Source organism: Achromobacter sp. FW305-C-13, assembly GCF_058783475.1.
The window spans coordinates 1,544,973-1,602,643 of the sequence record NZ_JBYSYN010000001.1; the positions used below are offsets into that span (position 1 = coordinate 1,544,973).

Consider the following 57,671-nt stretch of genomic DNA (forward strand, 5'->3'; position numbering starts at 1 on the left):
GCGGCAGCGCGGTGGCCAGCTGCGGCACCAGCTCGCCCTTGGGCGTGCGGGTCAGCAGCGTTTCGAAGATGTTGCGCGACACCGCGCGCTCGGAGCCGTCCTGCGCCGTCTGCGGATCCAGCGTGGACGGTTCGGTCCCCAGCGCCAAGGTGATGTCCGCCGCATGGGCGGCGGTGAAAACGGACGCAGACAGGACCAGGCCTAGATAGCGTTTGAGGCTCATTGCGCACTCCGGATCAAAGGGACATGCGCATCGGGGGCACCATGTCGCAGTCGGTAAATAAGGAATCCGGAGTTTGCCGCTAGAAATCAGAACGTGCCGTTCTAATCATATGTGCGGGAAATCGTTGACTCGGCTTTTACTGCCGTGAAAAGTCATAAGCCGCCAGGCGAGATAGCCGGGCTTTCCCACGCGCGGTGCGCGACGGCGGGTTCCAGGTAGCGCTCGACCTGCACCAGCGCCGTCTGGGCGCTGGGCCCTTGCGCCAGCCGCGACGTGCCGATGTCGGCCGTCAGCGTGTTCGGGTTGCCGTGCCGGTCCAGATCGCCATCCGGGTCCGACCAGGCGCCGGTGGCCATCACCACCACGCCGGGCATCAGCCCCGTGTCCAGCTTCACGCCGGCCAGGCAGGCGCCGCGCCCGTTGAAGACGCGCACGCGGTCCCCATCCTGGATCTGTCGCGCGGCCGCATCATCGGGATGCATCGCAATGGGTTCGCAGCCCTGGATCTTGCCCGCGCGCGACAAGGCCGCCGGATCCAGCTGGCTGTGCAGCCGGTGGCGCGGCTGGTTCGTCAGCAGGTGCAGCGGCCATTGCTCCGCCGCCTGGGCGCCCAGCCATTCCGACGGCGCCAGCCACACGGGGTGCCCCGGGCAGTCCGCGTAGCCGAAGCCCGCCACCACCTGCGAATGCAGTTCGATCTTGCCCGAAGGCGTGCGCAACGGATGCGCTGCGGGATCGCGCCGGAACGCCTCGAACAACACGTACTGCGATTCGGGTGGTGGCAGCTCGGCATGGCCGCGCGCCCAGAATTCATCGAAGGGCGGCAGCGTCACCCCCTTGTCCGCGCAACCCGCGCGCATGCCTTCATACACGTGGCGGCACCAGCCCATTTCGTCGCGCCCCGCCGTGAACGCCTCGTGAAAGCCCGCGCGCCGCGCCAGGTCGGCAAAGATGTCGAAGTCGTTGCGGGCCTCGCCCTGCGGGGCCACGGCCCGATGCATGGCGAACACATAGGGGTCGCGGGTCGACCCGCCAACGTCGCAGCGCTCCAGCGACGTGGTGGCCGGCAGCACGATGTCTGCCCGGCGCGCCAACGGCGTCCACCAGGATTCATGCACGATCACCGTTTCGGGCTTGCGCCAGGCCTGCCGGAACCGGTTCTGGTCCTGGTGATGGTGGAACGGATTGCCGCCCGCCCAATAGATCAGCTTCACGTCCGGATAGTGATGCCGCGCGCCGTTGAATTCATATTCGGCGCCCGGCGCCAGCAGCATGTCGGTGATGCGCGCGACCGGAATCGCCAATTGTGCAGGGTTCCTGGGCACCGGCACTTCCGGCCCCGGCACTTGCCGGCGCGGCTGCCCGATGCCGTTGAGCGACGCATGGCCAAAGGCGAAACCGCCGCCCGGCAGTCCGATCTGGCCGGCCAACGCCGCCAGGCCGATCACCGCCCAATAGGGTTGTTCGCCATGCTGCGCGCGTTGCAGCGACCACGCCGCCGTCAGCAGGCTGCGCTGGTTCGCGATGCTGCGCGCCAGCGCGGCAATGGTCTCTGCGGCCACGCCCGTAATGCCGGCCGCCCAGCATGCGTCCTTGGGCTGGCCATCGGTGGCGCCCGTCAAGTACGCGGCCCAGGCGTCGAACCCCACGCAATGCGTGTCCAGGAATGCCCTGTCGTACCGGTTTTCGGAAAGCAGCGTGTGGGCCATGCCCAGCATCAACGCCGTGTCGGTATTGGGCCGCACGGGAATCCAGTCCGCGGCGACGCCTTCCGGGATATCGGCGCGCGTCGGGCTGACCACGACCAGCCGGATGCCGGCGGCCTGTGCGCGCGCGAGCCAGCCCGGCAGGTTGTGCAGGCCGGCGCCGCCGGAGGTGACCTGGCTGTTCTTTACCGGTATGCCGCCAAACGCCACGATGATGCGGGTGTGCTCCAGCACGCTTTCCCAATCGGTGACGTCGCCGCTGACCGGGCTGGTCGTGCCGATCACGTGCGGCAACAGAAACTGCGCCGCGCCCCAGCTGTAGTTGCCCACCTGATCCACGCAGCCGCCGCCCTGGAACAGGAAGCGGCGGATCAGGCTGCGTGCATGGTGCACGCGCCCGGCGGAGGACCAGCCGTAAGAGCCGCCGAAGATGCCGGCCGGGCCCGATTGCTCGCGCACCCGCGCAAGCTCACCCGCCACCAGGTCCAGCGCGTGGTCCCATGACACTTCCACGTACTCGTCGCCTTCGCGGTCGCGGTTGCCCGCCAGCCAGCCCTTGCGCACGGAGGGCCGCTGGATGCGCAAGGGGGAATGCAGCATCTCCGCGATCGAACCCAGCATGGCGGAAGGCGCGCGGTCGGCGCCGAACGGTTCGCAGTTGACCACCCGGCCGTCTTCGACCACGGCGGTGAACGCGCCCCAATGCGCCAGCGAAGGGTGGCGGGTGCGGGTCGATGTGCCGGCGACTTCGGCCATGCGGAATCCTTTACGGGCGGTCTGTGTCGCGTCACGGCACAGACCCTGAACAAGACGCGGATTATGGCAAGAAAGCCCGGTGCGCCAGCCGATCAATTCGGCATAACCACATAACCCATACTGCTATGAGCGGTGCGTCGTCGCACCCAGCATGCGCAGGCAGTCGTCCGAAACAATGCGCGCGAAATCGGTGCAATCCTTCAGCTTGGCCGCGATGGCGTCGTCGGCCACGCCATGCACGCCGGAATAGATCAGCAAGGCGGTGATCCTGGGTTGCGGCAGCGGCCACAACCCGGCGGTCTTGCCGCCTTCCAGGATCCCCAGCAACTGGTCAAGAATGGCGTTCTTGTCGCGGTTCTGACGATCATGATGGTGGTGATTGCCATAAACGATGTCGTGCGTGCGGTAGGTATCCACGTAGGTCTGGATGCTGGCATGGATCCAGGCTTGCAGCTTGCCGACCCAATCGTCGCCCGCACAGGCATTCACGGCCCCTTCCAGCACCTCCAGGTATTGGCGGGTATAACGTTCGGCCAACGCGGCCAACATGTCGGTCTTGGCGGCGAAGTAGTGATAGAACGTGCCTTTGGCAACGTTCGCCTCTTCCACGATGCTGCTGATGGTAGTGCCTTCCACGCCGTTGGCCAGGAACAGCTTTTCGGCGGCCGCCATCAATTCCTCAAGCCGCACCTCCGCGGGCTTGGTCCGGGGCGGACGCGGCTCGGAAACAGGCAGCGGGGCGTTGGCGCGGGTCGATCTCATTGAAGCATTCCAGGCGGCTGGCAAAGACGCCCAGTTTAAGGGAAACCGGCCGGCGTCAACGTGCCCGGATTACTTGGGCGGGCAGCTGAATCGGGCATAACTCAGCAGGTCGGCCGCATAGCATTCGCAGGCGGCCGATTCCAGGCCGCGCCGGTCCAGCACGGCGATGTCGCCCCGGTGATAGGCGATCAGCTTGCGCTGTTGCAGCGCCGACGCCGCCACGGTCACGCCCACCCGGCGCACGCCCAGCATGTGGGCCAGGTACTCATGGGTCAGGTGGAAATGGTCGGCGTGGGCGCGGTCCTGGGTCATCAACAGCCACCGCGCCAGGCGGCCCTCGACCAGATGCGAATGCATGCAGGCGGCTGCCTGCGCCAGCTGCTGCAGGACGACGACCGTGTAACCGTTGATCAATTGTCGCAGCGCCTGGCTGGCGCCCAGTTCCTGCCGGAAGCGGTCGGCCGACATACGCAAGGCGACCCCGCCGCCCTGCACCACCGCACGTAGTTGCGAGGTATCCGTGCCCAAGGGCACGTCGACGCTCCACATGCCTTCGTTGCCGATCAACCCGACTTCCAGCGACGGGCCGCGCGCCAAGGGCAGGATCAGCGAGATATAGCTGCGCGTCGGAAAATAGACGTCACCCATGCGCCCGCCGGGTTGCAGCAAGCATTGGCCAAAGACCAGCTCGACCGCTTCGAAGCGCCCGAGCAACCGGTCCCGTTCGCGCCCGGGCAATGCGTCAAGCAAGCGGTTGGGCACGTCTTCATGCGCGGATTGGACAGAAGGCACGATCAGTTTCCGGTTCGCCCTTTCAGGGGCGTACAGCCTCGGTGCGCCGGCTGAGCAGACGCGCGTATTCATCACGGACCACGGTGTAGCACTCGCACACGCGCGCCTCGAGCCCAACGCGATCGGTTACCTGGATGTGGCCGCGCCGGTAGCGGATCAGCCCCGCCGTCTGCAAGTGCCCGGCCGCCTCCGTCACCCCTTCGCGCCGCACGCCCAGCATGTTTGCAATCAGTTCCTGCGTCATCACGATCTCGTTGGACCGCAGTCGGTCCAGGCTCAGCAACAGCCAGCGGCAAAGCTGCTGGTCCAGCGAGTGGTGCCGGTTGCACACAGCCGTCTGCGCCATCTGCGTCAGCAGCGCCTGGGTGTATCGCAGCAATAGATGCTGCATGGCGCCACCGCGGTCGAATTCGTCCTTCAGCGCCTGGCCCTTCAACTGGAAGGCCGAACCGGCGCTTTGCACGATGGCGCGGCTGGGGGTGGTTTCCCCGCCCATGAAGAGCGAGACGCCGACGATGCCCTCGTTGCCCACTACGGCGATTTCGGTGGATGCCCCGTCTTCCATGACGCACAAGAGCGACACGATGCAGTCGACGGGAAAGCAGACGTACCGCATACGGCCGCCCGGTTCGTACAACGCTTTGCCCAGCGGCATCGGCACGCGTTCAAGCAGCGGAAACAGGCGGGCCTGCTCGTCCGGGGGCAATGCCGCCAGCAGGTGGTTCTGGGTGGGATCGTGTGAGTCAGGCATGGCGGCTCCCTGCAACTAGCCCAATGCAGTCCCGCGAGTCGGGCGGGCGCAATCCGAAGGCGCTCCGACAGGCCTTACCCGTTCGGCAAGGGTAATCGGCAGGCGCTTGGTGCGCTGCCGAACAGAGTGCCTCCAGGGTAGCGCACTATTGCTCTGTCCCCCGGTTTGTCTTTCCCATCCTGGCGTCCAGGTATTTCTGCATCAGGGCCCGCGTGGAACTGTCATGGTTTTGCATGCCCGTCGTGCCGGCATCCAATTCATGAACGATGCGCAGCGCCAGCGTCTTGCCGAGCTCCACGCCCCACTGGTCAAAGGAATCGATGTTCCACGCCGCCCCTTGCGTAAAGGCGCTGTGTTCATACATCGCCACCAGCGCACCCAGCGTCCGCGGCGTCAGCCGGGTGGAGAGCAGCGTATTGCTGGGCCGGTTGCCTTCGACATGCCGGTGAGGCGCGGCCGCCGCGCCGTCATCGGCCAACGCCTGGCCGAACGCCAAGGCCTCGGCCTGCGCGAACATGTTGGCAAGCAAGTCTTCGTGCTGACGGGGCGAAGCCGCAAGCGGCACCAGGAATCCGATGAAATCGCAGGGCACCACCTGGCTGCCCTGGTGCAGCAACTGGTGAAAGGAATGCTGGCCGTTCGTGCCGCAAGCGCCCCAGTACACGGGGCCGGTGTGCCCCGCCACGGGCTTGCCCTCTTGCGTCACGGACTTGCCGTTGCTTTCCATCATCAATTGCTGCACGTAAGACGGAAAACGCCGCAAATGGTGGTCGTAGGGCAGGACGGCCGCGGTGCGCGCGCCCAGGCAGTTGTTGTTCCAGATGGCCATCAGCCCGTGCATGACCGGCAGGTTCCGCTCCAGGGGCGCGTTGCGGAAATGCGTGTCCATGTCGTGGCAGCCCGCCAGCATCTCGCCGAAAGCCTCCGGCCCCACCGCCACCATCAGCGCCAAGCCCATGGCCGAACACAGCGAATAGCGTCCGTTGACCCAGTCCCAGATCTCCAATACGCGGTCCCGCGCGATGCCGGATTGGATCGCGGCCTCGCGATTGCCCGTGACCGCCACGAAATGCGCCTGCACCGCGTCTTCGTCCGGCAGGGCCTGCATGCACCAGGCGCGCGCCGACGCCGCATTGTGGCGGGTTTCCGAGGTCTGCCAGCTTTTTGAACAGACAATGAACAGCGTTTCGCGCGGATCCAGGCCGTGCGTGGCCTGCGCGAAATCCGCACCGTCCACGTTCGACACAAAGCGCACAAGCAGGCCGGGCTGGGCGTAGTGTTCAAGCGCCGCGCAAGCCATTTCCACGCCGATCGCCGACCCGCCGATGCCCAGGTTGATCACATTGCGGATGGGCATGCCCGTGCCGCCCAGGCAGGCGCCGCTGCGCAACTGCATGGCCAGCGCCGCCATGCGGTGCAAGGTCTTCTGCACGTTCGGCCCGACATCGCGGCCGTCCACCTGCACGGCTTCCCCGGCAGGCATGCGCAACGCGACATGCAACGCCGCCCGCCCTTCGCTGGCATTGATGGCGTCGCCCTGGAACATGGCGTCGATCCGGGCCGGCAGCCGGCATTCCTTGGCCAGTTGCACCAGACGCGCCACGGTTCCAGGGGTGACCCGGTTCTTGGAATAGTCCAGATACCAGCCAGCCGCCTCCAGCGTCAGACGCGCCCCGCGCACCGGGTCTTCCATGAAGAGTTGCCGCAGGGTCACCGGGCGCATTGCTTGCCGATGGTCCGCCAGCGCCTGCCAGGCGGGCGTGGGTAGCGGTGTGGCCTCTGGCCCCGATTCCTGCATGTCCATCGACTTCCCCCTCCCACCCGTCCGTCGGCCCACACATGGATGCCGCACGGTGCATTGCAATGCGGTCGGGCTCGGGTCGTTTATGGCATAGGCCGCGCCTCGCGTCCGTGCGGTAGCGCACAGAGCCGGCGCGCGCGCTTGGTCACTCTATAGGCGGGAGGTCGCCACCCTGGCGACGCCTTTGCCCCGATGGATCACGTCCGACCGAGTATTGATGAAACCCATAGCCTGGCCTTCCCTGGAGGCCGCCCCCGAATGGATCGACCTGTTTGCTCGCAGCAAGCCCTCGCTTACCTCCGCCGAAAGCGAGCCGCCGTTGCGCGCCGAACTGTTCAATTCCCAGCAGATGGAAGCGCACGGCCAGGCGCTGGCGCATGTGCATGCGCTGGGCGCCTTTCGCGCGCAGGACAACCTGCTGCCCCGGCTGACGGAGAACCAGACGCTGCTGGCCCAGGCCTGTGCGCTGCTGATCGAATCCATGCAGCAAAGTCGCCAGATCACGCCGGCGGACGAATGGCTGCTGGACAACTTCTACCTGATCGAAGAGCAGATCCGGCTGGCCAAGCGGCATTTGCCCAAGGGGTACAGCCGCAGCCTGCCCAAACTGGCCGCGGGTCCCTCGCAGGGCCTTCCCCGGGTGTACGACATCGCGCTGGAGATGATTTCGCACAGCGATGCGCGGATTGACGCCGACGGGATCAGCGCGTTCGTGGCCGCTTATCAGCGCGTCGAACCCCTGCAGCTGGGCGAGCTTTGGGCCATCCCCATCATGATGCGCCTGGCCCTGATCGAGAACCTGCGGCGCGTGGCGATCCGCCTGGCCTACGCCAACATGAACCGGGGCTTGGCGGACACCTGGGCGGACGCCATGCGCAAGGCCGCGCAGGACGACCCCACCAGCCTGATTCTTGTCATCGCCAACATGGCGCGCTCGAATCCGCCCATAGACGGCGCCTTCGTGGCCGAACTGGCCCGCCGCCTGCAAGGCCATGGTCCGGCGCTGGCATTGCCGTTGACCTGGTTCGAGCAGCGCCTGGCCCAATCCAACCTGACCATCGAGCAGATGGTCGTGGCCGAAAACCAGCAGCAAGCGGCCGACCAGGTCTCCATCAGCAACAGCATCGGCAGCCTGCGCGCGCTGTCGAAGACGAACTGGAACGAATTCGTCGAAGCCATCAGCCTGGTGGAGCAGACATTGCGCCAGGACCCGGCTGGGGTCTACGCCGACATGGACTTCCCGACCCGGGACCGCTACCGCCATCGGGTGGAGCGCCTGGCCCGGAACGCCGATCGTTCCGAGATCGAATTGGCCACCATGGCGATCGACCTGGCGCGCACGGCGGCGCCAGACGCCCATGCTGACGCCCCCGCCGATCCGCGCCGGCGGCACGTGGGCTTCTATCTGATTGATCAAGGCCTGCCGGAACTGGTAAAGCTGGGCAAGGTCCGGCTGAGCGTGACGGACCGGTTGGCGCGCCTGTCGCCCGGCGCGGCGCTGGCCGGCTATGCGGCGGCGATCGTGCTGATGACGGGCGCCTTGTCCGCGCTGCTGGTGTTCGTGGCCCATTCGGCGGGCGCCCAGCCGTGGCCGCTAGCCGCCCTGGCGGTGCTGTCACTGATCGGCACCAGCCATTTGTCGGTTGCCGTCATCAACTGGTCCCTGACCTGGCTGGTGCGCCCACAGCGCCTGCCGCGGATGGACTACGCCAAACGCATTCCGGACGCTGCCCGCTGCCTGGTGGCGGTACCGTCCATGCTGATCGACGCTGACGACGGCGAACAGCTGGCCGAGTCGTTGGAGATCCGGTTTCTGGCGAACCCGGGCGACAACCTGAGCTTCTGCCTGCTGACGGATTTTGCGGACGCGGCCGCGGAACATCTGCCCGCGGACGCGTTGCTGCTGGAACGCGCCAAAACGCATGTCCAGGCGCTGAACCACAAATACCGGCGTTTGGGCCGAAGCCCCTTTTACCTATTGCACCGCCCTCGCCGCTGGAATGCCCACGAACAGGTCTGGATGGGTCAGGAAAGAAAGCGCGGCAAACTGGCCGATCTGAACGGCCTGCTGCGCGGCCAAGGCACGGGTGCGTTCTCCTGCGTGGTCGGCGACCTGGACGCGCTGGCCGCCGTGAAGTACGTCATCACACTAGACACCGATACCGAGTTGCCCCGGGAAAGCGCCTGGAAGCTGATCGGCGCCATGGCGCATCCGCTCAACCAGGCCCAGTTCGATCCCGTCCGGCGTCGCGTGACGCGGGGCTACGGCATCCTGCAACCGCGCGTGGCGGTCAACCTGGCTGACCTGGCCGCCTCCGCCTATGCGCGGGTCAATGGCGGCGACGCCGGCATCGACCCCTACACCAACACCGTGTCGGACGTCTATCAGGACACTTTCAAGGAAGGGTCCTTCGTCGGCAAAGGCATCTATGACGTCGACGCGTTCGAGGCCGCGCTGAAGGACTGCTTCCCTGACAACCGCGTGCTGAGCCACGACCTGCTGGAGGGTTGCTACGCTCGTTCCGGCCTGCTGAGCGATGTGCAGTTGTTCGAAGGCCACCCCGCCCGCTATTCGGCCGATGTCAGCCGCCGCCATCGCTGGATCCGGGGCGACTGGCAATTGCTGGGCTGGCTGTTCGGCCACCCACCGCGCCCACCCGGCACGGCGGGCGGACCGCCTCTTGCCTGGCTGGCGCGTTGCAAGATCCTGGACAATCTGCGGCGCAGCCTCGTGTCGCCCAGCCTGGTGCTGTTGATGGCGTTGGGCTGGACCTTGCTGCCGTATCCCTGGCTGTGGACGGGGGCCGGGGTGATGGTCGTGTTCCTGCCCGCGCTGTTCGCCTCCGCTCTGGGCGCAGTCAGGAAGGGCGACGATGTCTTGCTGGGGCAGCATCTGCTGGGCTGGGTCCCGTCAACGCTCAAGCAGTTCAGCCGGGCCACGTTTGCGTTCAGCGCCATGGCGCACGAGGCGCTTTACAACCTGGACGCCATTGGCCGCACACTGTACCGCCTGACGATATCGCACCGCCGCCTGTTGGAATGGAAGCCCTCCAGCGTCACCAACCGCGACGGCGCGGCGCGCTCGGGCCCGTGGCTGCTATCCGTATGGGGGTCGCCGCTGCTGGCGCTGGCGATCGGCGCCTGCGTCCTGCTCTGGAACCCGTCGGCCTGGCCCGCGGCGTTCCCGGTGCTGGCCTTGTGGGCCTTGATGCCGGCAATTGCCTGGCGCCTGAGCCGGCCGCCCGCCGTCCCGAAAACCGCACTGTCGCCCAGTCAGGACCAGTTCCTGCGCTTGCTGGCGCGCAAGACCTGGTCGTTCTTCGACGGGCACGGTGGGGCCGAAGACAACTGGCTGATCCCGGACAACGTGCAGGACCGGCCTGCGCCTACGACCGCGCACCGCACCTCGCCCACCAATCTGGGGCTGGCCCTGCTGTCGAACCTCGCCGCGCATGACTTCGGCTACTTGCAGGCGGGCCGCTTGATGGAACGCACGCAAGCCACTTTAAGCACCATGGGCAAGCTCGAGCGCTACCTGGGCCATTTCTATAACTGGTACGACACCCTCACGCTGGCCCCCTTGCACCCGCTGTACATCTCGACCGTGGACAGCGGCAACCTGGCCGGCCACCTGCTGACGCTGCGTCCCGGGCTGCTGGCGCTGGCCCAGGCTCCGATCCTGCATCCGCGCACCTTCGCGGGCCTGGCCGACGCCGCGGCCGTGTTGCGAGACAGCCTGCCGGCCAACGCCTTCTCCGCGCTGGACGTGCTGGATGCCGCGCTGCTGACGGCGCAGGAACCGGCCGGCCGCGCCGCGCCCAAGACGCTGGCGCAAATCCGGCAGCGCCTGGAGCACATCCGCCAACTGGGTTATGGACTGCTGGAAGCCTTCGAGGCGCCCGCGTACTCTGAACCGCTATGGCATTGCCAGGCCATGTTGCGCCAATGCGAAGAGGCTCGCGATGAACTGGCCCTGCTGGCGCCCTGGCCCGAACGGCCCGCCGACGCCCCCTGGCAGGACATCCCGGCGTTGCAGGCCATGCCCACGCTGCAGCAGGTGGCCGATCAAGGCGGCGGCGTGCTGGCCGCCTTGCGGGCCCGCCGCTCCGAGCCCGGCACGACGCCGGACGAGCGTGCGTGGTTGCTGCAAACCGAGCTTGCCATCGTCCTGGCGGCGGACCGCGCCACCCAACGATGCGCCGCGCTGGAAAAACTGGCCGACACGCTGGCTGACATGGCGGTGGCGGAATACGGCTTCTTGTACGACAAGGGCAGCCGCCTGTTGGCCATCGGCTACAACCTGACCGAACGCCGGCGCGACGAAGGCCTGTACGACCTGCTGGCTTCCGAGGCGCGCCTGGGCAGCTTCGTGGCGATTGCGCAGGGGCAATTGCCGCAAGAGACGTGGTTCGCGCTGGGCCGGCAATTGAGCAATTCCCCGGGCGGGCCGGTGCTGCTCTCCTGGAGCGGGTCCATGTTCGAATACCTGATGCCCCGGCTCGTCATGCCCTCCTACCCCCAGACCCTGCTGGACCAGACCTGCCTGTCGGCGGTGCGCACGCAGATCGACTACGGCGACAAGCTGGGCATTCCGTGGGGCATGTCAGAAAGCGCCTACAACCTGTTCGATGTCGGCATGAACTACCAGTACCGCGCGTTCGGCGTGCCCGGGTTGGGACTGAAACGCGGCCTGGCCGATGACGTGGTGGTGGCCCCGTACGCGTCGATGCTGGCGCTGATGGTGGCGCCCGCTGAGGCCTGCCGCAACCTGCAGCGGCTGGCCAAAGACCAGTTGATCGGGCGCTACGGGCTGTACGAGGCCATCGACTACACGCCGCGCCGTCAACCGCCCGGCAAGAACGGCACGATCGTGTACGCCTACATGGCCCATCATCAGGGCATGGGCTTCCTGTCGCTTGCCAGCGTCTTGCTGGGCCGAACGATGCAGGCCCGCTTCGAGGCCGACCCCTCGTTCCAGGCCACCATGCTGCTGCTTCAGGAACGCGTTCCGCGCGCCGCGGCCGCCTACGCCAAGGCCACCGAACTGTCGGTGATCCGCAGCACGCCGCCGGGCCAGGCCGAGGTATCCGTGCGCGTGCTGGATACCGCCGACACGCCCATCCCCGAAGTCCAGTTGCTGTCCAACGGCCGCTACCACGTAATGGTCACCAATAGCGGCGCGGGCTCCAGCCGCTGGCGGGACCTGTCCGTCACGCGCTGGCGCGAAGACGGCACCTGCGACAACTGGGGCACGTTCTGCTATCTGCGCGACACAGACAGCGGCCACGTCTGGTCCACCTCCTATCAGCCAACCCTGCAACGTCCCGACCACTACGAAGTGATCTTCTCGGAAGGCCGCGCAGAGTTCCGGCGCACCGACAATCAGATCGACACGCATACGGAAATCGTCGTGTCGCCCGAAGACGATATCGAACTGCGGCGCTGCCGCCTGACCAACCGCGGACGCGAACGCCGCACCCTTGAGATCACCTGCTATGCCGAGGTCGTCATCGCCCCGGCCATGGCCGACGAATTGCATCCGGCCTTCAGCAACCTGTTCATCCAGACCGAGATCGTGCCGTCGGAACGCGCCATCCTCAGCACGCGGCGCGGCCGCAGTCCGGAAGACAATCCGCCGTGGATGTTCCAGCTGCTGGCCATCCACGGCGGCGACCCGGGGCGCGCGTCGTATGAAACGGACCGGGCGCAATTCCTGGGGCGCGGCCGCTCCGTGGCCAATCCGCTGGCGATGGACTCGGCAGCCCCCCTGTCGGGCAGCCAGGGTTCCGTGCTGGACCCGGTGTCGGCCATCCGCTGCACCATCACGCTGGAACCCGAGGAAACCGCCGTCGTCGATCTGGTGCAGGGCGTGGGCGACAGCCGTAGCGCCTGCATGAACCTGATCAGCAAGTACCAGGACCGCCATCTGGCGGATCGCGCCCTGGAGTTGGCCTGGACCCATGCGCAGGTGCTGGTGCGCCAGTTGAACGCCACCGAAGCCGACGCCCAGTTGTACGCGCGCTTGGCCAACGCCATCGTCTACCAGAACCCCACGCTGCGGGCCGACGCGGCCACGCTCGTCAAGAACCGCCGCGGGCAGTCCGGCCTGTGGGGCTACGCCATCTCGGGCGACCTGCCCATCGTGCTGCTGCGCATCAAGGACCCGGCCAATTTCGAATTGGTCCGCCAATTGGTGCAGGCCCATGCCTACTGGCGGCAAAAGGGCGTCATCGTGGACCTGGTGATCTGGAACGAAGACACCGGCACCTACCGCCAGGCCCTGCAGGACCGCATGATGGGGCTGATTTCTGCCGGAGTGGAATCGCACATCATCGACCGCCCGGGCGGCATCTTCGTGCGTCCTGGCGACCAGATCTCGGAAGAAGACCGCACGCTGTTGCTGGCCGTCTCTCGCGTGTCGCTCAGCGACGCCCAGGGCACGTTGGCCAACCAGGTCAACCGCCTGGCGTTGCCGGAAACCCGTGTCGCGCCCCTCGTGATATCGGCCGCGCCCTTGCCGGCCTCGGTCGACGTCCCGCCGGCTGCCGCGCCCGCGCCGCTGCTGCACGCCAACGGCCTGGGCGGCTTCACGGCCGACGGCGAGGAATACGTCATCACCACCACACGCGACCAGCGCACGCCCGCGCCCTGGGTCAACGTCATTGCCAATGCCGCGATCGGCACCGTGGTCTCGGAAAGCGGGCAGGCCTATAGCTGGGCTGGCAACGCCCATGAGTTCCGCCTGACGCCCTGGCACAACGACGGCGTCACCGACGCCTGCGGCGAAGCCTTCTATCTGCGCGACGAGATCAGCGGTCATTACTGGTCGGCCGCGCCTTACCCGGCCGGCGGGGAATCGGCCTACGTCACCCGCCACGGATTCGGCTACACGGTCTTCGAACACGTGGAGGATGGCATCGAATCCGAATTGCGCGTCCACGTCGCCCACGAATCGCCCGTCAAGTTCTATGTTCTGACGCTACGCAACCGATCCGGGCGCCGCCGTCGCCTGTCGGCCACCGGGTATGTGGAATGGGTGCTGGGCGACCTGCGCGCGAAATCCGCAATGCACGTCACCACCGAGATCGACGCCGACACCGGCGCCCTCTTCGCCCGCAACAGCTTCAATGCCGACTATTCCGGGCACGTGGCCTATTTCGACACCCACAGCACCACCCGCACCATGACGGGCGACCGCAAGGAATTCATCGGCAGGAACGGCACGCTGCGCCACCCGCAAGCGCTGCGCCGCATTCGCTTGTCGGGCCGATGCGGCGCCGCGCTGGACCCTTGCGCCGCAATCCAGGTGCCCGCCACCCTGGACGACGGGCAGGACACCCAGATCCTGTTTCAGCTGGGCGCGTCGTCCGAGGGCGCCGATCACGCCCGGCACTTGGTGCGCCGGTATCGGGAAACGGGGGCCGCCGCCCACGAAGCGCAGGCCGTCCGGCAATACTGGCGCGACACGCTGGACGTCGTGCGTATCGACACACCGGACGCCACCGTGAATACGCTTGCCAACGGCTGGCTGCTCTATCAGACGCTGGCTTGCCGGCTGTGGGCGCGCAGCGGCCATTACCAATCGGGCGGCGCGTACGGCTTCCGGGACCAATTGCAGGACGTGATGGCGCTGGCGATCGCGCGCCCCGAGTTGACGCGCGCCCACCTGCTGCGCAGCGCGGCCCAGCAATTCGTGCAAGGCGACGTGCTGCATTGGTGGCACCCGCCTTCCAACCGGGGCGTCCGCACCCGTTGTTCCGACGATTATCTGTGGCTGCCGTTCGCCACCAGCCACTACGTGGACGTCACCGGCGATGTGGGCGTACTGGAAGAAAACGTGGGCTTCATCGAAGGGCGCCCGCTGAATCCCGGCGAATCGTCCAACTACGACCACCCCACCCCGTCCCGGGAATCCGCCAGCCTCTACGTGCACTGCACGCGCGCCCTCACGCACGCGTTGAACGCTTTGGGCGCGCACGGGCTGCCGCGCATCGGGTCGTGCGACTGGAACGATGGCATGGACAAGGTGGGCGATGCCGGCCGCGGCGTCAGCGTGTGGCTGGGCTTCTTCCTGCATGACACCCTGAACCGCTTCGCCCCGCTGGCCCGCGCGCGGGCGGACCTGCCGTTCGCCGCGTTCTGCGAATCGACGGCGCGGCAATTGGCGAAGGATCTTGAACAGGCTGGTTGGGACGGCAACTGGTATCGCCGGGCCTATTTCGACGACGGCGCCCCGCTCGGCTCCGCCGAAAACCTCGAATGCCAGATCGATTCCATTTCGCAAAGCTGGGCTGTCCTGTCCGGCGTGGCCAGCCCGGACCGCGCGCGCTCGGCGATGCAGGCCGTGGACGACCGGCTGGTGGACGACGAGCTTGGCCTGATCCGCCTGCTGACGCCCCCCTTCGACAAGGCGCCGATGAATCCCGGGTACATCCGCGGCTACGTGCCGGGGGTGCGCGAAAACGGCGGCCAATACACCCACGCCGCCATCTGGACGGCGATGGCCTTCTGCGAACTGCAGGACGAGGCGCGCATCGGCCGCCTGCTTCCCATGCTGAATCCCATCAACCATGCCGATACGCCGGCGGGCGCCGCTACCTACAAGGTGGAACCCTATGTCATGGCTGCCGACATCTACACCACGCCCGGCCAGTTGGGGCGCGGCGGCTGGACCTGGTACACGGGATCGTCCGGGCTGATGTACCGGCTGATCCTGGAGTCGGTGCTGGGCATGCAGCTGCGCGGCGACACGCTCAGCTTCCGCCCCTGCCTGCCCCCGGACTGGAACGGCTTCACGCTGCAATACCGGTTCGGCGGCGCGACCTATGCCGTCACCGCCACGCGGGTAGCGGCTGCGGCGGGGCCGTTGCGGGTCACCCTGGATGGCGTCAATCAGGAGGACGGCATGGTCCGCTTGCGCGACGATGGGCAGGTGCGTCAGGTGCGCATCGAACTCCCCGCCGGGCCTTAGCGGCCTCGCCCGCCCAGCCCCGCGCTCCCGCTCATCCAAGCGGGAGCGCGGTTGGCCCAATGCCTAGTGGTTTTCCCTCAAATCCGGCAAAAACGGGCGGTTCCCGATTCCCAAGCGGAATTCCGTCCGGTACATTTCGTCCAGTGGCCTGACCACTTGACCATCAGGCACCTGAACAAGATTCCTGCATCCCTTCGACCCCGCGCAAGACACGAGCGCCCCAGACCTATTACGCTCTACCCCCCCGAACACTCCATCCCACGCCACAATGACTTCCCTTCAGGCCGTAGCCTCGACCCGCCTCTACCGCATGATTGCCGACCAGATCGCCGCGCGCATCAAGGCGGGCGATTTCCCTGCGGGCGGCAGACTGCCCGCCGAGCGCGAGCTGGCCGAGCAACTGCAAGTCAGCCGGGCGTCGGTGCGCGAGGCCCTGATTGCGCTGGAAATCGAAGGCTATGTGGATGTGCGCGTGGGCACCGGCGTGTTCGTGTGCCCGCCGCGCGAAGACGGCAACTATCAGGACGCGCCCCAGGCCCCCGCGGCAGACAGCGTCGAAGCCACCGACATCGGCCCCTTCGACCTTCTGGAAACGCGCCTGCTGATCGAACCGGAATGCGCCGCGTTGGCTGCGCAGAAGGCGTCGCCCGCGCAGATCGCGGCGATCCGCGTCGCGCACGAAGGCATGTCGCTGACCGAGTCGCCCAGCGTGCACGACCGCGCCTTCCACAGCGCCATCGGCGCGGCCTGCGGCAACGCGGCCCTGGCCGCAGCCATCTCGCACATCTGGCACCTCAGCACGCTCAGCCCGGTGTTCCACCGGCTGGAAGAGCACTTCGTGACCACCAAGGTGTGGAGCGAAGCGCAGAAAGAACACGAACGCATCCTCGCGGCCATTGTCGATCGCGATCCCATCCGCGCGCGTCACGCCATGCACGACCATCTGGTCGGCATCCTGGCGCGACTGCGGGAAGACTTCGGCAACGTTGGGATTCGATGATTTGATGACCCGCTAAGCACCCGGCCTGGCGCTCCAGGCCCCTCCCCTTACCGACCGTGCATGCACCGCCGGCGCGAAAAGCGCCGCCTGCGGCAAGGGGAGCGGCTTGCCCGCGATTCCGCATGACCCTGCAGTTCCGCAGTCCCTGCAAGACCCGCAAGACCCGTACGTCAAATACTTAAAACATATCAAGGTGAAAACATGCAGCTGACCCGTACCGTGAAGCTAGTGAGCGCGGCGCTATTGGCGCTAGGCGCCCACGCCGCCCAGGCCAACAAGGCTGACAACTCCCTCAACATCGCCTTCGACGCGGCGCCCGCCACGCTGGACGCCTACAAGGAATCGGACCGTCCCGGCCTGGCGCTGGCGCGCATGGTCTTCTCGGGGTTGCTGCAAAAGAACCAGGACACGGGCGAATTCGGCCCGGCCATCGCCACGGGCTACAAGTTCGTCGACGACACCACCATCGAACTGCCCATCCGCCGCGACGTGAAGTTCCACGACGGATCGCTGCTGACCATCGACGACGTGCTGTACACGCTGAACCTGGTGTCTTCCGACGCCTACAAGGCCCGCTTCCAGAACCAGGTCGCGTGGATCGCCAAGGCGGAAAAAGCCGGCGAGGACACGGTGCGCATCAAGATGAAGACGCCCTACCCGCTGGCGCTGGAAATGCTGTCGGAAAACCTGCCGATCTATCCGCGCAAGTATTACGAGGCCAACCAGTCCGACATGGGCGCCAAGCCCATCGGCACGGGCCCCTACCGCCTGACCGAAAGCCAGCCCGGCAGCCGCTACGTGTACGAACGCTACGATGACTACTTCGGCCCCAAGCCGGCCGTCAAAAAGCTGGTGGTGCGCGTGCTGCCCGACGCCAACACCCAGTACGCCGAACTGCTGTCCGGCGGCCTGGACTGGATCTGGCGCGTGCCGCCGGACGTGGCCCGCCGCATGGAGAAAACGCCGACCGTCACGGTCAAGAGCAGCAGCATCATGCGCATCAGCTATATCTCGCTGAACCCGCGTTTCGACGACGGCAAGTCGCCGCTGGCCAAGCAGGAAGTGCGCCAGGCCATCAACTACGCCATCGACCGCGAAGCGATCCGCAAAGCGCTGGTAGGCGGCGCGTCCAAGGTCATCAACGCGGCCTGCAACCCGGCCCAGTTCGGTTGCGCCGCCGACGTGCAGGCCTACAAGTTCGACCCGGCCCGCGCCAAGCAACTGCTGGCGTCCGCCGGGTACCCCAATGGCATCACGCTGGACCTGGTGATCTCGGCGCCGCCGCGCAGCATCCTGGACGCGGCCGCTGCCCAGATGGCGCAAGCCGGCATCAAGCTGAACCTGGTCGAACAGCAGTACGGCACCGCGATGACCAACTGGCGCGACGGCAAGATCGCCATGCTGTCGTCCAACTGGGGCTCGTACGGTATCGCGGACGCGGCGCTGTCCACCAGCAATTTCTTCCGCGGCGGCCCGGACGACCAGGCCCGCAACCCCGAGGTGATCAAGTATCTGGAAGCGGCCGACACGTCGGTAGACCGCGACCTGCGCGCCAAGAACTACGCGGCCGCGCAGAAGATCGTGGCCGACCAGGCGTACTGGGTACCGCTGTGGAACCACTCGCTGAACGCCGTGCAGGCCAAGGACTTGAACTTCTCGGTCGACGGAGACGAGTTCCCGCGTTTCTACAAGGCCACCTGGAACTGATCCGGGCGGCCGGCGCGCCGCGCTTATTGCCTGTCCGGCCGGGCCGCTTCGGCGTCCCGGCGGGGCGGCACGCGCCGGTGCGCCGGCGCACCGTGACAAAGGTTGACCCATGATTGCATTCCTGTTTCGCCGCTTGCTGGTCGCCGCCTTGCTGGTGGTGTTCGTGTCGCTGATCAGCTTCTCGCTGGTATTCGCCTCGGGCAACCCGGCAGCGCGCCTGGCCGGTGAAGGCAGCGCGGCGGATGCCGCCCGCCTGTCGGCACAGCACGGCTTTTCCGACCCGATCCTGGTGCAGTACGGCCGGTGGCTTGCCGGAGTCGTGCGCGGTGATTTCGGCGACAGCCTGTACTTCAGCCGCCCGGTGGCCGAATTGCTGGGCCAGCACTTCCCGGCCACCGCCAAGCTGGGCCTGGCCGCGATGGCGTTCGCGCTGCTGCTGGCGATACCGCTGGGCGTGCTGGCGGGATTGCGCAAGGGCTCGCTCGCCGACCGCGCCACCATGCTGCTGTCGGCCTGCGCGCAAGCCATGCCGCCGTTCTGCCTGGCGTTCCTGCTGATCATCGTCTTCAGCGTACGCAACCAATGGCTGCCGGCCTCGGGGTTCGACACCTGGAAGCACTACGTAATGCCCGTCGTCGCGCTGGGGCTGTTCGCCATGCCCGCGATGCTGCGCCTGATGAAATCCGAGATGGAGACGGTGCTGGCCACCGACTACATCCGCACCGCCCGCGCCATGGGCCTGGCCGGCCCCAGCGTGGTGCTGAAGTACGCGCTGCGCAACGCCTTGCGGCCGCTGGTGTCGCTGGCGGCCGCCCAGATGGGCACCTTGCTGGCCGGTTCGGTCGTCATCGAAACCGTCTTCGCCATCAATGGCGCCGGGCTGCTGGCCTGGACGTCCATCCTGCGCGGTGACTTCCCCACGATGCAGGCGCTGATCCTGATCTTTGCGCTGATCTACATCGTCCTGACCCTGGCCGCCGACCTGATCAACGGTTGGCTGGACCCCCGCGTGCGAGCCGCCTCATGAGCACCGTCCTGTCTTCTTCCCTGCCCGCCGCGCCGCGCGGCGACCGCCTGGCGCGTGCCGGCCGCCGCTTCGGCCTGATCGTGCTGGCGCTGCTGGTGCTGGCCGGCCTGATCGGCCCCTACCTGATCCCGCACGACCCGTACTCGCAAGACCTGCTGGCCCGGCTGCAGGAACCCGTCTGGGGCGAAGGCGGCGACTGGAACCACATCCTGGGCACCGACCAACTGGGCCGCGACGTCTTGGCCCGCGCCCTGTACGGCGTACGCGTCTCGGCGCTGATCGGCCTGTCCGTCGCGCTGATGGGCGGGCTGATCGGCACGACGCTGGGCGTCGTGGCCGGCTACTTCGGCGGCGCCGTCGACCGCGTCGTGTCGTTCCTGATCACCGCGCGCCTGGCGTTGCCCATCATCCTGGTGGCGCTGGCCGTGGTGTCGGTGGTGGGCGCGTCCCTGACCGTGGTGGTGCTGGTGCTGGGTCTGCTGCTGTGGGAACGCTATGCGCTGGTCGCGCGCACCATGGCCGCGGGTTTGCGCAATGCCGAATTCGTCACCGCGTCGCGCCTGCAGGGCTGCACGCACCTGCAGATCATCTGGCGCGACATCCTGCCCAACCTGGTCGGCAACCTGCTCATCATCGGCACAGTGGACGCCGCCATGGCGATCACGCTGGAAGCCTCGCTGTCGTTCCTGGGCCTGGGCGTGCCGGCGCCGATGCCCTCGCTGGGCCTGATGATCGCCGAGGGCAAGGAAAACATGCTGTTCCAGCCGTCCCTGGTGGTGATCCCCAGCATCGTGCTGTTCGTGCTGGTCCTGTGCGTGAACCGTGCGGGCGAGACGCTGCGCGCCATCCAAATGAAGAAGGGCTGACGCCATGACGCCGACCGTCTCCCCCCTGCTGCAGGTCCAGGGCCTGCACATCGACATCCACACCCCCACGCACACCAAGCACGTCGTGCGCGCGGTGGACTTCAGCCTGGAACGCGGCAAGACGCTGTGCATTGTCGGCGAATCGGGCTGCGGCAAATCCTTGACCGCCTTGGCGCTGCTGGACCTGCTGCCCGCGGCCGCGCGCCGCCGCGTGGCGAAGCTGGAATTCGCCGGCCAGGACCTGTCCACGCTGAAACCGCGCCAACTGGCGGCGCTACGCGGCGCGCGCATCGCGATGATCTTCCAGGATCCCATGACGTCGCTGAACCCGGTGTTCCCGATCGGCACGCAGCTGGTCGACGTGCTGCGCCGTCACAAGCCCGTCAGCCGCCGGCAAGCCGTCGAACGCGCCGAGTACCTGTTGCGCCGGGTCGGCATCACGAACCCGCAAGACCGCATGAAGCAGTACCCGTTCGAACTGTCGGGCGGCCTGCGCCAGCGCGTGATGATCGCCATGGCGCTGATGTGCGGCCCGGAATTGCTGATCGCCGACGAACCGACCACCGCGCTGGACGTGACGGTGCAGGCCGAACTGCTGGACCTGCTGCGTGACATCCAGACGGAATTCGGGCTGGGCATGGTGTTCATTTCCCACGATATGGGGCTGGTCGCGCGCATCGCCGACCACGTCATCGTCATGTACGCGGGCGACATCGTCGAAGGCGGCAGCGTGCGCGACGTGCTGGAGCGCCCCAGCCACCCCTACACGGCCATGCTGCTGAACTGCATTCCCCAGCCCGGCCGCACCGCGCCCCGCACCGACCTGCCCACCATCGCCGGCGCCGTGCCATCGCTGGACACGGCCATCCGGGGATGCGCATTCCGCGAACGTTGCCCAGTGGCCGAAGCGCGGTGCGCGCAGCCATTGACGGCGCGTGTGCAGGGCGGGCACCGCTGCCTCTGCGTCAAACCCGGCGCCATGCGTCTTGGAGCCCCGGCATGAACCCGACATCCGCCAGCATCAGCCTGAATGGCCTGTGCTTCCAGTATGGCCGCGCCAGCCTGTTCTCGCGCCGCCCCGCGCCGCGCATCCTGCACGATATCGACCTGCACGTGCCCGCCGGCCAGACCATCGGTCTCGTCGGCGAGTCCGGCAGCGGCAAGTCCACCATCGCCAAACTGATGCTGGGCCTGCTGGCCCCCTCCCAGGGCCAGGCGCTGCTGGACGGCCAGCCGCTGGCTGCCATGCCGGCGCGCGCCCGCGCCCGCCGCATCCAGATGGTGTTCCAGGACCCGTATTCCTCGCTGAACCCGCGCCGCACCATCAACGAGATCCTGACGGCCCCGCTGCGGGTCCACGGCATGGGCAACGCGTCGACGCAGGCTGCCGCCGTGCGCCGGATGATGGACGCGGTGGGGCTGGTGCCGGCATTCGCGGCCCGCTATCCGCGCGAACTGTCCGGCGGGCAACGCCAACGGGTAGCCATCGCCCGCGCGCTGATGCTCGAACCCCAGTTACTGATCTGCGACGAGCCCACGTCGGCGCTGGACGTCTCGGTGCAGGCGCAGATCCTGAACCTGCTGATGGAATTGCAGCGCGAACGCGGCCTGGGCTACCTGTTCATCAGCCACAACCTGGCGGTCGTGCAGCATATCGCCGACCAGATCGTGGTGCTGCAAGGCGGCCGAGTGGTCGAACGCGGCAATGCGGACCAGGTGTATTTCGCGCCTACCCACCCCTATACGCGGCAACTGATCGGCGCAACATTGGCCGTGCCGCTAGTCCAGGAGCTGGCGGCATGAACCCGACGCCCCACTTCCTGCTGGTCGGCAACGACGAGAAAGTCACCTGGGACGACGGCCGGATCCGCTTCCTGCCCCCCGGCAGCGACACGCTCAGCATCTTCGATGCCGCAGCCAATCCCGCCGCGCCCGTGCTGGTCGCCACCCTGCCCTTGCCAAATTCGCTGTTCGGCCCGCCGGTCAACCTGGCCGTGACTCCAGACCAGCGGCTGGCGCTGATCGCCGACTCCATGGCCTGGCCGGAACGCGCCGACGGCGCCGGCTGGCAGCCGGCAGCGGGCCGCGATCTGCATGTGATCGACCTTGCCGCCACCCCGCCCGCCTTGCTGCAAACGCTGCAAATCGGTTTGCAACCGTCCGGCCTGTCGATCAACCGTGCGGGGACGCTGGCGCTGGTCGCCAACAAGGCCGGCCGCTCGGTGTCGGTATTAAAAATCGCCGACGGCCGGGTGCAAGCCTGCGGCGAGGTCGATGTGGGCACGCCGGTCGTAGCCGTCTCGTTTTCGGCCGACGGCCGCCGCGCTTTTGTCGTCAAGACCGACACGCACCGCCTGGGCGTGCTGCACATCGATGAAAGCGGCCCCGTCCCACGCGTCACGCACGACCCGGCCGAAGACCTGACCACCGGGCTCGTGCCCTTCAACCTCGTCGTGTCGCCGGACGGCGCGCTGGCGCTGGTGGTGGACATGGGCAGCCCGACCGCGTCGGACGGCCATGCGGATTCCGTCAGCGTGGTCGACCTGCTTGCCACCCCGCCCCGCGTCATCGACCGCGTGATGGTCGAAGACGGCCCCGAGGGGATCGCGATCAGCCCCGATGGCCGTCATGCCGCCGTCGCCATCGTGCAGGGGTCGAACAACCCGTCTTCCGAATGGTTCCACCATCCGCGCGGCCAGATCGTGCTCTTGCGCATCGACGGCCAACGCGTCACGCGCGCGGGCGCCGTCGAGGTCGGCGCGTTGCCCGAGGGCGTGGCGTTCAGCCCCGACAGCCGCTACCTGTACGTGGGCAACTTCCTGGACGCAACCTTGCAGGTGCTGGCCGTGGGCGACCACGGCCTGACCGACACCGGCACTCGCATCCCCTTGCCCGGCCACCCCGCATCCATGCGGGCGCAATCCTACTGAGCGGGGCCGCACCCCGCCGCCGATCCCTCCTTATCCATCCTTTTCCTTTCGCATCCGGAGCTACCCCATGATCCACGCCACTAAGAAATTCAACACCCTGCTCGGCGGCGCCCTGCTTGCCATGGCGGGCTTGGCGCCGCTGTCCGCCCATGCGCTGGACATCAAGCTGGGCCACGTGCTGGCCCCCAGCCACAGCTGGAACAAGGCCGCCGAGGGCTTCGCCGCCGAGGTCAAGGAAAAGACCGCCGGCCGCGTCAACTTCGTGTTGTTCCCCAGCGGCCAGCTGGGCAATGAGAAAACCATGCTGGAAGGCCTGCAGATCGGCAGCCAGGGCGCGGCCATCATCGGTTCGGGTTCGCTGCAGCCGATCGAACCCAAGTTCGGCGTGGTGGAACTGCCCTACACGTGGTCGACCTCGCAGCAAGCCTACAAGGCGTATGACGGCGAACTGGGCGAAGCCCTGGCCAAGCTGGCCGACAAGAAGAACCTGACCATCATTTCCTGGTGGGAAAACGGCTTTCGCCACGTGACCAACAACCGCGGCCCCGTGGCCAAGCCCGCCGACCTGGCCGGCCTGAAAACCCGCGTCACGCCCGACAAGATGCGCCTGGACACCTTCACCGCGCTGGGCGCCAACCCCGCGCCGCTGGCGTTCGGCGAACTGTATTCGGCGTTGCAGCAAAAGGTGTTCGACGCGCAGGAAAACCCCCTGTCCATCATCTACACCTCGTCCTTCTTCGAAGTGCAGAAATACCTGTCGCTGACCGGCCACGTCTGGGGCCCGGCCAACCTGATCATCTCCAAGCCGGTCTGGAACCGCCTCTCGGCCGACGACAAGAAGATCGTGCAAGCCGCGGCGGACAAGTGGCGCGACGCCCAGCGCAAGATGATCACCGACGGCGACCAGCAGTTCGTGGCCCAGCTGAAAGAGAAAGGCATGCAGGTCAACGAGGTCGACAAGGCCGCGTTCGCCGCCGCCGTGCAACCCGTCTGGAAGACCTATTCGGTCACCTACGGCCCCGAGCTGATGGCCATCGTGCAGAAGTACCGCGAGGCCCAGTGATGCTGAACCGACTGTCCGCCGTCCTGTCGGGCATCAGCAAGGCTTTCGCCGCCCTGGCGGTGGCCTTGCTGGCGATCCTGATCTCCTACGTGGTGTTCGCCCGCTTCGTCACGCACACCACGCCCCATTGGGCCGAGGAACTGCCGCGTCTGGTGCTGGTTTGGTCCGCCTTCATCGGCGGGGTCGCCTGCAGCTACGAACGGTCGCACCTGATGGCCGGCCTGCTGCCTTTCGTGGTGCGCAACCCCCGCGTGCTGAATGCGTTCGAGCGCATCAACCAGGTGCTGGTCATCGTCGGGCTGGTGGCGCTGGGCTACGCCGGCTGGCAACTGGCCGAGTTGACGATGGACCAGACGCTGCCCGCGCTGGACGTGTCCGCCGGCACGGTCTACCTGGCGCTGCCGTTCGCCTGCGCCGTCACCGTGGTGGTGCATCTGGCGCAACTGTTCTCTCCCGCTCCCGCCGCGGCAAAGGAATAACAAGATGTCTTCGGGTGCTATTTTCCTGATGGGCGTGTTCACGATCACGGTGCTGATCGACATGCCCATCGCCTTCGGCCTGGTGCTGTCCTGCCTGGCCTATCTGGCGATCTACGACTCCGCGCCCATGATGGTCGCGGCGCAGCAGTACGTCGTGGGGCTGGACAGCTTCACGCTGCTGGCGATCCCGCTCTTCATCCTGGCCGCCCAGCTGATGAACGGCGCGGGCCTGACCCAGCGCATCGTGCGCCTGTGCGCCGCCATCGTGGGCGACATCAAGGGCGGCCTGGCGGTCGTGGCCGTGCTGGCCTGCCTGATGTTCGGGGCGCTGTCCGGTTCGGGCGTGGCCGACGTGGTGGCCATCGGCAGCCTGCTGCTGCCGGCGATGGCGCGCAGCGGCTACGACAAGGGCTTTTCCTGCGCCCTCGTCGGCAGCGCCGGCGCTACCTCCACCATCATCCCGCCCAGCATCGTGCTGATCGTCTACGGCACCATCACCGACACCTCGGTGGGCAAGCTGTTCGTGGCCGGCATCATCCCGGGCATCCTGCTGGGCCTGTCGCTGATCGGCGTGGCCATCTGGCAATCACGCAAGCACAACTGGGCCGGCGGCCAGCCGTTCTCGTGGGGCGAGCTGCGCGCCGCCGCCATCGACGCCCTGCCCGCGTTGATGGTGCCGGTGCTGATCATCGGCGGCATCCGCTTCGGCATCTTCACCGCCACCGAAGCCGCCTCCAGCGCCATCGTCTACGCCTTGCTGATCGGCTTCTTCTATTACCGCACGCTCAGCCTGAAGTCGCTGTGGGACAACCTGAAGTCCACGGGCGAAAGCAGCGCGTCCATCCTGCTGATCATCGGCGCCTCGGGCCTGTTCGCCTGGGTGCTGGTGGCTGAACAGGTGCCGCAGGCGCTGTCCACCCTGCTGGTGGAATGGACCGACAGCAAGACGGCCGTGCTGCTGGTGCTGACGGTGGTCCTGCTGCTGCTGGGCACTTTCATGGAGGCGATCCCGGTCATCATCATCGTGGCCCCCGTCGTGATGCCCGTGCTGGCACACTACAACATCGATCCGGTGCATTTCGGCATCCTGCTGTCCATCAACATGGCGATCGGCGCCAATACGCCGCCCGTCGGCGTCGACCTGATGGCCGCATGCAAGATCGGCGGCATCAACATGATGCAGACCCTGCGTCCGTTGTCGTGGATGATGCTGGCGATGACCGCCGTCATGCTGCTGCTGACCTTTGTCCCTGAACTGGTGCTGTTCTTGCCGAGGCACGTGCAATGACCCATTCCCTCTCTCACCGCCGTCCCGCGGCGCTGCGCCGCAGCTGGATGTTCGTCCCGGGCCTGGACGCGGCCGCCCAGGCGGCGGGCCTGGCCAGCGGCACCGATGCGCTGGTCGCCGACCTGGAAGAATTCACCGCCAAGGTCGAACGCCCCGCAGCGCGCCCGCGCATCGCTGCCCTGTTCGCCGAATGCCGCGCCCAGGGCGTGGTGGCGGCCGTGCGCATCAATAAGCTGGAAGACGACGGCCTGGCCGACCTGCGCGGCGTGATGCCGGGCGCGCCCGATGCGGTGTTCCTGCCGCACGCGGAAAGCGCCGCCCAGATCGTCGCGCTGGACCAGGCCATCACCGCCCTTGAGGCCGAACTGGGCCTGCCGCCGGGCAGCACCGAGATCGTGCCCACGCTGGAGTCGGCGCTGGGCCTGGTGCGCGCCTACGACATCCTGACCGCCAGCCCGCGCGTGTCCGCCTGCCTGCTGGCGGCCGAAGACCTGACGGCCAGCCTGGGCGCCGAACGCGGCAAGGATGGCATCGAACTGCACGCCGTGCGCGCGCGCTTCCTGGTGGACTGCACGGCGGCCGGCTGCGTGCCGATCGACTGCCCGTTCAATTACCGCGACCTGCCCGCGCTGGAAACCGACCTGCGCTGGGCGCGCCGCCTCGGCCTGAAGTCCAAGTGCGCGACCGTGGCCGACCAGGTGCCGCTGATCCATGCGGTGTTCACGCCCGCCGCCGACGAGATCGACGCCGCCCGCGATTGCGTGACCCGTTTCGAGGCGCAGCGAGCCGGCCGCCACGATGCCGAACGCATCGATCCCCCCGTTTACAACACCGCGCGCCGCCTGCTGGCGCGCCATGACCAATTCGAACGATGGGCCGCCGAGCGCCGTGCGCAGGCCGTCCCGCAACAAGGAGACTCCGCATGACGTCAGCCGCTTTACCCGAACGCAATGGCGGTCAGATCCTGATGCAGCAATTGCGCATCCATGGCGCGCGCCGCGTGTTCATGATCCCCGGCGAAAGCTATCTGCCCTGCATCGACGCGCTGAACGAGCACACCGATGCCATCGAGCCTGTCGTCTGCCGCCAGGAAAGTGGCGCGGCCTATATGGCCGAGGCCTACGGCAAGCTGACCGGCGAGCCCGGCATCTGCTTCGTGACGCGCGGCCCGGGCGCCACCAACGCCAGCATCGGCGTGCACACCGCCTACCAGGACTCCACGCCGATGATCCTGTTCGTGGGCCAGGTGGGCAATGACTTCATGGAGCGTGAAGCCTTCCAGGAAATCGACTACCGCCGCATGTTCGGCCAGATGGCCAAGTGGGTCGCACAGATCGACCGCACCGACCGCATCCCCGAATACCTCTCGCGCGCGTTCGCGGTTGCCACCAGCGGCCGCCCCGGCCCGGTCGTGCTGGCGTTGCCGGAAGACACGTTGTGGGGCACCGCCCGCGTGGCGGACCTGCCGCGCTATCCGCGCGTGCACAGCCACCCCGGCGCCGCCGACCTGGCCCGCATGACGCAGTTGCTGGATGCGGCCGAACGGCCGTTCCTGCTGCTGGGCGGCAACGGCTGGCATCAGACCGCCATCGACCAGATCGCCGGTTTCGCCGAGCGCTTCGAACTGCCGGTGGGCACCGCCTGGCGCCGCCTGGAATGCTTTGACCAGCGCCACCCCAACGCCGCCGGCCACGTGGGCTGGGCCATGACGCCCGCGCTGCGCCAACGCCTGCGCGACGCCGATCTGGTGCTGGCCGTGGGCACGCGCCTGGGCGAAGCCACCACCGAAGGCTATACCGTCATTGAAAGCCCGCTGCCGCGCCAGAAGCTGATCCACGTCTACCCCGACGCCGCCGAACTGGGCCGCGTGTTCTCGCCCACCCAGGCCATCGTGGCCGACGTGGCCAGCTTTGCGGCCGGCGTCGCCGCGCTGGCCCCCGGCCACGCCGCGCCGCGCGGCGCTGCCGTGCACGCCGCGCACCAGGAACTGGTCGACAGCCTGGCGCCGTTGCCCTCGCCCGGTCCCATGAGCCTGGACGCGGCCGCCGCCTATGTCGACGCGCACATTCCTGCCGACGCCTGCATCACCGCGGGCGCGGGCAACTACGCGCTGTACCCGCACCGCTACCGCCGCTACGCCGGCCCGGGCACGAGCCTGACTCCCACCGTCGGCTCCATGGGCTACGGCCTGCCCGCCGCCATTTCCGCCAAACTGGAAGACCGCGCGCGCACCGTCGTCTGCTATGCCGGCGACGGCTGCTTCCAGATGAACATGCAGGAACTCGGCGTAGCCCTGCAATACAAGCTGGGCGTGGTGGTACTGGTGTTCAACAACGGCATATGGGGCACCATCCGCGCCCACCAGGAACGCGAATTCCCGGCGCGCACGATCGCGCTGGGCTTCGAGAACCCCGACTTCACGCAGATCATCCGCGGCTACGGCGGCTATGGCGAGGCCGTCGAGAACACGGCGGACTTCGGCCCGGCCTTCGAACGCGCGCTGGCCTTCGCCGACGAACACAGCCTGCCCGCGCTGCTTGAGATCCGCTACGACGCCAACGGCATCGCGCCGGGCGAAACGCTGATGGGCATCCGCGAAGCCGCCCAGGCGCGCATCGCCCGCAGCGGACATTGAACCAGGACTGACGACGATGACGACAACGATTTCAATCAATGGGCAGCGGCTGTGGCAGTCGCTGATGGACCTGGCGCAGATCGGCGCCACGCCCAAGGGCGGCAACTGCCGCCTTGCGCTGACCGAGCTGGACGGCCAGGGCCGCGATCTGGTCACCGGCTGGATGCGTGAGGCGGGCATGACGCTGCGCGTGGACCAGGTGGGCAACATCTTTGCCCGCCGCGCCGGCCGCAACAACGACCTGCCGCCCGTCATGACCGGCAGTCACATCGACACCCAGCCCACCGGCGGCAAGTTCGACGGCTGCTACGGCGTGCTGGCCGGGCTGGAAGTCATGCGCAGCCTGAACGACCACGGCGTGGTCACCGAGGCGCCGCTGGAAGTGGCCATCTGGACCAACGAAGAAGGTTCGCGCTTCCTGCCGGTGATGATGGGCTCGGGCGTCTTCGCGGGCAAATTTCCTCTGGAAGTCGCGCTGAACGCCCGCGATCACGACGGCAAGTCGGTGGCCGACGAACTGGCCGCCATCGGCTACGCCGGGCCGGATGCCGTGGGCGGTCGCCCAGTGGGCGCCTATTTCGAGGCGCATATCGAACAAGGCCCGATCCTGGAGCACGAAGAAAAAGTGGTCGGCGTCGTGACCGGATCGCTGGGCGTGCGCTGGTACGACGTGGTCGTGACCGGCATGGAAATGCACGCCGGCCCGACCCCGATGCCCATCCGCAAGGACGCGCTGTACGCCGCCACCTTCCTGCTGCAATCGGTCGTGGGCATCGCCAACGACCATCAGCCCCACGGCCGCGGCACCGTCGGCGAGATCCATGCGCACCCGGGCTCGCGCAACGTCATCCCGGGCCAGGTGCGCTTCACCGTCGACCTGCGCCATGAAGACGAGGCCACGCTGACGCAGATGGATGCGCGCTGGCTGGCCACCTGCACGGATGTGGCCGCGCGCCACGGCGTGACGGTGGACGTCAAGCAGGTGCAGTACTTCCCGCCCACCCCGTTCGACCCGGACCTGGTTGGCAAGGTGCGAGACGGCGCCGTACGCCGCGGCCTGGCCGCCATGGACATCGTGACGGGCGCCGGCCATGACGCCGTCTACATGGCCAGCGTCACGCCCACCGCCATGATCTTCGTGCCGTGCAAGGACGGCGTGAGCCACAACGAAATCGAAGACGCCAAGCCCGCGGACCTGGAAGCCGGCTGCAACGTGCTGCTGGACGCCATGGTCGCGCGCGCCAACCACCCCGGAGAGCAAGCATGAGCCACCACGATTCCGCCTACTGGCACGCCCGTGCCGCCGAACTGCGCTTCAATGGGCAGGCCTACATCGACGGCGCCTATTGCAACGCCGCCGACGGCGCGACGTTTCCGGCGTCCAGCCCCATCGACGGCCGCAAGCTGGCCGATGTGGCCGCCTGCGGCCAGGCCGACGTGGACCGCGCCGTGCAGGCCGCGCGCCGCGCCTTCGACGCCGGCGTCTGGAGCGGCCTGGCGCCCCGCCAACGCAAGGAACGCCTGCTGCGGCTGGCCGCCTTGATCGGTGAGCACACCGAAGAGCTCGCGCTGCTGGAAACGCTGGACATGGGCAAGCCCATCCGCGACGCGCTGGCCTTCGACGTGCCGGAAACCGCCCGCTGTTACGCCTGGTACGCCGAAGCAATCGATAAGATCTACGACGAGATCGCCCCCACGGGCCCCGACGCGCTGGCCACCATCACCCGCGAAGCGCTGGGCGTGGTGGCGGCCGTGGTGCCGTGGAACTACCCGCTGATGATGGCCGCCTGGAAGGTCGCGCCCGCGCTCGCGGCCGGCAACTGCGTCATCCTGAAACCTGCCGAGCAGGCCTCGCTGTCATCCATCCGGCTGGCGGCGCTGGCCGAGGAAGCCGGCATCCCGGCCGGCGTCTTCAGCGTCGTGCCGGGCTTGGGCGCCGTGGCCGGCCAGGCTTTGGGCCTGCACCCGGACGTGGATTGCGTGGCATTCACGGGATCCACCGCCACCGGCAAGCGGTTCATGACCTATTCCGGCGAATCGAACCTCAAGCGCGTCTGGCTGGAATGCGGCGGCAAGTCGCCCCACATCGTGTTCGACGACTGCCCTGACCTGGACCGCGCGGCCCAGGCCGCCGCGCTGGCCATCTTTTCGAACCAGGGCGAAGTCTGCATCGCGGGATCACGCCTGTATGTGCAGGACGGCATCTACGACGCCTTCATGGACAAGGTGGCCGCCTACGCCACGGGCCTGCAACCCGGCGACCCGCTGGACCCGGCCACCGCCATGGGCGCCATGGTGGACGAACGCCAGATGCAGGGCGTGCTGGCGCGCATCGCGGCGGGCCAGGCCGATGGTGCCAGCCTGCGGATGGGCGGCAAGCAAGCCCGCACCGCCACGGGCGGCTACTACATCGAACCCACCATCTTCGATTGCGCCAGCCAGGACTCTGCCCTGGTGCGCGAAGAGATCTTCGGCCCCGTACTGGCGGCCCAGCGCTTTGCCACCGAGGACGATGCCGTCCGCCTGGCCAATGATTCGGTCTACGGTCTGGGCGCGGGCTTGTGGACGTCGAACCTGTCGCGGGCGCACCGGCTGTCGCGTCGGCTGCGCGCGGGTCTGGTCTGGGTCAACTGCTACGCCGACGGCGACATCACGGTGCCCTTCGGCGGCGTCAAGCAGTCGGGCTTCGGCCGCGACAAGTCCCTGCACGCGCTGGACAAGTACTCGGACCTGAAGACCACCTGGATCAGCCTGACCGTGTAAGGCGTCAGGCGCCCGGGGCACGGCGCGTGCCCCGCCCTTGCCGTTTCGCGCTATCTGCTTGGCCGCCCAGGCCATTGAAGGCGCCGGCCCCTTGTGCCACCTTGGACGGCATTGGGGCTGGATGAGGAGCCGGCCCCAATGCGGGCCGGCGCCAGCGCGCTCCCGCCATGAAAAACATGACAGGAGACAAGCATGCGCAATGCCCCCCACATCGCCTTTGCACGCCGGCGTCGGCTGGCCGCCGCCTTGGCGCTGGCAACCGCCGCCCCGTTGTGGGCCGTCAGCGCCGCAGCCCAGGCCCAGGACGCCGCCTACCCCAGCAAGCCGGTCACGATACTGGTGGGGTTCCCGCCCGGCACGGCCACCGACACTGTCGCCCGGATGTTGAGCGAACGGCTGGCCCAGCGCATGGGCCAGCAATTCATCGTCGAAAACAAGCCCGGTGCAGGCGGCTCCATCGCCGCCGGCTTGGGCGCGCGCGCCAAGCCCGACGGCTACACGCTGATGATCGGCGCCTCTGCGCCGCAGGCGATCAACCCGCACGTCTATCCCAACCTGAACTACGACGCCCGCAAGGATTTCGCGCCCATCGGCCTGATCACGTGGCTGCCGTACCTGTTTGTCGTCAGCCCCGACAATCCCGCCGGCAACCTGAAGGATTTCCTCGCAACGGCCAAAGCCCGGCCCAATCAGCTGACCTACGCCACCACCGGCATCGGCACCACCAGCCATCTGGTGACGGCGGTGCTGCTGTCCAAGGCCGGCGCCGCCATGGTGCACGTGCCGTACAAGGGCAGCAGCCAGGCACAGACCGACATCGTCGGCGGCCGCACCACCGCCACCTTCGACACCATGGTGTCGTCGCTGGCCATGGTGAAGTCGGGCCGGCTGAAGGCGCTTGCCGTCAGCACGCCGGAGCGCGTGGCGATGCTGCCCGATGTGCCGACCGTAGCCGAACAGGGCTTTCCCGGCTTCGACATGGGCGCCTGGCTGGGCCTGATCGCGCCTGCCGGCATCCCGCCCGCCATCCAGGACCGGCTGGCCCGCGAAATGAACGCCGTGCTGGCTGATGCGACGGTGCGCGAGCGCCTGGGAGACCTGGGCGCCCAGGTCCGCACCACGCCCACGCCGGCCGCCTTCGGCGCCATGATGAAGAACGAATACGAATCGTGGGGCGCCATCGTCCGCGACTTCAATGTCAAAGCCACCGACTGAACAGGACACGACGACCATGCACGCTAGCGACGACATGAGCCCGCAGGAACGGGACACCCGCATCCAACTGGCCGCCTGCTACCGGTTGGTGTCGCACTTCGGAATGAGCGACCTGATCTACAACCATATCACCGCGCGCATCCCCGGCACGGACGATCACCTGCTGATCAACCCCTACGGCATGATGTATGACGAAATCACCGCGTCCAGCCTGGTCAAGATCGATCTGGCCGGCAATATCCTCGGCCCGTCGTCCACCGGTTACGGCATCAATGCGGCCGGCTATGTGATCCATAGCGCGGTGCACGGCGCCCGTCACGACGTCGGGTGCGTGATCCACACGCACACCCGCGCGGGCATGGCGGTATCGGCCCTGAAGTGCGGGCTGCTGCCGCTGACCCAGACCGCCATGCGCTTTGCCAAGATTCCGTATCACGACTACGAAAGCGTGGCGATCGACCTGGACGAGCGCGAACGGCTGGTGGCGGACCTGGGCGCGTCCGAGGCGATGATCCTGCGCAACCACGGCCTGCTGGCCGTCGGGCCCAGCATCGCCCAGGCGTTCAATACCCTGTACTGGCTGGAAATGGCGTGCAAGGCGCAGGTGGACGCGCTTAGCGCCAACCGGGAACTCTGCCTGCCGCCGCCGGAGGTCATCGAAAAGACCTGGCACCTGTACCAGCCGACAACGCGCCGCCCCTTCGGCGAACTGGAATGGCCCGCCATGCTCCGCCTGATGGACCGCAAGGACTCCGGCTACAAGGACTGACCGGGATCCCCGCCGCGCGGGCCTAATCGCCGCGCGGCAGCAAGTCCGCGCCCGCCGCATGGCCGGCGCCTGCCGGCAGGATGGCCGCCAGGCTGGTCCGCACTTCCAGGAAATACGGACGCTCCGACGCCAGGCCGCGCGCAATCGCGGCATCCAGCTGGTCTTCGCGGGTCAGGTACTCGGCCTGCATGCCGAAGGCGCGCGCCATCATCGTGAAGTCGGGGCTGGACAGGTTCGTGCCCACATAGCGCCCCGGATATGTCCGCGCCTGGTGCAGGCGGATCGACCCGTAGCAATTGTTGTTCGACACGATGAACAGAATGGGCAGCCCGCGTTCGGCGGCGGCGGCCATTTCATTGCCCGTCATCATGAAGCCGCCATCGCCCACCAGGCACACCACCTTGCGGTCGGGGTGACGCAGCTGCGTCGCGACCGCGGCCGGGGTGCCGTAGCCCATGGCGCCGGATTGCGACGCCATCAAGCGTTGCGGGTACACGAAGGGAAAGTGCCGGTACACGGGCGCGGCGAAGGTGCCCGCGTCCAGGCAGATCGCCACGTCGTTGGGTGTCCGCTGCGTCAGGGCGCGCACCACCGACACGAAGGGCACGCCGTCGTCGACGGCCTTCTCCGGCCACGCGGCGGTGCGCTGCTGGATGGCACGCAGCGACGCCGCCCAATCGTCCCGCGCCAGGCCGCGCCCGGTCGCCGGCAGATTGGCCAAGGCATGGGCGGTCGCCGCCGGGTCCGCCACCAGGCCGACATCCGCCGCGAAATGCTGGTTCACGATGTGCGGGTCGGGATAACAGTGAACCAGCGCCTGCGCCGGCTTGGGATGGGCCGGGAACACGTAGCCCTGGGTCGTGATGTCGCCCAGGCGCGTGCCCAGGGCCAGGATCAAATCGCTGGAATTGAAGGCCGCGACCTGCGCGGCGGGCGTCGCCAGGTCCAGGTCCCCAGCGTACAGCGCATGCGTGTTGGGAAAGAGGTCGTGCTGCCGGAACGACACCGCCACCGGAACCGTATGCCGCTCGGCCAGCCGGCGCAGCGCCTCGCGCCCATCGGGCCGGTTGAACGCGCCGCCCGCGATGATCAAGGGCCGGCGCGCTTGCGCCAGCAATCCGTGGATGCGCTCCAGCGTGGCGGGCGCGGGCTGCGCGGGGCTCTCCGCCGCCGCCACCCAGCCCGGCTGCGGCACCGCGGCCTGCTGTACGTCTTCAGGCACCACCATCACCACCGGGCCCGGCGTGCCGGACGTTGCCACGCGGATGGCCTTGAAGGCCGCCGCCGCCAGTTCCTCGGGCGTCGACACCTCGACCACCCACTTGGCCATCGAGCCAAACATCTTCTGGTAATCGATCTCCTGGAAGGCTTCCTTGCGCACGTCCCGCTTCGGCACCTGCCCGATCAGCAGGATCATCGGCACCGCGTCCTGCTGCGCCGCGTGCACGCCGATCGACGCGTTGGTCGCGCCGGGCCCGCGCGACACCATCGCCACGCCAGGGCGTCCGGTCAGCCTTGCATCCGCGCCCGCCATGAAGGCCGCGCCGCTCTCATGGCGGCAGGTCACCACATCAATCTCCGGAAAGTCATGCAAGGCGTCCAGCACCCCCAGATAGCTTTCACCCGGCACCACGAAAACGCGGTCGATGCCATTGGCGGCGAACACCTTCAGCAAGGCGTGAGAGGACGTGTTCGATTCGGCGGTTACGGTCATGGGCGGCGTCAGGATTCAGGGTTGAGTCCCGGAAATTCTAGATTGGCAAGCCGGGGCCGACTAGGCATACTCTGGCAATCAGATATACAAGAAACGCACACTAGAGACAGCGGCGCGCCCCCGCGCGCAGACCCGGGATGGACCTACGCAAGATCGAAAACCTGATCCACGTCGCCGATCAGGGCAGCTTTTCAAAAGCGGCCTCCGTGCTGGGCATCGCCCAGTCGGCGCTGGGCCGGCAAGTCCGGAAGCTGGAAGACGAATGCGGCTGCGCCCTGCTCTACCGCAATGGCCGCGGCGTATCGCTGACGCCCGACGGGGAAAAGCTGCTGGACCGGCTGCGCCCGCTCTTGCGGCAGATGGATCACGTGGTCACCGAATTTCACAATGACCAGAAATCGCCGTCCGGCCAGGTCACGCTGGGACTCACGCCCACGCTGTGCCATATGGTGGGCACGCGGCTGGTAGCCGAAGTCTGGAAGCGGCACCCGCGCATCCAGCTGAACATCATTACGGGCTACAGCGGCTACGTGCACGAATGGCTGACCAATGCCCGTGTCGACATCGCCGTGCTGCACGACGCGCGGCGTTCGCAGCACATCGCGGTAGACCCGCTTGCCGAACTGGACCTGGCCCTGGTGTCGCCGCCGCAGAACCTGTCGCCCGCGGCGCGGGCGATGGGCTGCATCGACTTCGAACAGCTACGCGACCTGCCCCTGGTGCTGCCGACCCGCAACCACGGCCTGCGCCGCACGCTGGAGCACGCCGCCACCCAGGCGGACATGCCGCTTACCGTGGCCTTTGAAATCGACGCGCTGGAGCTGATGAAGGAAATCGTGGTCGAGGGCCTGGCCCACACCGTGCTGGGGCTGCCCGCTGTCATCAAGGAAGTCGCCGCCGGCCAGTTGATTGCCCGCCGCATCATGCACCCTGGCCTGTCCACCCGCCTGATGCTCGCCACGGCCTCCAGCCGCCCGATGACGCAGGCCGTGAAGCTCGTGCAGGGAATACTGCGCGAGGTGCTGGGGCAGTTGACGGCGGCCGCGCCCTATTGCGGCGGGATGCGCATGGTGGACGCGCCCTTGACCACCCGGTGCACGAACTGAAGCTTGCCGACGACCTCCGTCGGCAGCACGAAAGGATAGAAATCCCGCTGTCCCATGCTGCGCGACAGCTCGTTCAACACGCCTGTCAGCGCGACCCAGGCGTTGACCAGATCCAGGAAAGCCTGGCCGTCGGGGTCCTGCGGGTCGTATAACGACGCCGTGGTGAACGGTTCGTAGGACTGCTCGACCGACATCCGCGTGACGCCGAAGCTGATGGCCGTATCCAGCGTATCCATCATGTGCAGATAGTGCGCCCAGGTCTCGGCCCAGTCTTCCCAGGGGTGGCACGAGGCATAGGTGCTGATGAAGTGCAGGTCCCAGTCCGCGGGCGGGCCCTGTTCGTAGTTGCGCTGCAGGGCCTGCGCGTAATCGGCCTGTTCGTCGCCGAATACCTGGCGAAACGGCTCAAGCCACGGGCCGCCCGCGATCAGCTGGTCCCAGTAATAGTGGCCGATCTCATGGCGGAAATGGCCCAGCAGGGTTCGGTACGGCTCCCGCATGTCTTCGCGCACCTTCACCCGGTAGGCGTCGTCGGCCTCCAGGACGTTGATGGTGATCAGCCCTTGCGCATGTCCGGTCAGCAGCGGCGCGCCATCGGCGCCGGGCGCCAGCAGGTCGAACGCCAGGCCGCCGTCGTCGGGCTCCTCGGAACGCCGGATCGGCAGGCCCAGCGTCATCAGTTGTGCGATCATCTGGCGCTTGGCGGCTTCCACCTTGAACCACAGCGGGCCGTTTTCCAGCACGGACAGGTCGGGAATGGTGCGGTTCAGGTTGCAGGCGGTGCACAGCGTCTCGGGTGAATGCGCCGGCAGCAGCCAATTGCACAAGGCCGGCAGGGTGAAATTCGCGCAGCGCTTGTAAGTCTTGCCGCGCGCCCTGCCCGATTCCCGCCACGTGCCGGGCGTGGCGCCTTCGTCCAGCGCCAGCACGTGGCCGCGCTTGGGGTCGAAGCCCAGTTGCCGGTGGCAGTTCAGGCATTCGGTGTTGGAAAAGAATATCGGCTGGCCGCACACGCATTGAAACGCCTTCGCGCGGGCATGCCGCACGCGCTGGCGTTTCGGGGCGCGCAGCTGGCGGTTGATCGCGTCGAAGAAATAGCTCATGCATCCGTCCCGGTGGGAAATTCATCGATAGGCGCGACCGTCACGCGCACATCCAGTTCGTGGCCGCCGCCGCGGATCACGCCGCGCAAGGGCGTGACGTCGCCATAGTCGCGGCCATAGGCCAGGATAACGTGCGCCGTGCCCGGCACCACGTCATTGGTGGGGTCCAGATCCACCCATCCCGCGTTGCCCGGCACCCCGGCGCAATGCACCGAAACCCACGCGTGCGAGGCGTCCGCGCCGATCAACCTCGGCTTTCCCGGCGGCGGTTGCGACATCAGGTAACCGCTGACGTACCGGGCCGGCAGGCCGATCGCACGCAGGCAGCCGATCATCACATGCGCGAAGTCCTGGCACACCCCGATGCGCTCCTGGAACGCCTGCAGGATGGGCGTGGACACTTGCGTATGCGCCGGCCGGTAGCTGAAGTCTGCGTGAATGCGGTGCATCAGGTCCAGCGCGGCCTCGGCCACCGGGCGCCCCGGGGTGAACGACAGCAAGGCGTATTCCCGAAGCTCCGGGTGCAGCGGCACGTAGGTCGACGGGAAGGTGAATTCGACCTCGGGCGCGAACGGCACGGCCGGGTCATAGCGCAAACGTTGCGCCGCCGCCTCCCAAGCCAGCCCCGCCGCGGGGTCCAGGGCCTCGAACCGGGCACGGACGGTGACGCGGCTGGTCGCCCGCACCGTCAGCGATTCATGGGGCGCCACCAGCGCGAAGGTGCAGCGCGTGTTGCCGAATCCGTCCTGGGTTTCGCTGATGTCGGACGGCGCGGGCGTGATGTTCAGTGCGTAGTCTTCCACCACCTGCCACGCGTCGCTCACCGGACGCAGGTAGCCCAGGTGGTGCGCCAGTTCCACCGGCGAGTCATAGCGGTAGGCGGTTTCGTGGTCCACCCCCAAGGTCACGCCTGTGGCACAGGCGGCGGTGTCGACCGGGGTATCGGCGGGAACGGGCGTGGGCAAGTTCATGGCGGCGGCGGGTCGGCTAGGTGGCGGCCATCAGGCCGACAGCGTCTGGTCGTAGCCGGCCGCATGGCTGAAATAGCGGCGGCTGATCTCGTTGGAAAGCGCGCTGGCGGCGGCCTCCAGCTGTTCGCACAGCGCCAGCACGCCCGCGTACAAGCCCTGCGTCTGCTGGCACAGCGCGGTCAGCGCCACCCCGGGGCCTTCGGCGGGCAGCAGCCCCAGCAAGTCGGTCGCCGGGCCAGCCACCGTGGCGGGCAGGCGCGCCACCTCTTTGCGCAACACGCTCAGCACGCAGGCGATCGAACGCGGGTTGGCGGGTTCCTGCACCAGCAGGTTCAGCAGCGCAGGCACTTCCTGGCGGCCGGGGTAATAGGCGCGGTAGGTGATCTTGCTGTCGAACAGGTCCAGCAGGATATTGAACCCGCTGTCGCCCAGCACCGCATTGCGGCGAAACAGTTCGCCCAGCAGCCCGGCCATGGCCGACAAGCGTTCGATCTGCCGGCCGATCGTCAGCAGCCGCCAGCCGTCGTCGCGCGTCATGCGGTCGGTCTGCGAACCCGTGATGGCCGACAGCTGCATGCCCAGGTTCTTCAGCGCCCGCAGCACGTCCGGCGCCGTTGCCGGCGTCTCGGCATCGCGGTCCTTGCCGCCGGCGGCCATGCGGCGGAAGAGTTCGTTGGCGGTGACGACCAGCCGCCAATGGTCGGGCGACAGGCGGTCCCGGATCTGCCCGGCCGCATACGCCAGCGCGCCCAGGTTGCGCGAGACACCGCCCTGGGCGTCTTCGCCCGCCAGTTCCGCGAGCAGCGTAGATTCGAACATGCGCACCGACAAGGTCGGCGCGGCCGGCGCAAGGCCGCTGCGCCGGCACAGGGCCGCGACGGCGGCGAACAGTTGTCCCGCGTTGTCCTCGTCGCTGTTGAGCCACGTCAGCGCCACGTTGGCCAAGCGCACGTCGTTTTCCGCGCGTTCGGTATAGCGGCCCATCCAGAACAGGTTCTCGGCAGCGCGGCTGGATACCGGGCGATGGGCGGGCACGATGTCTTCGGGGCGCAGTTGCGCGGGCAACATCGAAAACGTGTCGACCGCGCCGCGCGTCGTCACCCAGGTGTCCATGCTGCTGCCCCCGCGCTGCATGGACACGATCTGCTGCTCGCGGCTGGCGATGCGCGTCAGCCCGCCGGGCAGCACGTTCCAGCCGCCTTCGCCGTCGGCGATGACGAATACGCGCAGCATCGCGGCGCGCGGCACGATATGCCCGGCGCTCCAGCTGGGCGCCTGCGACAGCGGCAGGTATTCCTGGATGGTGTAGGCGTCGGGGTTGGCGGCGATGCGTGCCTGCAGCGCATCGCGCTCGGACGGTGGCACCGCGCCGCCGATCACCGGTTCGAAGCCGCCGCGCAGGTTGCTGGGATAGGTGGACTTGACCACCGCCCCCGGCAGGTTGGCCAGCACCTGCTCGCGCGCCGCGGCCTCGCCGCACCACCAGGACGGCAGCGACGGCAGCAGCAGGTCCGCCTGCAGCAGGCGGCGGCTGATGGCCGGCAAGAAACCGTTGATGGCGGGCGACTCCAGAAAGCTCGTGCCCAGGGAATTGGCCACCAGCACGTTGCCGGCCCGCATGACCTGCAGCAGCCCCGGGACGCCCAGCGTGGAATCCGAACGCAGCTCCAGCGGGTCGCAAAAATCGTCGTCCAGCCGGCGCAGCACGGCGTGCACGCGTTCCAGCCCGTGCAGCGTCTTCAGGTACAGCAGCTTGTCGCGCACGACCAGATCGCTGCCTTCCACCAGGGTCACCCCCAGATAGCGCGCCAGATAGGTCTGTTCGAAGTAGGTTTCGTTATAGGGCCCGGGCGTCAGCAACACGATGCGCGGCGGCGTATGCGCCGACAGCCCGCCGGGGCTGAGCTTGTACAGCATCTCCATCAACCGGCGGTAGCTGGTGGCCAGGTGCTGCACCCGCAGCTCCTTGAACGCTTCGGGAAACATGCCCGAGATCGTCAGGCGGTTCTCCAGCAGGTAGCCCAGGCCGGAGGGCGCCTGGGTGCGCTGCGACACGACCCACCAGCCCCCGTCGCTGGCGCGCGCCAGGTCGAAGGCGGCGATGTGCAGAAAGGTATCGCCCGGCGGCGCATAGCCGCGCAGCGGACGCAGATAACCCGGGTGGCCCAGCACCAGCGCGGGCGGAATCAGCCGATCGGCCAGCAGCGTCTGCGGCCCGTAGACGTCAGCCAGCAACCGGTTCAGCAAGGTGGCGCGCTGGCACACGCCCTGCTCGATCGCCGCCCAGTCGGTGTCGTTGATGACAAAGGGCAGCAAGTCCAGCGACCACGGGCGCGCCGAGCCGTTGGCCTCGGCGTAGATGTTGTAGGTGATGCCGTTTTCGCGGATCTGGCGGGCCACCACGTCCACGCGCCGGTCCAGGTCGGCAAAGCCGCCGGTGCCCAGAAGTTCAAAAAAACGGGGCCAGGGTTCGCGCAACCGGGTGGCGCCCGACGCGTCGGCGGTGTCGCGCAGCTCGTCATAGTGCCCGGGACGTGCGGGCAACGCCGCATGAACCGCCAGGGACGCGACATCCTGCGACGGATCCGTCTGAAAAAGAAATTGCGGCATAGCGGCTTTATCGCCGGCGGGTGCGCCGGGGTTCAACATGCGGTAAGGCTCAATCGTGCCTCAAATCCAACGAGAACGGAAATTCCCGGCTGACGACAGCGGGCGCGACGTCCATGCGCCCCGGCGTGTGTCCGGTCTTCTCGAAGCGCGCCAGGCGCCGGCTTTCGGCCTCGTAGGAGTTGACCGGGAACGACTCCGGATTCAGCCCGCCCGGATGCGCCACGTGGTATTTGCAGCCGCCCAGCGAACGTTGGTTCCAGGTGTCCACGATATCCACCGTCAGCGGCACATGCACGGCAATCGTGGGATGCAGCGCCGACGGCGGCGCCCACGCCTTGTAACGGACGCCCGCCACGTACTCTCCAACACGGCCGGTGGGCTGCAAGGGCAGCGCGCGGCCGTTCACCGTCACAACATAGCGGTTGTCGTTCAAGCCCGATACCCGGATTTCCACCCGCTCCAAGGACGAATCCACGTAGCGGACCGTCCCGGCGGACGAGCCCTCTTCGCCCATGACGTGCCAGGGTTCCAGCGCGCCGCGCAATTCCAGGTGGATGCCGCGCGCCGCCACGTCGCCGAACAGCGGAAAACGGAACTCGAAATGCGGGTCGAACCAGGCCGAGTCGAAGCCGTAGCCCGCCTCGTTCAGGTCGGCCAGCACGTCCTCGAAATCCATCTTCACGAAGGTAGGCAACAGGAATCGGTCATGCAGTTCGGTGCCCCAGCGCGTCAGGCGCGCCGTATAGGGCGTCTTCCAGAAGTGCGCGATCAGGCCGCGCAGCAGCAGTTGCTGCGCCAGGCTCATGCGCGCATGCGGCGGCATTTCAAAGGCGCGCAGCTCCAGCAGCCCCAACCGCCCCGTGGGGCCGTCGGGCGAATAGAGCTTGTCGATGCAGAATTCCGACCGGTGGGTATTGCCGGTCACGTCCACCAGGATGTTGCGCAAGGCCCGGTCGATCATCCAGGGCGGCACGGAATCGCCCTGCTGGGCGACGCGCCGATGAATTTCCTGAAATGCCAGCTCCAGCTCGTACACCTGGTCGTTGCGGGCCTCGTCGATGCGCGGCGCCTGGCTCGTCGGCCCGATGAACAGGCCGGAAAACAGGTAGGACAGCGAGGGGTGGTTCACCCAGTACGCCAGCAGGCTGGCCAGCACATCGGGGCGGCGCAGGAACGGGCTGTCCGCCGGCGTGGCGCCGCCCAGCACGAAGTGGTTGCCGCCACCCGTGCCGGTATGGCGGCCGTCGGCCATGAACTTTTCGGTGGACAGCCGGGTCTCGAATGCCGCCTCATAGAGGAATTCGGTGTGGTCGACCAGTTCGGCCCAATTGCTGGCCGGATGGATGTTGACCTCGATGACGCCCGGGTCGGGCGTCACCTGCAGCACCTTCAATCGCGGATCGCGCGGCGGCGGATAGCCTTCCATCACGATCCTGGTTTTCAGGTCGCGCGCCGTGGCCTCGACCTGGGCAACCAGCGCCAGGTAGTCTTCCAGGCGCGGCAAGGGCGGCATGAACACGTACAGGACGCCGTTGCGCACCTCCACGCACATCGCGGTGCGCGTGAGCCAGGCCGCGGATTCGAACTTGGCCGGCTGCCGCGCCTCGGGCACGCCCACGCCCGGTCCGCCGCGCCCCGCGCCGTTCACGACGGGCGCTTCGCCGTTGCGCGAACCGAGCGGACCGCCCGGCTCCTGGCGCGCCGTGGCGCGCACGTTCTGCGTCAGCAACTGGGCGGGCCCGGGCAGCGACCGCCGCGCATCAAACGGGTCGCGCTCGACCGCCACGGGCGCGTCGGCCTCGTCCACCCAGGGCAGCGAATCCAGGGGCAGGCGGTATCCCATTGGGGAATCGCCTGGGAACAGGTACATGCGCTCGTCCCGCAGGAACCAGGGGCCGGACACCCACGAACCGTCCTCGCCCGCCTGGATCGGCAAGGCGTATCCCACCACGCTGTCCAGCTTCTGCTCGAATACGCGGCGCAGGCGTGCGCGCTCCATCTCGTCTTCCAGCCGCGAATCGAAGGGATCCACGTTCGCGGGCAGGCGGCGTTCGCGCCACAGGTAATAGAACACGTCCTCGTAACCGGGCACGACGGTCTGCCCGCCGACGCCCAGCCGCTCGCACAGCCGCGCCATGAAACGCCGGGCATCCGCCACCGTGTAGGCGCTACGCTGGCGCTCGTCGGCGAATAGCGCCGGGTCTTCCCAGCAAGGCTGCCCATCCGTGCGCCAATAGATCGACAGCGCCCAGCGCGGCAACTGCTCGCCCGGATACCACTTGCCCTGCCCGAAATGCAGGAAGCCGTTGCCGCCGTAGCGCGTGCGCAGCCGGTTCAGCAGTTCCAGCGCATAGCCGCGCTTGGTGGGCCCCAGTGCGGCAGTGTTCCACTCGGCGCCCTCGCGGTCCGACACGGACACGAAGGTGGGCTCGCCGCCCATCGTCAGGCGCACGTCCATGTGGTCCAGATGGTCGTCGATCTTGTCGCCCAGGTCGCGGATGGCGTGCCATTGCGCGTCGGTATAGGGCTTGGTCACGCGCGGCGACTCGAACACCCGCGTGACTTCCATGGTGTGCGTGAATTCAACCTCGGCCTCGTCGACCGCGCCCGTCACCGGCGCGGCGCTGCCCGGCTCGGGCGTCGCCGCCAGCGGGATGTGGCCTTCGCCCGCCAGCAGGCCCGAGGTCGGGTCCAGCCCGATCCAGCCCGCCCCCGGCAGATAGACCTCGCACCACGCATGCAGGTCGGTAAAGTCCGATTGGGCGCCGCTGGGGCCGTCCAGCGCCCGCACGTCCGGCTTCAGCTGGATCAGGTAGCCCGACACGAAGCGCGCCGCCAGCCCCAGATGGCGCAGCGCCTGCACCAGCAGCCAGCCCGAATCGCGGCACGACCCGGCATTGCGCGCCAGCGTCTCTTCGGGCGTCTGCACCCCCGGCTCCATGCGGATCAGGTAGTTGATTTCCTGATGGATCTGCTGGTTCAACCCCACCAGGAAATCCACGGTGCGCTGCGGCCGCACGTCCACGCGCGTCAGAAACTCGGCAAAGCGCGGCGTGGCCTGGCCGCACACCAGGTACGGCGCCAGTTCGCGGGCCAGGCCGTCGTCGTAGGTGAAGGGGAAGGTCTCGGCGTCCGGCTCCAGGAAGAAGTCGAACGGGTTGTAGACCGCCATTTCGGCAACCAGGTCCACGGTGATCTTGAATTCTCGGGTCTTGCCCGGGAAATTCAGCCGCGCCAGGTAGTTGGCAAAAGGATCCTGCTGCCAGTTGATGAAGTGCTCGGCTGGCTCGATGGTCAGCGAATACGACAGGATGGGGGTCCGGCTGTGAGGCGCAGGCCGCAGGCGCAGCACTTGCGCCGAGAGCCCGACAAGACGGTCATATTTGTATTGCGTAACGTGCTTGAGTGCTACGTGGATCGTCACTGCCTTCTCCGGGTCGACTGGGGGCTGCCGCAAAGGCAGCCAAAGCACTGCAAGGGGAACACGTGGGGGTTTCAGTGGCTGGTCTGCACCTGTACCGATACATCCATTGAGAGCGCGGCGGCGGCGCCGTGCAACCAGCGCACGGGCGAAGCCGATTCATAATCGCGCGCCACCGCCAGCCGGCAATGGCCGTCCGAAGCGAAGCAGGCGTGGCTGACATCCACGCTGACCCAGCCGTGCCGGGCCAGCCAGACGTCCGCCCAGCCATGGTTGGCGGCCTCGTCGCCCGCCACATGCCAATAGCCGCTGACGTAGCGGGCCGGCGTGCCGAAGGCGCGCACGCAAGCCAGCAGAAGATGGGTGTGGTCCTGGCTGCCGCCCCGCCCTGCCGCCAGCACCTGCGCCGCCATCATCGGCGCATCGTTCAAACCCGGCGTGTACGCCACCCGTTCGCGGATGGCGGCGCTTAGCCTCAACACGTCCTCGGGCGTATGCATGCCGCGGGGCGCCACGTAGCGGCAAAAGTCGCGGATGGTGTCGTCGCACTGGGTCAGCGCGGTGGGCACGCCGTAGATGTAGACCGGCAGGCGTTCGTCCTCGTCGCCCACATGGCCCTGGGCCAGCGGATGGATGTCCACCTGCCCCACGGCGTGGATCTCGATTTCGCTGTGGGTGCGGTGCAAGGTCAGCGTGTGGATGACGTTGCCGTAGGCATCCACCTGCGGCTGGATCTCGCCGGGCGTCTGGATCTGCCACCGCAGCGCATGCTGGTGGTCGTCGCGCCGGGGCGTCAGGCGCAGTGTCTGGATGCTGTAGTTCACCGGGGCGGCATAGCGGTAGCGGGTCACGTGCTTGATGAGATGCTTCATGAAGGTCTCCAAGGGTCACGCTGGCAACGTCGGGGCCGTCCGCCCCCTGGCCCGGCAGGCACGACGATTGATAGTAGCAATGGTTCGTTGAAATAATTAAGCAACTTGCATGCCAAGTTGCCGGGCACAGGGGCCTGTCGACAATCGCCCGTCGTTTGCGCGTGCCTGCGGCGCGGGCTACCCCCGGAATGTGGCCCCGAATGCCCCTGAAACGCCCCGGGCATGCCCATTTAGCGGCACTTGGCACCAGACCGGTGCGCGGGCTGCCCCTTATCGGACTCCGCCGTGCCGGGATGGCGCCCGCCGCCTGCCGCGCAGTTTTTACAACCCATTGCAAAATTGTTCCGCAAGCGACCAGGGGCATCCGGCGCATGACAGCCCGCAAGCGCAATCACAATCTTCAAACCGGCGGACAATCGTTCAATACGCGTTGCGGGCCGGGTGGCACATTGCAGGGAATTCCCCGCAGGCATCCCAAGGAGACCTCCATGCCCGTCACCGCCACCCCAACCCCCGGCGCCAAGTTGCTGTCCCCCAAGGACCACACGCTCATCATGATCGACTTCCAGTCGCAGATGGCGTTCGCCACGCATTCCATCGACGCGGTCACACTGCGCAACAACGCCGGTCTGGTCGCGCATGCCGCCGCCGGCTTCGGCGCGTCCGCCATCTTGACGACCGTTGCCGAAAAGAGCTTCTCGGGCCCGATGTTCGACGAAGTGGTCGCGCCGTTTCCCGGCCAGGAGCTGCTGGACCGCACGTCCATGAACACCTGGGAAGACGCGGCCGTGATCAAGCAGGTGAACCAGATCGGCAAGACACGCATCGTGCTGGCCGGCCTGTGGACCAGCGTCTGCATCGTCGGCCCGGCCCTGTCGGCGCTGGACCAGGGCTTCGAGGTCTATGTCATCACCGACGCCTGCGGCGACGTGTCGGTGGAAGCGCATAACCGCGCCATCGAGCGTATCGTGCAAGCAGGCGGCCAGCCGATCACCGCGCTGCAGTATCTGCTGGAAATGCAGCGCGACTGGGCGCGCACGGACACCTATGAGATGACGACCGGCATCGCCAAGAAGTTCGGCGGCGCCTACGGCCTTGGCATCATCTACGCCAAGTCCATGTTCAACGCCCACGAAAGCTGACCGGAGCGCGCCGATGAAGGTCTACCTGGTATCGCTGGGACTCGGCCTGCTGGTCGGGGTCATCTACGCGCTGTTCAACGTGCGGTCACCGGCCCCGCCGGTCATTGCGCTGGTAGGCCTGCTCGGCATTCTGGCGGGGGAACAGATCCCCCCGCTGATCAAGCGCCTCATGGCCGACGACGCCACCCGCACGTCCTGGCTCCAGCAGCAGGTCAAGCCGCATATGTTCGGCCAATTGCCCAGTTGCCCGAAGCCGCCCGCCCAATCCCCCCCCGACACCTGTGGAGACAAGCGCAATGGCTGACACTCCGACCTCGGCGCGCGACGGCGCGCCCGACCTGATCTTGCATCAGGGCCGCTTCACCACGCTGGACCCGGCTCGCCCCACTGCCGACGCGGTCGCCATCAAGGACGGCCGCTTCACGCGCGTCGGCACGGCCGCCGACATCCTGCCGCTGGCCGGACCCGGCACGAAGGTCATCGGCCTGAACGGCCGCAGCGCGTTGCCCGGGCTGATCGACAACCACCTGCACATCATCCGCGGCGGCTTGAACTACAACGTGGAACTGCGCTGGGATGGCGTGGCCAGCCTGGCGGACGCCATGGCCATGCTGCGCCGGCAGGTCGCCATCACCCCCGCGCCGCAATGGGTGCGGGTGGTGGGCGGCTTCACCGAGCATCAATTCACCGAAAAGCGCCTGCCCACCATCGAAGAACTGAATGCCGCGGCGCCCGACACGCCGGTGTTCATCCTGCACCTGTACGACCGCGCGTTGCTGAACGCCGCCGCCCTGCGGGCCGTGGGCTACGACAAGACCACGCCCGCGCCCCCGGGCGGCGAGATCGTGCGCGACGCGGGCGGCAATCCCACGGGGCTGCTGCTGGCCAAGCCCAATGCGTCGATCCTTTACGCCACGCTGGCCAAGGGGCCGAAGCTGCCCTTCGAATACCAGTTGAATTCCACGCGGCATTTCATGCGCGAACTCAACCGGCTGGGCGTCACCGGCGCCATCGACGCTGGCGGCGGCTTCCAGAACTACCCCGAAGACTACCAAGTGATCCAGCAACTGGCCGACGCCGGCCAGTTGACGATCCGCCTGGCCTACAACCTGTTCACGCAAAAGCCCAAGCAGGAAAAGGAAGACTTCCTGAAGTGGACCGCCACCTCGCAATACAAGCAAGGCACGGACTACTTCCGCCACAACGGCGCCGGTGAAATGCTGGTGTTCTCGGCGGCCGACTTCGAAGACTTCCGGCAGCCGCGCCCGGAAATGGGCCCGGAGATGGAAGGCGAGCTTGAGGAAGTGGTGCGCATCCTGGCGCAAAACCGCTGGCCCTGGCGCCTGCACGCCACCTATGACGAAACCATCTCGCGCGCGCTGGATGTCTTCGAACGCGTCAACCAGGACGTGCCGCTGGCCGGCCTGAACTGGTTCTTCGATCACGCCGAAACCATCTCCGAGCGATCCATCGACCGCATCGCTGCGTTGGGCGGCGGCGTGGCCGTGCAGCACCGCATGGCCTACCAGGGCGAATACTTCGTCGAACGCTACGGCGCCGGCGCGGCCGAAGCCACGCCGCCCGTCAAGCGCATGCTGGAGCGAGGCGTCAACGTGTCCGCCGGCACCGACGCCACCCGCGTGGCGTCCTATAACCCCTGGGTATCGCTGTCCTGGCTGATCACGGGCAAGACCGTGGGCGGGCTGCGGCTGACGCCGCAGCGCAACTGCCTGGACCGCGACACCGCGCTGCGCATGTGGACCGAGAACGTCACGTGGTTCTCGAACGAACAGGGCAAGAAAGGCCGCATCGCCGAAGGCCGGTTGGCCGACCTGGTCGTACCCGACCGCGACTTCTTCGCCTGCCCCGAATCGGACATCGCCGACACCAGCAGCCTGCTGACGGTGGTGGGCGGCAAGGTAGTGTGGGGCGCCGGCGAGTTCGCCGCGCACGACGAAGCCGCCCCGCCGCCCGCCATGCCGGACTGGTCGCCCACTCGCCTTTTCGGCGGGTACGGCGCCTGGGGCGATAGCGAAGGCAAGCCCTTGCAGGCGACGCTGCGCGAGGCAGCCGCCGCCTGCGCGTGCGCGAACAGCTGCAATGTCCATGGCCACCAGCACGCGGGCGCCTGGGCCAGCACGCTGCCCGTCTCGGACCTGAAGGGCTTCTGGGGCGCGCTGGGCTGCGCGTGCTGGGCCGTATGACGATGCCGGCGGTATTCACGTCGCCGGCCGTGCGCTGGCTTGCCCTGTTGGCGCTTTGCGGCGCGTACGTGCAAGGCGGGCTGGTGAAGCTGATGGATTTCAACGGCGCGCAGGCTGAAATGGCGCATTTCGGCCTGCATCCCGCCCATCTGGCGGCCGCTGCCGTTATTCTGCTGGAACTGGGCGCCAGCGCGTTGGTCCTGACCGGCCGGTTGCGCTGGCTGGGTGCCCTGGCGCTGGCCGGCTTCACCACCGCGGCGGCGCTGATGGCCAACCGGTACTGGGAAGCGCCTGCGGACGCGCGTTTCATGACCATGAACGCCTTCTACGAGCACATCGGACTGGCTGGGGCATGGGTCCTGGTCGCTTGGCATGACCTGACGGAGCGCACGCATGGCCGGCGTTGACCGCAATACCCCCTCTCCCGCCGCCATCAGCGGCATGGCCCCGCTCAAGCACACGCTGTTCGCCGTGCTGTGGGGCGCCACCATCCTGGGCAATATCGGCAGCTTCATGCGCGATGTTGCCAGCGCCTGGCTCGTCACGGACTTGTCGTCGAACCCCGCCGCCGTCGCCATGATGCAGACTGCCGCCACCTTGCCGGTTTTCCTGCTGGCCATCCCCGCCGGCGTGCTATCTGACATCCTGGACCGGCGCCGTTTCCTCATCATCATCCAGGTACTGCTGGCCTGCGTCAGCTTCACCCTGCTGATGATGGCCAAGACCAATACGCTGACCGTCGAATACCTGATCGCGCTGACCTTCCTGGGCGGCGTGGGCACGGCGTTGATGGGACCGACGTGGCAAGCCATCGTGCCCGAACTCGTGCCCAAGGCCGAACTGAAGACCGCCGTCGGCCTGAACTCGCTAGGCATCAATATCGCGCGCGCCTTGGGACCTGCCGTGGGCGGCCTGCTGCTGGCGGCTTTCGGCGCGGCGGCGGCCTACGGCGCGGATGTGCTCAGCTACGTGTTCGTCATCGCCGCGCTGTTGTGGTGGAAACGGCCCAAGAAGGTGGACGACGGCCTGTCCGAACAGTTCTTTGGCGCCTTCCGCGCCGGCGTGCGCTTTGCGCGCGCCAGCCGCGACCTGCATGTGGTGCTGCTGCGCGCGGCGGTCTTCTTCATCTTCGCAAGCTCAGTGTGGGCGCTGCTGCCGCTGGTGGCACGCCGCATGCTGGGGGGCAGCGCGGGCTTCTACGGCATCTTGCTGGGCGCAGTCGGCGTGGGCGCGATCCTGGGCGCGGTGATATTGCCGATGCTGCGCCGGCGCCTGAACACCGACGGCCTGGTGCTGGCCGCGGCCGCCGTCGCCGCCATCGTCATGGCGGCGCTGTCCTTCGCGCCGCCGCAATGGGCGGCGGTCCTGCTGTTGCTGCTGTTGGGCGTGGGCTGGATCGTCGCCCTGACCACTTTCAACGGCGTGGCGCAATCCATTCTGCCCAATTGGGTGCGCGGCCGCGGACTGGCGATCTATCTGATGGTGTTCAACGGCGCCATGGCCGCCGGCAGCCTGGGCTGGGGCCTGCTGGCGCAGGAGATCGGCGTTCCCGCCACCTTGCTGGCCGGTGCCGCGGGCCTGCTCGTGGCCGGCCTGGTCCTGCACCGCATGCGCCTGCCCCAAGGCGAGGCCAATCTGGACCCGTCCAACCACTGGCCCGAACCGCTTCTGGATGCGCCCGTCGAACATGACCGCGGCCCGGTCATGGTGCAGATCGAATACCGCATCCGGGTGCAGGACCGCCCCGCCTTCCTGCAGGCGCTGCAAGCCGTGGCCGAAGAGCGCCGCCGCGACGGGGCCTACGCATGGGGCATCGCCGAGCACACCGGCGATCCGGAACGGGTGCAGGAATGGTTCCTGGTGGAGTCCTGGGCGGAACACCTGCGCCAGCATCAGCGCGTGTCGCAAGCCGACGCGGACCTGCAGGGCGAAGCCCAGCGTTTTCACATCGGACCGGATAAGCCCGTGGTGCATCACTTCCTGGCGCTGGACATACGACAGGCGAAACCCGGCCCGACGACCTGACGTGCGCCGGGATCAGTGCGCCGACGCGTCCAGGAAACGGTGCACCACCCGCACCGACGCGGCGCCTTCTCCGATGCAGGCCAGCACGTGCTTGACCGAACCCGCGCGCACCGCGCCCGCCGCAAAGACACCCGGCTGCGAGCTTTCAAAGGCCCGGGCCTGCATCGACCCGGCGGCCGCGCGGCCGGTATGGATGTAGCCCCAATCGTCCGTATCCAGGTAGCCATCCAGCCATGCCGTGTTGGCCTGCGCCGTGGGCTCCCCCACCCCGTCCTGCCGCATGCCGGTTGCCACGATCAGGCTGCGGGCTTCGACCACCTGCCCGTCGTCCAGCCCGATCCGGTAGGGGTAGCCGCTACCGTCGAAACTGCGGGCGACGTGGCCAGGCAGCACGTGCGAACCGAAGCGCCGGCTTTGGTCCTCGGCCCGTCGCAACAGTCCTCCATCGCACAGGCCCGTGACCGTGCCCGGAAAACCTGGCAAGGCGTCCACGCCGGGCAAGTCCGCCCGGCACCGCAGGCGCCCCACCAGCAACGTATGCAAGCCTTCGGATGCCGCGTAGGCCGCAGCCGCCAAGCCCGCCGTGCCGCCGCCCACGACCACCAGGTCAAGCACGGGATCGGCTTGCCCGACGCCCGCCGCAGACCGGAGGATCGCGCCCCCATAGGGGCGCTGCCGCACGTAGCCGATGCGCCGCAGCATGAAGGCGCGCAGCACGATCTCGGCCAGCGGCCGTTCAGCCAGAAGCAGCCTGGCCAGCGCCGGCCGGTCGACCCGCAGCAGGCGGCTGGGGCAATCGGCGCGCAACGTGACGGCATTGGGCCGGTCGGTGAAGAGGTCCAGGCTGCCCGTGAATTCGCCGTCGCGGTGCAGTAGCAGGCTATGCATGGCGCCGTCCGCCTCGCATTCCAGCACCTCGACATAGCCTTCCAGCACGATGTAGAACGCCGCCTCGCGGTCGCCGGAATTCAGCAGCACGCTGCCGGCGGGCACGGCGATCGTCTCGCCATACGGCGCCACCTGCGCGACCTGGGCGGACGACAACATCGGAAACGCCTGGGCATGCAAGGCTGCCAGGCTGGCGGGCGCGTCGGCGGGCGTCGGGCCGGTAAAGGGACGGGTCATGGATTGGCTCACGGATCATCCGCGCGTGGCGCGTACTGCACCCAACATAGCGTTGCTAGTCCGCCAAGTCTTGTGCACTTGACGCCTGTTTTGTACAAAAGAGCAATGATCGCACTATTGAAGGCGCACGAGTCCGCCCGGCACGACATCGCGCTTTTGTCCAAATCGGGACACTTGCGTCCAATCATTTACGCCTGTGCAGGCCTAACATGACATGCGGACGCAACCGCCAAGGTTTATCCTGTTCCAGACCATGACACCCCCCGCCCCTCCCTCCCAGGCGCTTGACCATGCCGCAATGGCCTGATGCGCCTCCCAGCCTGCGGCACGTCTATCCGGGCGCGTCGATCCAGGCCATTCGGACCAGCCCGGCCTGCGGCGCGGGCCTGGAAATCCTGCGTGTAGGCTACGCGCTGCCCGATTTCGGCGAGGTGCGTTCCGAAGACGACGGCGACGATTTCCTGCTGAGCCTGTCGCTGACCGACAGCCAGCGCGTGCAGTATGAAGGAGGCCGACCTCACCCCATGCCCGTGGCCGCTGAGGCCTTGACGATCCGCCGCGCCAGCGCCCCCTACCGCGCCGAGCTTCGCACGCCGTTCGATTTCCTGTATTTCCGCATCCCTCCCAAATCACTGGAACGGCTGTCGGAAGACCTGCGGCTGCCGCACGTCGGGGACCTGTCGTGCCTGCCCGGGCAATCCGACCCGGTGCTGGCCGGCCTGGGCAATGCGCTGCTGCCCGCCTTGGACGCGCCAGGCACCGCCGATCCGCTGTTCATCGACCATATCGCATTAGCCGTCCAGGTTCACGTGGCGCAGAAGTATGGCGGCGCCGCGCTCTGCCAGGCACCGGCGCGCGGCGGTCTCGCGGGGTGGCAGGAAAAGCTGGCCAAGGACACGCTGGCGTCGGACCTGCTGGCCAACGTGTCGATCAGCGACGTGGCCCTTGCCTGCGGATTGTCGCGCAGCTATTTCATCAAGGCCTTCCGCCAGACGGTGGGTACGACGCCGCACCGCTGGCTGCTTGAACACCGCGTTGAGAAGGCCAAGCTGATGCTCCTGAACTCCGGCCGCTCGGTGGCCGAGATCGCCGGCGACTGCGGTTTTTCGGATCAGGCGCACCTGACCCGCGTCTTTGCCAGCACGGTCGGCGTCCCGCCCGCGGCCTGGCGCCGCCAGCACCGGAACTAAGGCCGGCATGCCGCAACGCGTTCAGATCCAGGCGTCCGACATGACGGTCACGCGCATGCGCAGCCACCGCGACGACTTGCCGCCCGGCCCGCCCATCCCGGTGCAGGATGCCTTCAGCGTCATCGTCCAGCTACAGGACTTCCGCGCCCACACCTTGTGGCGCGGCAATCGCATCGCCTACCAGGGCGGGCATGCGAAAGGCGTGGTGGCCATCACCCACCTGGGCGACGAGTGGCGATGCGACCACCGGTCGGCCTTCGACAACATCCGCTTCCAGCTGCCGCGCAGCGCACTGGATGCGTTTTCTTCCGAGACGTCGCGCCCGCGCATATCAGGATTCGATTGCATGAACGGGACGCGCGACCCGGTGATCTACCACCTGGCTTGCGCGCTGGCGCCGACGCTGCTGCATCCCCAGCAGGCCAGCCGGCTGTTCATGGACCAGATCAGCGTGGCCTTGCAGGCCCATGTGATGCATGCCTACGGCCACGCCGCAGCGCCGGCCCTGGAAACCGCAAGCAGCCATTTGTCGCCCGGGCAGTTGCGCCGCGCCACCGAATTGCTGGCCGCCAACGTCGGCGGCGACCTGTCGGTGGCCGACATCGCCGCCGAATGCGGCCTGTCGCGCAGCTATTTCATCAAGGCGTTCAAGGGCAGCACCGGCAAGACGCCGCACCGCTGGCTGACCACCTACCGCATCGAACGCGCCTGCGCCCTGCTGGCGCAAGGCGGATGGTCCATCGCAGCGGTGGCGCTGGCCTGCGGCTTCGCCGATCAAAGCCATCTGACCCGCGTCTTCACCCAACAACTGGGCACCACGCCCGGCATGTGGCGCCGCCCTATCGGCTAGCGCGGAAGTGTGGGCCCGGGCGTCAACGGCCCCGCGGGCTGGCCGGGCCGAGACGGCATCGGTGGCAATTTCGGCTGGCTCGGCCCGCTCCAGGCGGGTGACGGACCGCGATCGGCGCCGGACGCGCCGGGCGCGGGATAACGCGATTCGCCGCAACCCGTACCCAGGCAGGTAGGGGGCGTACGGCCTGGCTCGACGGTCCGCGGGCAGGACGTGCCCACGCAGTTGTCCGGCAACGTGCGTGCCGAGGGCGGCGGCGACGGAACGCTGGGGACGCCGTCCCGCGCCAGCGCCGGGCCACAGGCCAGCGCCATCCATACCGCCGCGATCAGGGTTTTCATCGTCATGCCTCCTCAGGCTGCACGCTTTCGAGTGTGCGCCCATCCCCTGCCTGCCGCAAGGCGCGGGCGCAAAACTATGGCGCCAAAATTGGGTGTTTTTCCCGCCACGTCACGGGGATGTCATCTGCCCTGCCTAGACTGGCGCCGCCGAAACATTCAGTCTGCAGTCAACAGAACGACAGCCGTTCAACAGTCCCCTCACCTTCTTTCGATCCCATGCCGAACCCCTTTCCGTTCGGGCGCCGACCTGTCGCCCGCGCCCTCGCTTTTTCCTTGATCAGCCTGCTGGCCGCTTGCGGCGGCAGCGACGACGACGACGCAGCGCAGCCCGAAACGCCGCCGCCGGTCACCCCTCCCGTCACGCAACCCGAACAGCCGGCCGGCACCCAGGTGGCGTTCATGCCCGACGTCCATTTCCATGACGTGTACGCCACGTTCAAGGACGGATCGTTCCCGGGCGTGCCCAACCAGAAGACCGGCCGCAACGCGACGATCCGGACGATGCAGGCGCAGATGACGTCCACCCGGCTGTTCAACGAAAATTACTTCGCGTTCCTGGCCGCGCTGGATGACGCCGTGGCGCGCGGCGTGAAGTTCATTGCGCTGCCAGGCGATTTCTCGGACGACGGCCAGCCGGTGCACATGCGCGGGTTCCAGAAGATCCTGGACGACTACCACGCCCGCTACGGCATCGAGTTCTTTGCCGCGCCAGGCAACCACGACCCCAACCGCCCGCTGGCGCGCGCCGGCGGCAAATCCGACTATCTGGGCATTGATTCCGCCACCGGACGCCAAGGCGCCCAGCAGGCGATCTACAGCCGCGGCGGCAACGGCGATTGCTCCTCGGGCTACTCGGGCGACTGGGCCAAGGTCAACAACACGTACTGCACGGAAGAAGTGCAGGAACTGGGCTACGCCGGCATCACCGAATCGCTGGCGCAGCACGGCTTCATGCCCAAGCCGGCCTACCGCTACTACGAGACGCCGTACAGCAACTACACCTATAGCGGCTATTCGTACGAAAAGGCGCTGGCGCAGGCCAACTGGGCCACCCGCCAATACGAGATCTGCAAGGAAGGCACAGGGGGCTCCTATCGCCAGCCCAGCTATACCCTGTGCCGTTCGGTGCCCGACACCAGCTACGTCGTCGAACCGGTCGAAGGCGTCTGGCTCGTGGCCATCGATGCCAACGTCTACGTGCCCACCGGCCCGGGCGCCAACGACTTCGCGGGGTCTGGCGACGCCGGCTACAACAAGATGCTGACGCACAAGCAGCATGTCATCGCGTGGCTGAAAGACGTGGTGGCGCGCGGCAAGGCGTCGGGCAAGCAGGTCGTGGCCTTCAGCCACTTCCCGATGAGCGAGTTCTTCAATGACGCGTCCGACGACATTACGGCGCTGCTGGGTGCGGGCAAGATGCAGATGGTGCGCCGCCCGGCCGAAGACGTGACCCGCGCGCTGGCCGAAACCGGCCTGCAGATCCACGTGGGCGGCCATATGCACTTCAACGACACCGGCGTGCGCCACTATGACGGCGACCACGCGCTGTTCAACATCCAGGCTCCGTCCATGGCGGCCTACGTACCGGCCTACAAACTGCTGCGCATGAAACCGGACAGCACGGTGGAAGTCGAAACGGTGCGCATGGACGAGGTCCCGCGCTATGACGAACTGTTCGAGCACTACCGTGCCGAACACGCCTTCTTCACGGACTTCCCCGCGCAGGTGCCCGGCGGCACGCTCTGGAGCGCCTCGATCCTGGACGCCCGCAACTATGCCGACTTCAGCTCGCGCTACATGTCGGAACTGGTGCGCCTGCGCCTCTTGAATGACGACTGGCGCTGCGAAATGCGTGAACTGGTGAAAAGCCCGCTGAACGGCTCGCACCTGCTGGTGCTGTCGCAGCTGCAGACCAACGTCACCTTGAAGGAATTGGCCAACACCGGCGGCCAGGGCCTGTTCTCGTCAGCCTTCTTCGGCTGCCTGGCCGAAGCGGGCGGCAGCGGCGCCAGCAACCCGGCCTACGCGACGGACTACGCCGCCGCCGAAGTGCGCGCCCGTGCGCTGGCCCAGGCCAACGGCATGCGCCTGGAAGACTTCGACGCCTGGAAAGCGCTGGACCTGGCGGGCGACTTCGTGCGCCTGGCCAACGCCGGCGACCTGGCCTTTGCGGACATTCCCGCTGCACGGGCCCGCCAGTACAAGCTGCTGGCCCAGGCCTTGCAGTCGACCAACGCCAACCTGCTGGTCAACGGCAACCAGGTGCGCAACGACAACACCGCCGCGGCCGTGTTCCAGGCGCGCTTCAAGCCGCTGATGGCGATCCTGTTGAAGCTGGCGGCCGGTGCCCCGACCCGCCACTTCATCGTCGACCTGAAGACCAACACGCTGACGGACATGACGGCGGAAGTCTCGCCGTTCTGATCCCGGCCATGCCGTGAAAACGCCGCGAGGCGCCGCGACCGGAATCGCAGCGCCTCGCGGCGTCTTGCGCTTTGGGGAATGCGACGATCAATCCAGCCGGATATCGGCGCTTTGCACGACCTTGGCCCAACGCGCGCGCTCACTGTTGAAGAACTGGGTAAGCTCCGCCGGATTGCGGGTCACGATCTCGGCGCCCTGTTCATTCAACTGCGCCTTCACGTCGGGCTGGTTGACGATCTGCGCCATCAGCATCGCCAGGCGCTCGGCCACCGGATCCGTCGTTGTAATCGGCGCCATCACGCCTTGCCACGTGCCGGACTCGAATCCCTTGACGCCTTGTTCGGAAATGGTCGGGATGTCAGGCACCAGCTGCATGCGTTCGCCCTTGGAAATGGCGATCGGCCGCAGCTTGCCCGCCTTGATATGCGGCAAGGTCGCCAGCAACCCATTCATGATCACCTGGGTCTGCCCGCCGATCGTATCCGTCACCGCCTGCGAACCGCCCTTGTACGGCACGTATTCCCATTGGGCGCCCGTGGCCTGCTGCACCGCCACCGCGGCCAGATGCGGCGCGCTGCCGATCGCGGTCACGGCGAAATTCAGGCGCTGTTTCTTCGACAGCGCCACGAGTTCCTGGACGGTCTTGGCAGGCACGTCGGGATGCACGGCCAGCACGTGCGGCGAATACGCCAGCATGCTGACGGCGCGCAGGTCCTTGGACGGGTCGAAGGACAGCTTGGTGTAGACGGACGGGCTGATTGCCAGCGCGCCCACGTCGCACAGCAGCACGGTGTGGCCTTCCGCCGCCGATTGCACAACCAGGCCAGCGCCCAGGTTGCCGTTGGCGCCCGGCTTGTTCTCGACCACCACGGTCTGCTTGAGCGCATCGGCCAGGCGCGGCGCGAGGATGCGGGCGATGATGTCGGACGACCCGCCAGGCGGGTACGGCACGATGATGCGCACGGGGCGCGTCGGCCAATTGGCGTCGGCGGCGGCGGTCGCGGCGTTGGCCACTCGCGCCCAACCGGGCGCCAGCGGCGACAGGCAAAGCGCCGCGGCGCCGCCCAGG

Annotated in this window: 40 protein-coding genes (2 of these 40 cut by a window edge); 26 read left to right on the top strand and 14 right to left on the bottom strand. The window is 67.5% G+C overall.

Translation table 11 applies throughout. The annotated features are described in order from the left end of the window. From AC3WMU_RS06900 to pgi, 6 genes are all read right to left on the bottom strand, one after another. Positions 1-223 carry the beginning of an ABC transporter substrate-binding protein gene (locus tag AC3WMU_RS06900; RefSeq protein ID WP_492282046.1) on the bottom strand. Its footprint begins 1,256 nt before the window's first position, so 223 of the gene's 1,479 nt are visible here — the first part of the coding sequence; the start codon lies at positions 221-223; the stop codon falls past the left edge of the window. A gap of 152 nt (positions 224-375) precedes the next feature. Next, complete coding sequence (locus AC3WMU_RS06905) at positions 376-2,685, bottom strand: molybdopterin-dependent oxidoreductase (protein ID WP_492282047.1); 2,310 nt, start codon at positions 2,683-2,685, stop codon at positions 376-378. A 123-nt stretch (positions 2,686-2,808) separates the two neighbouring features. After that, positions 2,809-3,357: a TetR/AcrR family transcriptional regulator gene (locus AC3WMU_RS06910; RefSeq protein WP_492282356.1), complete on the bottom strand. Its 549-nt coding sequence runs from the start codon at positions 3,355-3,357 to the stop codon at positions 2,809-2,811. Positions 3,358-3,516: 159 nt separating this feature from the next. Then, the gene (locus AC3WMU_RS06915; RefSeq protein WP_492282048.1) at positions 3,517-4,239 is read right to left on the bottom strand and encodes a Crp/Fnr family transcriptional regulator; all 723 of its coding nucleotides are present in this window, start codon (positions 4,237-4,239) and stop codon (positions 3,517-3,519) included. A 22-nt stretch (positions 4,240-4,261) separates the two neighbouring features. Further along, positions 4,262-4,990: a Crp/Fnr family transcriptional regulator gene (locus AC3WMU_RS06920; RefSeq protein ID WP_280026306.1), complete on the bottom strand. Its 729-nt coding sequence runs from the start codon at positions 4,988-4,990 to the stop codon at positions 4,262-4,264. Positions 4,991-5,135: 145 nt separating this feature from the next. Continuing rightward, positions 5,136-6,794, bottom strand: coding sequence for a glucose-6-phosphate isomerase (gene pgi / locus AC3WMU_RS06925; protein ID WP_492282049.1), 1,659 nt, complete (start codon positions 6,792-6,794; stop codon positions 5,136-5,138). Between the two features lie 214 nt (positions 6,795-7,008). On the opposite strand from pgi, the gene AC3WMU_RS06930 reads away from it, so the two are divergent. The 17 genes from AC3WMU_RS06930 (at position 7,009) to AC3WMU_RS07010 (ending at position 33,504) form a co-directional block, all read left to right on the top strand. Next, positions 7,009-15,762: a glycoside hydrolase family 94 protein gene (locus AC3WMU_RS06930; RefSeq protein WP_492282050.1), complete on the top strand. Its 8,754-nt coding sequence runs from the start codon at positions 7,009-7,011 to the stop codon at positions 15,760-15,762. A 268-nt stretch (positions 15,763-16,030) separates the two neighbouring features. Next, complete coding sequence (locus AC3WMU_RS06935; RefSeq protein ID WP_006225893.1) at positions 16,031-16,762, top strand: FadR/GntR family transcriptional regulator; 732 nt, start codon at positions 16,031-16,033, stop codon at positions 16,760-16,762. Between the two features lie 201 nt (positions 16,763-16,963). Further along, positions 16,964-18,469 (top strand): ABC transporter substrate-binding protein, encoded by a 1,506-nt coding sequence (locus AC3WMU_RS06940; protein ID WP_088587542.1) that lies wholly within the window; start codon positions 16,964-16,966, stop codon positions 18,467-18,469. Positions 18,470-18,578: 109 nt separating this feature from the next. Continuing rightward, entirely contained in the window at positions 18,579-19,496 is a 918-nt protein-coding gene (locus AC3WMU_RS06945; RefSeq protein WP_006225895.1) for an ABC transporter permease, read from the top strand. Continuing rightward, positions 19,493-20,362, top strand: coding sequence for an ABC transporter permease (locus AC3WMU_RS06950; protein WP_424626254.1), 870 nt, complete (start codon positions 19,493-19,495; stop codon positions 20,360-20,362). The genes AC3WMU_RS06945 and AC3WMU_RS06950 overlap by 4 nt, the downstream gene beginning before the upstream one ends. 4 nt (positions 20,363-20,366) lie before the next feature. Then, the gene (locus AC3WMU_RS06955) at positions 20,367-21,365 is read left to right on the top strand and encodes an ABC transporter ATP-binding protein (protein WP_315130236.1); all 999 of its coding nucleotides are present in this window, start codon (positions 20,367-20,369) and stop codon (positions 21,363-21,365) included. Then, positions 21,362-22,165: an ATP-binding cassette domain-containing protein gene (locus AC3WMU_RS06960; protein WP_492282051.1), complete on the top strand. Its 804-nt coding sequence runs from the start codon at positions 21,362-21,364 to the stop codon at positions 22,163-22,165. The genes AC3WMU_RS06955 and AC3WMU_RS06960 overlap by 4 nt, the downstream gene beginning before the upstream one ends. Continuing rightward, entirely contained in the window at positions 22,162-23,292 is a 1,131-nt protein-coding gene (locus AC3WMU_RS06965; protein WP_492282052.1) for a lactonase family protein, read from the top strand. Before AC3WMU_RS06960 ends, AC3WMU_RS06965 begins: the two co-directional genes overlap by 4 nt. Before the next feature lie 67 nt (positions 23,293-23,359). Then, positions 23,360-24,355 (top strand): TRAP transporter substrate-binding protein, encoded by a 996-nt coding sequence (locus AC3WMU_RS06970; protein ID WP_006225902.1) that lies wholly within the window; start codon positions 23,360-23,362, stop codon positions 24,353-24,355. Continuing rightward, positions 24,355-24,834 (top strand): TRAP transporter small permease, encoded by a 480-nt coding sequence (locus AC3WMU_RS06975; protein WP_280026311.1) that lies wholly within the window; start codon positions 24,355-24,357, stop codon positions 24,832-24,834. Before AC3WMU_RS06970 ends, AC3WMU_RS06975 begins: the two co-directional genes overlap by 1 nt. 4 nt (positions 24,835-24,838) lie before the next feature. After that, on the top strand, positions 24,839-26,122 hold the full coding sequence (locus AC3WMU_RS06980) for a TRAP transporter large permease (protein WP_280026312.1): 1,284 nt from the start codon (positions 24,839-24,841) through the stop codon (positions 26,120-26,122). Then, positions 26,119-27,048, top strand: a complete 930-nt coding sequence (locus AC3WMU_RS06985; protein ID WP_424626198.1) for an HpcH/HpaI aldolase/citrate lyase family protein — start codon at positions 26,119-26,121, stop codon at positions 27,046-27,048. Before AC3WMU_RS06980 ends, AC3WMU_RS06985 begins: the two co-directional genes overlap by 4 nt. Next, positions 27,045-28,757, top strand: a complete 1,713-nt coding sequence (locus tag AC3WMU_RS06990) for a thiamine pyrophosphate-binding protein (RefSeq protein WP_492282053.1) — start codon at positions 27,045-27,047, stop codon at positions 28,755-28,757. The genes AC3WMU_RS06985 and AC3WMU_RS06990 overlap by 4 nt, the downstream gene beginning before the upstream one ends. Positions 28,758-28,773: 16 nt before the next feature. Further along, positions 28,774-30,024 (top strand): Zn-dependent hydrolase, encoded by a 1,251-nt coding sequence (locus AC3WMU_RS06995; RefSeq protein WP_492282054.1) that lies wholly within the window; start codon positions 28,774-28,776, stop codon positions 30,022-30,024. Next, positions 30,021-31,520 carry an aldehyde dehydrogenase gene (locus AC3WMU_RS07000; protein ID WP_492282055.1) on the top strand — a complete coding sequence of 500 codons (1,500 nt, stop codon included), beginning with the start codon at positions 30,021-30,023 and terminating at the stop codon, positions 31,518-31,520. The genes AC3WMU_RS06995 and AC3WMU_RS07000 overlap by 4 nt, the downstream gene beginning before the upstream one ends. Before the next feature lie 192 nt (positions 31,521-31,712). Further along, positions 31,713-32,735, top strand: a complete 1,023-nt coding sequence (locus AC3WMU_RS07005; RefSeq protein ID WP_424626201.1) for a Bug family tripartite tricarboxylate transporter substrate binding protein — start codon at positions 31,713-31,715, stop codon at positions 32,733-32,735. 16 nt (positions 32,736-32,751) lie between these two features. Beyond that, the gene (locus AC3WMU_RS07010; protein WP_280026316.1) at positions 32,752-33,504 is read left to right on the top strand and encodes a class II aldolase/adducin family protein; all 753 of its coding nucleotides are present in this window, start codon (positions 32,752-32,754) and stop codon (positions 33,502-33,504) included. 22 nt (positions 33,505-33,526) lie between these two features. On the opposite strand, the gene AC3WMU_RS07015 is transcribed toward AC3WMU_RS07010, so the two are convergent. After that, positions 33,527-35,218, bottom strand: coding sequence for a thiamine pyrophosphate-dependent enzyme (locus AC3WMU_RS07015; RefSeq protein WP_424626202.1), 1,692 nt, complete (start codon positions 35,216-35,218; stop codon positions 33,527-33,529). 137 nt (positions 35,219-35,355) lie between these two features. Between AC3WMU_RS07015 and AC3WMU_RS07020 the strand changes: the two genes are divergently transcribed. Beyond that, positions 35,356-36,324, top strand: a complete 969-nt coding sequence (locus AC3WMU_RS07020) for a LysR family transcriptional regulator (RefSeq protein ID WP_006222981.1) — start codon at positions 35,356-35,358, stop codon at positions 36,322-36,324. On the opposite strand, the gene AC3WMU_RS07025 is transcribed toward AC3WMU_RS07020, so the two are convergent. From AC3WMU_RS07025 to AC3WMU_RS07045, 5 genes are all read right to left on the bottom strand, one after another. Continuing rightward, positions 36,267-37,427, bottom strand: a complete 1,161-nt coding sequence (locus AC3WMU_RS07025; protein WP_492282056.1) for a zinc-binding metallopeptidase family protein — start codon at positions 37,425-37,427, stop codon at positions 36,267-36,269. The genes AC3WMU_RS07020 and AC3WMU_RS07025 overlap by 58 nt on opposite strands. Next, positions 37,424-38,398 carry a transglutaminase family protein gene (locus AC3WMU_RS07030; RefSeq protein ID WP_006222984.1) on the bottom strand — a complete coding sequence of 325 codons (975 nt, stop codon included), beginning with the start codon at positions 38,396-38,398 and terminating at the stop codon, positions 37,424-37,426. Before AC3WMU_RS07030 ends, AC3WMU_RS07025 begins: the two co-directional genes overlap by 4 nt. A 30-nt stretch (positions 38,399-38,428) precedes the next feature. Beyond that, positions 38,429-41,008, bottom strand: a complete 2,580-nt coding sequence (locus AC3WMU_RS07035; RefSeq protein WP_492282057.1) for a circularly permuted type 2 ATP-grasp protein — start codon at positions 41,006-41,008, stop codon at positions 38,429-38,431. Positions 41,009-41,057: 49 nt separating this feature from the next. Then, on the bottom strand, positions 41,058-44,432 hold the full coding sequence (locus AC3WMU_RS07040; protein ID WP_492282058.1) for a transglutaminase family protein: 3,375 nt from the start codon (positions 44,430-44,432) through the stop codon (positions 41,058-41,060). Between the two features lie 71 nt (positions 44,433-44,503). Then, positions 44,504-45,301, bottom strand: a complete 798-nt coding sequence (locus AC3WMU_RS07045; RefSeq protein WP_492282059.1) for a transglutaminase family protein — start codon at positions 45,299-45,301, stop codon at positions 44,504-44,506. Between the two features lie 488 nt (positions 45,302-45,789). On the opposite strand from AC3WMU_RS07045, the gene AC3WMU_RS07050 reads away from it, so the two are divergent. Genes AC3WMU_RS07050 through AC3WMU_RS07070 form a run of 5 tightly spaced genes read left to right on the top strand, consistent with a single transcriptional unit; the run spans position 45,790 to position 50,672 of the window. Further along, positions 45,790-46,443 (top strand): hydrolase, encoded by a 654-nt coding sequence (locus tag AC3WMU_RS07050; protein WP_492282060.1) that lies wholly within the window; start codon positions 45,790-45,792, stop codon positions 46,441-46,443. Between the two features lie 13 nt (positions 46,444-46,456). Further along, complete coding sequence (locus tag AC3WMU_RS07055; RefSeq protein WP_492282061.1) at positions 46,457-46,747, top strand: XapX domain-containing protein; 291 nt, start codon at positions 46,457-46,459, stop codon at positions 46,745-46,747. Next, positions 46,740-48,647: an amidohydrolase gene (locus AC3WMU_RS07060; RefSeq protein WP_492282062.1), complete on the top strand. Its 1,908-nt coding sequence runs from the start codon at positions 46,740-46,742 to the stop codon at positions 48,645-48,647. The genes AC3WMU_RS07055 and AC3WMU_RS07060 overlap by 8 nt, the downstream gene beginning before the upstream one ends. Continuing rightward, positions 48,644-49,054 (top strand): DoxX family protein, encoded by a 411-nt coding sequence (locus AC3WMU_RS07065; RefSeq protein WP_280026325.1) that lies wholly within the window; start codon positions 48,644-48,646, stop codon positions 49,052-49,054. The genes AC3WMU_RS07060 and AC3WMU_RS07065 overlap by 4 nt, the downstream gene beginning before the upstream one ends. Continuing rightward, positions 49,041-50,672 carry an MFS transporter gene (locus tag AC3WMU_RS07070; RefSeq protein WP_454676923.1) on the top strand — a complete coding sequence of 544 codons (1,632 nt, stop codon included), beginning with the start codon at positions 49,041-49,043 and terminating at the stop codon, positions 50,670-50,672. Before AC3WMU_RS07065 ends, AC3WMU_RS07070 begins: the two co-directional genes overlap by 14 nt. A 12-nt stretch (positions 50,673-50,684) precedes the next feature. Here the strand turns inward: AC3WMU_RS07070 and AC3WMU_RS07075 are convergent, their stop codons facing one another. Continuing rightward, positions 50,685-51,797, bottom strand: a complete 1,113-nt coding sequence (locus AC3WMU_RS07075; RefSeq protein WP_492282063.1) for a cyclic nucleotide-binding domain-containing protein — start codon at positions 51,795-51,797, stop codon at positions 50,685-50,687. 290 nt (positions 51,798-52,087) lie between these two features. Here AC3WMU_RS07075 and AC3WMU_RS07080 point away from each other — a divergent pair, with 290 nt between their 5' ends. From AC3WMU_RS07080 to AC3WMU_RS07090, 3 genes are all read left to right on the top strand, one after another. Further along, positions 52,088-52,987 carry a helix-turn-helix domain-containing protein gene (locus tag AC3WMU_RS07080; RefSeq protein ID WP_492282064.1) on the top strand — a complete coding sequence of 300 codons (900 nt, stop codon included), beginning with the start codon at positions 52,088-52,090 and terminating at the stop codon, positions 52,985-52,987. A gap of 7 nt (positions 52,988-52,994) precedes the next feature. Continuing rightward, complete coding sequence (locus AC3WMU_RS07085) at positions 52,995-53,837, top strand: helix-turn-helix domain-containing protein (RefSeq protein ID WP_006222995.1); 843 nt, start codon at positions 52,995-52,997, stop codon at positions 53,835-53,837. A 614-nt stretch (positions 53,838-54,451) separates the two neighbouring features. Further along, entirely contained in the window at positions 54,452-56,602 is a 2,151-nt protein-coding gene (locus tag AC3WMU_RS07090) for a metallophosphoesterase (RefSeq protein WP_492282065.1), read from the top strand. Positions 56,603-56,689: 87 nt separating this feature from the next. Here the strand turns inward: AC3WMU_RS07090 and AC3WMU_RS07095 are convergent, their stop codons facing one another. Further along, positions 56,690-57,671, bottom strand: partial view of a Bug family tripartite tricarboxylate transporter substrate binding protein gene (locus AC3WMU_RS07095; protein WP_427937221.1) — the 3' portion only. Its footprint extends 23 nt past the window's final position; 982 of the gene's 1,005 nt are visible here — the last part of the coding sequence; its start codon lies beyond the right edge, outside the window; its stop codon occupies positions 56,690-56,692.

What these genes read in the sequence shown, in the direction of transcription:
- AC3WMU_RS06905 (WP_492282047.1), bottom strand. Translation starts at nt 2,685, where the DNA reads ATGGCCGAAGTCGCCGGCACATCGACCCGCACCCGCCACCCTTCGCTG.
- AC3WMU_RS06910 (WP_492282356.1), bottom strand. Translation starts at nt 3,357, where the DNA reads ATGGCGGCCGCCGAAAAGCTGTTCCTGGCCAACGGCGTGGAAGGCACT.
- AC3WMU_RS06920 (WP_280026306.1), bottom strand. Translation starts at nt 4,990, where the DNA reads ATGCCTGACTCACACGATCCCACCCAGAACCACCTGCTGGCGGCATTG.
- pgi (WP_492282049.1), bottom strand. Translation starts at nt 6,794, where the DNA reads ATGGACATGCAGGAATCGGGGCCAGAGGCCACACCGCTACCCACGCCC.
- AC3WMU_RS06930 (WP_492282050.1), top strand. Translation starts at nt 7,009, where the DNA reads ATGAAACCCATAGCCTGGCCTTCCCTGGAGGCCGCCCCCGAATGGATC.
- AC3WMU_RS06935 (WP_006225893.1), top strand. Translation starts at nt 16,031, where the DNA reads ATGACTTCCCTTCAGGCCGTAGCCTCGACCCGCCTCTACCGCATGATT.
- AC3WMU_RS06940 (WP_088587542.1), top strand. Translation starts at nt 16,964, where the DNA reads ATGCAGCTGACCCGTACCGTGAAGCTAGTGAGCGCGGCGCTATTGGCG.
- AC3WMU_RS06945 (WP_006225895.1), top strand. Translation starts at nt 18,579, where the DNA reads ATGATTGCATTCCTGTTTCGCCGCTTGCTGGTCGCCGCCTTGCTGGTG.
- AC3WMU_RS06950 (WP_424626254.1), top strand. Translation starts at nt 19,493, where the DNA reads ATGAGCACCGTCCTGTCTTCTTCCCTGCCCGCCGCGCCGCGCGGCGAC.
- AC3WMU_RS06955 (WP_315130236.1), top strand. Translation starts at nt 20,367, where the DNA reads ATGACGCCGACCGTCTCCCCCCTGCTGCAGGTCCAGGGCCTGCACATC.
- AC3WMU_RS06960 (WP_492282051.1), top strand. Translation starts at nt 21,362, where the DNA reads ATGAACCCGACATCCGCCAGCATCAGCCTGAATGGCCTGTGCTTCCAG.
- AC3WMU_RS06965 (WP_492282052.1), top strand. Translation starts at nt 22,162, where the DNA reads ATGAACCCGACGCCCCACTTCCTGCTGGTCGGCAACGACGAGAAAGTC.
- AC3WMU_RS06970 (WP_006225902.1), top strand. Translation starts at nt 23,360, where the DNA reads ATGATCCACGCCACTAAGAAATTCAACACCCTGCTCGGCGGCGCCCTG.
- AC3WMU_RS06975 (WP_280026311.1), top strand. Translation starts at nt 24,355, where the DNA reads ATGCTGAACCGACTGTCCGCCGTCCTGTCGGGCATCAGCAAGGCTTTC.
- AC3WMU_RS06980 (WP_280026312.1), top strand. Translation starts at nt 24,839, where the DNA reads ATGTCTTCGGGTGCTATTTTCCTGATGGGCGTGTTCACGATCACGGTG.
- AC3WMU_RS06985 (WP_424626198.1), top strand. Translation starts at nt 26,119, where the DNA reads ATGACCCATTCCCTCTCTCACCGCCGTCCCGCGGCGCTGCGCCGCAGC.
- AC3WMU_RS06990 (WP_492282053.1), top strand. Translation starts at nt 27,045, where the DNA reads ATGACGTCAGCCGCTTTACCCGAACGCAATGGCGGTCAGATCCTGATG.
- AC3WMU_RS06995 (WP_492282054.1), top strand. Translation starts at nt 28,774, where the DNA reads ATGACGACAACGATTTCAATCAATGGGCAGCGGCTGTGGCAGTCGCTG.
- AC3WMU_RS07000 (WP_492282055.1), top strand. Translation starts at nt 30,021, where the DNA reads ATGAGCCACCACGATTCCGCCTACTGGCACGCCCGTGCCGCCGAACTG.
- AC3WMU_RS07005 (WP_424626201.1), top strand. Translation starts at nt 31,713, where the DNA reads ATGCGCAATGCCCCCCACATCGCCTTTGCACGCCGGCGTCGGCTGGCC.
- AC3WMU_RS07010 (WP_280026316.1), top strand. Translation starts at nt 32,752, where the DNA reads ATGCACGCTAGCGACGACATGAGCCCGCAGGAACGGGACACCCGCATC.
- AC3WMU_RS07015 (WP_424626202.1), bottom strand. Translation starts at nt 35,218, where the DNA reads ATGACCGTAACCGCCGAATCGAACACGTCCTCTCACGCCTTGCTGAAG.
- AC3WMU_RS07020 (WP_006222981.1), top strand. Translation starts at nt 35,356, where the DNA reads ATGGACCTACGCAAGATCGAAAACCTGATCCACGTCGCCGATCAGGGC.
- AC3WMU_RS07025 (WP_492282056.1), bottom strand. Translation starts at nt 37,427, where the DNA reads ATGAGCTATTTCTTCGACGCGATCAACCGCCAGCTGCGCGCCCCGAAA.
- AC3WMU_RS07030 (WP_006222984.1), bottom strand. Translation starts at nt 38,398, where the DNA reads ATGAACTTGCCCACGCCCGTTCCCGCCGATACCCCGGTCGACACCGCC.
- AC3WMU_RS07035 (WP_492282057.1), bottom strand. Translation starts at nt 41,008, where the DNA reads ATGCCGCAATTTCTTTTTCAGACGGATCCGTCGCAGGATGTCGCGTCC.
- AC3WMU_RS07045 (WP_492282059.1), bottom strand. Translation starts at nt 45,301, where the DNA reads ATGAAGCATCTCATCAAGCACGTGACCCGCTACCGCTATGCCGCCCCG.
- AC3WMU_RS07050 (WP_492282060.1), top strand. Translation starts at nt 45,790, where the DNA reads ATGCCCGTCACCGCCACCCCAACCCCCGGCGCCAAGTTGCTGTCCCCC.
- AC3WMU_RS07055 (WP_492282061.1), top strand. Translation starts at nt 46,457, where the DNA reads ATGAAGGTCTACCTGGTATCGCTGGGACTCGGCCTGCTGGTCGGGGTC.
- AC3WMU_RS07060 (WP_492282062.1), top strand. Translation starts at nt 46,740, where the DNA reads ATGGCTGACACTCCGACCTCGGCGCGCGACGGCGCGCCCGACCTGATC.
- AC3WMU_RS07065 (WP_280026325.1), top strand. Translation starts at nt 48,644, where the DNA reads ATGACGATGCCGGCGGTATTCACGTCGCCGGCCGTGCGCTGGCTTGCC.
- AC3WMU_RS07070 (WP_454676923.1), top strand. Translation starts at nt 49,041, where the DNA reads ATGGCCGGCGTTGACCGCAATACCCCCTCTCCCGCCGCCATCAGCGGC.
- AC3WMU_RS07075 (WP_492282063.1), bottom strand. Translation starts at nt 51,797, where the DNA reads ATGACCCGTCCCTTTACCGGCCCGACGCCCGCCGACGCGCCCGCCAGC.
- AC3WMU_RS07080 (WP_492282064.1), top strand. Translation starts at nt 52,088, where the DNA reads ATGCCGCAATGGCCTGATGCGCCTCCCAGCCTGCGGCACGTCTATCCG.
- AC3WMU_RS07085 (WP_006222995.1), top strand. Translation starts at nt 52,995, where the DNA reads ATGCCGCAACGCGTTCAGATCCAGGCGTCCGACATGACGGTCACGCGC.